Genomic DNA, 53,631 nt, shown 5'->3' with positions numbered 1-53,631 from the left:
ACCGCCCGGGTCACGGCCGGATCGCCCCCGCCGTCGCGTACGGCCAGCTCTCCCGGAAGACCGACCGTGCCGCCTCCACCTCGTGGCGCTGGTCGGCGTGGAGCACCCCCAGGGCGTACGCCGTCGTCGGCGCGATGCGCGGGGTACGGGCGGCCGCGGAGGCCGCCGCGGCCGCCTCCGCCGCGTCCCGGTGCAGGTCGAGCGCGTGACCGGGGCCGGCCAGGACCGGATCGGGGGCGCCGCGCACCACCTCGTGGGCGTACCGGTGCAGGCGCAGCAGCAGCCGGGTCTGGTGCCAGGGCGCGTCGTGCGCCTCGTTGTACGGCTCGGCCGTCTCGCACGGGGGGAGCGCCGCGACGGCACCGAGCAGCCGCTGCTCCGCCCGGTCGGCGGGTTCGCGCAGCAGCTCACCGGCGGGTTCTGCGGCCTCGGCGGACAGCGGGACCTCGGAGGCGAGCAGCGCGACCGCGTCGGCCACGGCATGGAAGCGCGAGGAGCCGAGCGCCTGGAGCGCCGCGGAGTGGGCGCGGGTCCGGGCGAGGGTCAGCTGCCGTTCCAGCAGGGCGCCGGCGCGCGCCGCGCCGACGCCGAGTACGGCGCGTTCCTTGTCCACGACGGAGGTGGTGGCGCCACCGGCCCCGGTACGGGCCGCGGGCAGGGGCGCGCCCGACAGCCCGTGGAGCGCTTCGAGGAGCCGGGTCAGCCGGTCCGCGTACGCGTGCTCGCGGGCGAGCGTGCCGGAGAGCCAGGCCAGTTCGGTGCGCAGCTGCTCGGCCCAGAGCGGGTCGAGCGCCGTCCGGAACGTGTGCAGGGTGCCGCCGATGCGGCGGGACGAGCGGCGCAGCGCCCCGGCGGCCTGAACGGCGGCCTGGGGCCCGGCGTCGCTGGGGGCACTGTTCTCGCGGTGCAGACGCAGGCTGCGCAGGAAGTCCGCGGCCTGGGCCCGCAGGTACGGTGCGAGCACCGCCCCCGCGGTCACGTCCGCCTGTGTCTGATGGTCAGGGCGTCGCACGCCGGCGCCTCCGGGCGTCAATGAGCATTTCCTGTACGTGGCGCAGCGGCCGGCCCTCCGCGTCCGTGGCGTGCCGGGTCCAGTTCCCGTCGGGGCCCAGGTGCCAGGAGGAGGTGGTGTCGGCCATGCCGGTCTCCAGGAGCCGGCTGAGTGCGGCCCGGTGGGCGGGGTCGGTGACCCGGACCAGGGCCTCGATACGGCGGTCGAGGTTGCGGTGCATCATGTCGGCGCTGCCGAACCAGACCTCGGGCTCGCCGCCGTTGCCGAAGGAGAAGACCCGGGAGTGTTCGAGGAAGCGGCCCAGGACCGAGCGGACCCGGACGTTCTCGGAGAGGCCGGTGACGCCCGGGCGGATCGCGCAGATGCCGCGGACCCAGATGTCGACCGGGACGCCGGCCTGCGCGGCCCGGTAGCAGGCGTCGATGATCGCTTCGTCGACCATCGAGTTGACCTTGATGCGTACGTATGCGGGCCGGCCGGCCCGCTGGTGCGCGATCTCCTTGTTGATCCGGACGATCAGCCCGTCACGCAGCGACTTCGGGGCGACGAGGAGCCGGCGGTAGGTCTCGCGGCGTGAGTAGCCGGAGAGCCGGTTGAAGAGGTCGGAGAGGTCCGCGCCGACCTGCGGGTCGGCGGTGAGCAGGCCGAGGTCCTCGTACAGCCGGGCCGTCTTGGGGTGGTAGTTGCCCGTGCCGACGTGCGAGTAGCGGCGCAGGGTGTCGCCCTCCTGGCGGACGACGAGCGACAGCTTGCAGTGCGTCTTCAGGCCGACGAGCCCGTAGACGACGTGGCAGCCCGCCTCCTCCAGCTTGCGGGCCCACTTGATGTTGGCCTGCTCGTCGAAGCGGGCCTTGATCTCGACGAGTACGAGGACCTGCTTGCCGGACTCGGCGGCGTCGATCAGGGCGTCCACTATCGGGGAGTCGCCGGAGGTGCGGTAGAGCGTCTGCTTGATCGCGAGGACGTCAGGGTCGCCCGCCGCCTGCTCCAGGAAGGCCTGGACGGAGGTGGAGAAGGAGTCGTACGGGTGGTGCAGCAGCACGTCGCGTTCGCGCAGGGCGGCGAAGATGTCGGGCGCGGAGGCGGACTCCACCTCGGCGAGGTCGCGGTGGGTGCCGGCGATGAACTTGGGGAACTTCAGCTCGGGCCGGTCCAGGGACGCTATGCCGAACAGCCCGGTGAGGTCGAGCGGTCCGGGCAGCGGGTAGACCTCGGCGTCGGACACCTTCAGCTCGCGGACCAGCAGGTCCAGCACGTACGGGTCGATGGACTCCTCGACCTCCAGGCGGACCGGCGGGCCGAAGCGGCGCCGCATGAGCTCCTTCTCCAGGGCCTGGAGCAGATTCTCGGCGTCGTCCTCCTCGACCTCCAGGTCCTCGTTCCTGGTGACCCGGAACATGTGGTGCGCGAGGACCTCCATCCCCGGGAAGAGCTCTTCCAGGTGGGCCGCGATGACGTCCTCGATGGGGACGTAGCGCTGCGGCGAGGCCTCCAGGAAGCGGGTCAGCAGCGGCGGCACCTTGACCCGGGCGAAGTGGCGGTGACCGCTGACCGGGTTGCGTACGACGACGGCGAGGTTGAGCGAGAGGCCGGAGATGTACGGGAAGGGGTGCGCCGGGTCGACGGCCAGCGGCGTCAGCACGGGGAAGACGCGCTGGCGGAAGAAGGTGAACAGGCGGGCCTGCTCCTTCTCGGTCAGCTCAGGCCAGCGGATCAGCTGGATGCCCTCGTCGGACAGGGCGGGAGCGACGTCCTGCTGGTAGCAGGCGGCGTGCCGGGCCATGAGTTCGCGCGAGCGGGTCCAGATCAGGTCGAGGACCTCGCGGGGCTGGAGACCGGACGCGGACCTGGTGGCGACACCGGTCGCGATGCGGCGCTTCAGGCCCGCCACCCGGACCATGAAGAACTCGTCCAGGTTCGAGGCGAAGATGGCGAGGAAATTAGCCCGTTCGAGGAGCGGCGTCGCCGGGTCCTCGGCCAGTTCCAGAACCCGTTCGTTGAACGCGAGCCAACTGCGTTCCCGGTCGAGGAACCGGCCCTGCGGCAGCTCGTCCCCGTCGACATCGGGTTCGTACGCGTCGGCGTCGGCATCGATGTCGGGGTCGAGGTCGGCCGCGGTGGACAGGGCCGCCGAGGAGGACGACGGGGTGGCGACGGCGTGCGGCCGGTGCGCGGCGAGGGAGCCGACGGACGGCTGGGCGGTGGGCTGGACCGGGACCTCGGAGCTGGGCTGCTGGCTCATGGGCCCATTCTTCCGCGTGGAGTGCTCCGGGGGCGCGTCGGAGAGGAAGGAGATCGCGGAGATCGCGTGGTCGGCGCGCTCTCCGCCGGGATTTCTCCCGTTGCGGGGGGTCGGCACAGCTGGCTGCATCCTGAGAGGGTCGCAAGGGCGTCTGAATGCCCGGTAACGGCGACATGACATGCAGGAAGCGGTGTGGCCGTGCCCGGGGGTCCCGCGGGCCCCCGGGCACGGCCGGTCCCTCAGGCGTGGCGGCGGCGCAGGACGCGGAAGGCGAGCGCGATCGCGGCGGCGGTGAGGACGAGGACGATGCCGGTCTCGACGAGCTGGAGGGGCCAGAAGTGCGAGGCGGGGTGGTGGTCGATCCAGAACCCGGTGACATGGTGATCCGCCAGGCACCGGGCCTCGTCCGCGTGAGAACGCTCCCAGCAGGTCTCCATGGGCAGCCGACTGCCGTCGGCGGTGATCCGGCCGGTGCCGAGGACCCAGGAGTCGCCATCGACGCCGTTGCCGGCAGACGCGGTGTTGATCGCCGTCCGCACGGGCCACAGCGCGCTGCGTACGGTGGTCAGCACCGCTGCCACCGCTCCGGTGGCGAGCACGGCCACGGCCATCGCGGGGACGGTGCGGTTGATCAAGAGCCCGGTGAGTACCCCCAGGGCGAGGCCGAGCAGGGCGTAGGCGACCGGCATCGTACCCAGCGCGCCGAACACGGGGCGCGCGTACCAGTCGGCCGGGTACTCGGGGCTCGTCCGCGACCGGGACCAGGCGTAGACGGCAGTCAGGACGGACACTCCGGACAGCAGCAGTACGGCCGGTACGGCGAGTTTGGCGACGAGCCAGTGGGTGGGTGACACGGACTGTGTCCAGGACACCTTGTACGTCCCGCTCTCGAACTCCCTGGCGATCATCGGCCCTGCGACGAAGGCGGCGACGAGACCGGGCAGGACGATCAGCGCGAGTCCTCCGTACCCGATCACTGTGCTGAACTGCGACATGGAGTCCAGGTAGTTCCGGACCGTCTGGGAGCACTCGAGACCGGCGCCCGCCGGCGAGCAGGGGTCGGCGGCGAACGTGTTCGCGACCTGGGCGGCCCGCAGCGCGAAGCCGACCAGGACGACGATCCCGACGAGAGCGAGTGCGCCCGCGATCTGAAGGGCTGCCCGGTGCTGGCGCAGCAGGACCCGGGCACTGGCGCGCAGGGTGGGGCCGGACGAGGCGGGGCGGGGCGGGGTGGAGCGGGGCGGGGCGGTTGCCGGGATCGCGCTCACGCGGCGCTCACCGCCTCACGGGCCCGGGCGTCCGCGCTCGGCGTGAGCAGCGACGGCGCGTCCGGTGACCGCAGGTGTGCCAGCAGCAGCTCCTCCAGCGACGGCTCGGCCGTCTCCCAGCCGGCGGACGCGTCCACCGGGCCCTCCCTCCTGACGAGTGCGGTCAGCTGCCGCCCCGTGGTGCGGGACTCGACCACGGTGTGCGGGGCGAGGTCGCCCACCGGGCCGGTGAGCAGGGTGTGCGCGGCGATCAGGTCGTCCGTCTCACCGCCGAGGCGGATACGGCCCCCGTCGACGAGGAGCAGGTAGTCGCAGGCGCCCTCCAGCTCGGTGAGGATGTGCGAGGACATCACGATGGTCGTGCCGTGCTCGGCGGACTCCGCCATCAGCGCGCCCATCAGCTGGTGCCGCGCCAGGGGGTCGAGGTCGGCCATCGGCTCGTCCAGGAGCAGCAGTTCGGGCCGCTTGCCCAGTGCGAGGGCCAGGGCGAGCCGGGTGCGCTGGCCGCCCGACAGGGTGCGGACCTTCGCACCGCCGGGGAGCGGCTCCGTGAGGCGTTCGGCGGTGTCCTGGTCCCACGTGGCGGGGTTCAGCTCGGCGCCCGCCCAGAGCGTCTCGGCGACCGTCAACTGTGGGTACAGCGGCTTGTCCTGGGCCACGAAGGCCATCCGGGCGCGGGCGTCGGCGGGCGTCAGGCCCAGCACCCGTACCGTTCCCTCGGCCGGCCGCAGGAACCCCGCGGCGATGGCCAGCAGGGTGGACTTGCCCGCCCCGTTGGGGCCGACGAGCGCGCACACGCGCCCGGCGGGCAGCCGGAACGAGCAGTCGCGCAGCACCCTGTTCCCGCCTCTGCCCCGATATGTCATGCCGAGGCCCACGGCCTCGATCGCAGCGCCTGTCATCCGGTGTGATCCCCCTCGAACGTCTTGTCCAGTACGGCGGTGAAGAGCGCGCTCACGTCGTCCCTGTCCAGGCCGGCGGCGCGGGCCCGGCCGGCCCAGTCGGCGAGCTCGGCGCGCAGCGGGGCGTCGTCGGCCGCCGCCGCGCCGCCGAGGGCCCGGGTGACGAAGGTGCCGAGGCCGCGCCTGGCCTCGACGAGACCCTCGCGCTCCAGCTCGCGGTACGCCTTCAGCACGGTGTTCGGGTTGATGGCGGTGGCCTCCACGACCTCGCGCGCGGTGGGCAGCCGGTCGCCGGGCTCCAGCAGTCCCAGCCGCAGGGCCTGTTTGGTCTGCTGGACGATCTGGAGGTACGTGGCGACGCCGCTGCGCCGGTCGATGCGGAACTCGACCGCTGCGGACTGTGCCATGTTCACCCCTTTCACTAATTGAGTAGTGAAAGGGTGGCGTAAGGAAGGGGCAGCGTCAAGAGACGCCGCCCCTCGTGGTCCTGACGGTAGCTCAGGACTCCGTGCGGTACATCAGGTCGACCTCGTGGGTCGTGAAGCCCATCCGCTCGTAGACGGCCACTGCCGCCGTGTTGTCCGCGTCGACGTAGAGCATCGCGGTGGGCAGCCCCTCGGAGGCGAGGTGGCGCAGCCCGATCGCGGTGAGCGCCTTGCCCAGGCCGCCGCCCTGCGCGTCGGGTCGGATGCCGACCACGTACACCTCGCCGAGCTGTTCGTCGGCGTGCACCTTCGTCCAGTGGAAGCCGATCAGCTCGGAGCCGCCGTCGTCCGTTCCGCGCTCGGCGAGGAAGAAGCCCTTCGGGTCGAACCAGGGCTCGCCCTTGCGGTCGTCCAGGTCGCGCTGGGTCAGCGAGCCCTGCTCGGGGTGGTGGGCGAAGGCGGCGCTGTTCACGGCGAGCCAGGCGGCGTCGTCCTCGCCCGGGACGAAGGTGCGGACGGTGACGCCCGGGGGCAGCACCGGTTCGGCGATGTTCAGCGGGCTCAACGGGCGCCGCAGCTGCCGCAGTTCGCGGAAGAGCGAGAGGCCGAGCACCTGCGCGAGGTGGCGCGCGGCGGACTTGCCGCCGTGGGCCCAGACCCGCAGCCGCTTGCCGGTCGCGGCGAGCAGCGCCGCCCCGAGTGCCCGCCCGTGCCCGTGCCCGCGGTGCGAGGGGTGCACGACCAGCTCGGCGGCCGGAGCCTCGACGGGGTCGGTGTCCTCCAGCTGCGCGTACCCGACCAGCGTGCCGCCGGCGGTCAGCAGGAAGTGCCGTACGCCCTCCCGGTGCCCGCCCCGCAACTGCAGCCGCCCCTGCTCGGACACGGCCTGCCGGCCGTCGGACTGCGCGGCCTCCGCGAGCAGCTCGGAGACGGCGGCCGCCTGGTCGGGGGAGAGGGTGTCGAGCGTCTGGATCTCGCGTCCGGGGGCGGGGAGGGGTACGTCAGTCGTCATGTGTACGAGCGTACGGCGGAAGGCGGTGTTGTCGCCCGCCCCTTACCGGGGGCTCGGGGTTCCGTCCTCGGGATCCGGGCGGGCCGGAGGTGGCGCGGGCCGCCTTGCGTCTGCGGCCTCCGCATCGGACGGCAACCTATTCGTAACCCCGAACACCTGTCGCGCTACGCGCGTTGACTCTAGGCTGCGGCACGCAGTCTCCAGACTCGTCACCACCCTCACACCTCCCGCTGAACTCTCAAGGGGACCGATGTCAGCGACACCGCAGAAGAACCGCGCGTCCCGGCGGGTGCTCGCCGCCGCGGCCGGTCTGGCCACCGTCGGCGCACTGGTCGCCGCCATGCCGGCCGGCGCCCAGGGCCACGGCCACCACACGCCGGCCCGGACCGTGGACGTGCAACTGCTGTCCTTCAACGACCTGCACGGCAACCTGGAGCCGCCGTCCGGCTCGGCCGGCACGGTCAACGAGACCCAGGCCGACGGCACGGTGAAGGCCGTCCCGGCCGGCGGCGTCGAGTACCTCGCCTCCTCGCTGCGTGCCGCGCGCAAGGGCCACCCGTACTCCGTCACCGCGGCCGGCGGCGACATGGTCGGGGCGAGCCCGCTGCTGTCGGGCCTGTTCCACGACGAGCCGACCATCGAGGCGCTCAACAAGATCGACCTCGATGTGACGACCGTCGGCAACCACGAGTTCGACGAGGGCGCCACCGAGCTGGCCCGCCTCCAGAACGGCGGCTGCCACCCGGTCGAGGGGTGCTACGAGAAGGGCAAGAAGTTCGAGGGCGCCGACTTCCCCTACCTGGCCGCCAACGTGACGGACGAGAAGACCGGCAAGCCGATCCTCAAGCCGTACACGGTGTGGAAGAAGAACGGCGTCAAGATCGGCTTCATCGGGGTGACCCTGGAGGGCACGCCGAACATCGTGACGGCCAACGGAGTCAAGGGCCTGAAGTTCCACGACGAGATCGAGACGGTCAACAAGTACGCCAAGGAGCTGGACCGGCAGGGCGTGAAGTCCATCGTCACGCTGATCCACGAGGGTGGCGCCCCGGCCTCGTCCTCGTACAACTACGACTGCGACAGTCCGGCCGCGGGTGACGGCATCTCCGGTCCGATCACCGAGATCGCCAAGGGCATCTCGCCGAAGGTCGACGCGCTGGTCACGGGCCACACCCACCAGGCGTACGTGTGCACGATCCCGGACCCGGCGGGCAACCCGCGCCTGGTCACCTCGGCCTCGTCGTTCGGCAAGCTGTACACGGACACGACGCTGACGTACGACCGCCGCACCAAGGACATCGTGCGCACCGCGGTGAAGACGTCCTCGAAGCACCGCCCCGCGCCCGCGAACCCGGTCTCGGTGAACCACGTCGTCACCCGGGACCAGGCCAAGGCCACCGACATGACGGACCTGATCGCCCGCTGGAACACCCTCGCGGCGCCGATCGCGAGCCGGCCGCAGGGCTTCATCTCCGCCGACATCAACGGCCGCGGTTCCACAGCCCCGGAGAAGCCGCTCGGCAACCTGATCGCCGACGCGCAGCTGGAGGGCCTGGCCCCGGCGGACAAGGGCGGGGCGGTCGTCGCGTTCATGAACCCGGGCGGCATCCGTGCCGACCTGGTGTACAAGGCGTCGGGCAGTGAGGGTGACGGCGTGGTGACGTACGGGGAGTCGTTCACCGTGCAGCCGTTCACCAACATGATGAACGTCGTCGACCTGACCGGCGCGCAGCTGGTCGCCGCGCTCCAGCAGCAGGTCAGCGGCTCGAACGAGGCCAGCCCGAAGATCCTCCAGGTCTCGAAGGGCCTCACGTACACCCTGGACATGACGAAGGCCGGCGCGGACCGCGTGGTCACCGGCACGATCAAGCTGAACGGTGAGGCGATCGACCCGGCCAAGACCTACCGGGTCGCGATGAACGAGTTCCTGGCGGGCGGCGGCGACGGCTTCGCGGCCCTCGGCGCGGGCACCAACAAGCTGGTCGGCGCCTCCGACCTGGACCTGTTCAACGCCTACCTGGCGGCGCACTCCACGGCCGCCGCGCCGCTGGCCCCGCCGGCGGCGGACCGGATCACGGTCGTCCAGTAGGAGTAGGGGACGCACGACAGCGGCGGATGCGCGGGCGGGGCCAAGGCCCCGGCCCGCGCATCCGTCGTTCTCGCGCCGTCCCCGAGGCGTACGCCCTGTTCCGTGCGTGATGTGTACGGGTCATAATCCGGGGGCTGATCCCAGGCTGGCTGACCCCACACGGCACCCGGAGGCATCCCCGCATGAGCCCGTACACCGCGAACCGCAGACACTTCCTGGCCGGAGCGCTGGCCCTGTCCGCCACCGCCCTCGTCGGTACGGCGCCCGCGCGCGCCGAGGCCCGGCAGGCCCTCACCGTGCAGGACTGGATGAGCGGCATCGCGGACGCCGCCGCGCTCCGGAGTCTGACGATTCCTGGCACGCACGACTCCGGTGCCCGTTACGGCGGCCCCTGGACCGAGTGCCAGAACACCACGATCACGGAGCAGCTGAACAGCGGGGTGCGCTTTCTCGACGTGCGCTGCCGGATCACCGGCGGTTCCTTCGCGATCCACCACGGCGCCTCGTACCAGAACCTGATGTTCGGCGATGTCCTCGGCGCCTGCCGGGACTTCCTCGCCCGGCGGCCCACCGAGACGGTGCTGATGCGGGTCAAGCAGGAGTACTCGGAGGAGAGCGACGCCGCGTTCCGGGCGGTCTTCGACGACTACCTCGACAGCCGGGGCTGGCGCCCGCTGTTCCACATCGACTCCGCGCTGCCGACGCTGGGAGCGGCCCGCGGCAAGGTGGTGCTGCTCGCCGACAACGGCGGGCTGCCCGGGGTGCGGTACGCCGATCCGGGGCTCTTCGACATCCAGGACGACTACATGGCGGAGCCGTTCGCCAAGTACCCGCAGATCGAGGCCCAGTTCCGCAAGGCGGCCGAGCAGCCGGGCAAGCTGTTCATGAACTACGTGAGCACCGCCGCCCTGCTGCCGCCCCGCTGGAACGCGGACCGGCTCAACCCTCAGGTCCACTCCTTCCTGGACTCCTCGGGGACGGCCGGCTGGACCGGCCTCGGCATCGTCCCGCTGGACTTCCCGGCGACCCGGTCGGGGCTGGTGGAGTCACTGATCCGGCACAATCCGGCGTCCTGAGAAGGGCAATCACAGACCCGCCAGGAACTCCCGGACCGACCGGGCGAACCCTTTCGGGTCCTGGAGCTGGACGAAGTGGTCCGTCTCCAGCGTGACGAGCGAGGTGCGCGGGCGCAGTGACGCCATCGCGGCGGCCTGTTCGGCGGGCAGTGCCTGGCTGGTGCGGCCGTTGATCACCAGAGCGGGGCAGTCGCTCGCCAGCCACTGCGCCCAGTGGTCGCCGTGCACCTGCCGCTCGGAGGCGAGCGTGTCCTGGGGGTGGAACGGCAGCCGCCAGCCGTCCCCGCCCGGCAGCGGCCGGAGCAGCGGCCCCACCATCGGGCCCACCGGACCGCAGGCGGCGATCAGTTCCTCCCGGGTGGGTGCGGTGTACGGGAAGCCGGCGAGGAAGGCCAGCGGGCCGGGGTCCTGGTGCGGCAGGTCCACCGGGGAGTCGGTGTTGACGAGGGCGGCGACGGCGGCGGGCCGGGTGGCGGCGAGGTGCAGCGCGTTGATGCCGCCGAGAGAGTGCCCGAGGGCGACGACCGGGCCGGGGTCCAGGTGGTCGAGCAGGGCGGCCAGATCGGAGACGTATCCCTCCCGGCCGTAGTCGTCCGCCCGGTCGGAGTCGCCGTGGCCGCGCTGATCGGGGGCCTTCGTCCACGCCCAGAGCGCCCCGGACCTGCTGGCCCTCCTGGCCGCCGGCCAGCGCGAAGGCCGCCGGGGGGTCGCGGCCCAGCTGACCGGGGTGCCGGAGGCGGAGGTCGCCGAGGCGGATGTGCGGGGGCTCGGTTCGGTACAGCTCGCGCTGATGAGCGGCGTGATGATCCAGTGGCTGACCGACCCGGACCGGGCGCCGGACGCCGCCGAGATCGCGGCGGGGCTGCGAGCGCTGGCGGGGCGGCTGGAGGGGGCGTAGGGCTGGTGGCGCTACCCCCGCGGAGGCTCCGGCGGTGGCTGGGGTGCCCCCGGGAGGCGGATCACGGCTTCCGTGCCGCCGCCCTCCGCGGGGCGCAGGTCGATCTCGCCGCCGGCCTGCTGGACCGTCCGCGCCACGATCGACAGGCCGAGGCCCGAGCCGGGGAGCTGGCGGGCGGACGGGGAGCGCCAGAAGCGTTCGAAGACGTGCGGGAGCTCGTCGGCGGGGATGCCGGGACCGTGGTCCCGGACCATCAGCTCGCCCCGGTGCAGGACGACGTCGATGGTGCCGCCGTGCGGGCTGAACTTCACCGCGTTGTCCAGGACGTTGACGACCGCCCGCTCCAGCGCGGCCGGTTCGGCCCGTACGTACCAGGGGGCCAGCTCCGCCGTGATGGTCAGCTCCGGGCCGCGCAGCCGGGCGCGGTCCAGGGCGGTGCGGGCGATGTCGTGCAGCGCGATCACCTGGAGCGGACCGGGGTCCGCCGCGTCCGGGCGCGCGAGTTCCTGGAGGTCGCCGATGAGCGAGGCCAGCTCCGTCATCTGTGCCTTCACCGACGTCATCAGCGCCCGGCGGTCGTCCGGCGGGATGGCCCGGCCGGTCTCGTCGCTCCGGGCGAGGAGTTCGACATTGGTGCGGAGCGAGGTCAGCGGGGTGCGGAGTTCGTGGCCGGCGTCCGCGATGAGCTGCGCCTGACGGTCGCGGGAGGTGGCGAGCGACGCGGTCATCGAGTTGAACGAGCGGGAGAGCCGGGCGATCTCGTCCTCGCCCTCCACCGGAATGCGGACCGTCAGGTCCTCGGTACGGGCGACGTGCTCGACGGCCTCGGTGAGCTCGTCCACGGGGCGCAGGCCGGAGCGGGCCACCCAGAGCCCGGCGGCGCCGGCGCCGACGACGCCGATGCCGGAGACGATCAGGAGGACCCAGGCGAGGGTGGTGAGGGGTTTGTCGATCTCGCTCAGGGGGCGGGCGAAGGAGATGCCGATCTTCAGCGAAGGCTGGCCGACCCCCTTCACCTCGCCCGGCTTCGTGAACACCCGCATCTTCACGCCGTCCGCGTCGGTCGACGAGTGCAGGGCCGTCGGCCGCTCACCGTTGACCACGGCGAGGTCGGACGCGGTCACCGGAAGCGCCGCCGACTCCGGGTCGGTGCAGACCGTTCCCTGGGCGTCGATGAGCTGAACGGTGAGCCCGGAGTCGGTGCGGGGCAGTTGCTGTCCGGTGCCCAGACAGTACGAGTACAGGGAGGTCAGGTAGCGCCCGTCGACCGTGGTGTTGCGCAGCGACGTGTCCTGCTGATGCTCCAGCTGCGCCTTCGTCACGAACCAGCACGCCACCGCCACCGCCGCCACCGCCACCGCCACCGCGGTCGCGACCAGCAGCGCCAGCCGGGAGCGGAGCGGCAGGGCGCGGATCCGCCGGAGCGGGCCGGTCATCCGTCGCCCCCGCCCGACCGCAGCGCGTATCCCACGCCGCGGACCGTGTGGACCAGGCGGGGTTCGCCGCCCGCCTCCGTCTTGCGGCGCAGGTACATCACATACACGTCCAGCGAGTTGGAGCTCGGTTCGAAGTCGAAGCCCCAGACCGCCTTGAGGATCTGCTCACGGGTCAGCACCTGGCGCGGGTGCGCCAGGAACATCTCCAGGAGGGTGAACTCGGTGCGGGTCAGCTCCACGTGGCGGGTGCCGCGCATGACCTCGCGGGTCGCGAGGTCCATGCGCAGGTCGGCGAAGGCCAGGACGTTGTCGTCGGGGACGGGGCCCGCCGCGGCCGCGTACGAACTGCGGCGCAGCAGGGCCCGGATGCGGGCGAAGAGCTCGTCCAGCTCGAAGGGCTTGACCAGGTAGTCGTCGGCGCCCGCGTCGAGCCCGGTGACGCGGTCGCCGACGGTGTCACGGGCGGTGAGCATCAGGATGGGGGTGGTGGTGCCCGTGGCACGGATGCGGCGGGCGGCGGTCAGCCCGTCCATCCGTGGCATCTGGATGTCGAGGACGATGAGGTCGGGGTCGTACGACTCCGCCTTCGTGAGGGCGTCGAGACCGTCGACGGCGACCTCGGTGCCGTACCCCTCGAACGCGAGGCTGCGCTGCAGGGCCTCGCGCACGGCGGGCTCGTCGTCGACGATCAGGATGCGCTGCGGATCGTCTTCGGCGGGGCTCATCGCTGCTTCGTCCTCTTCTCGTTCCGTACGGGGCCGGGCGCACCGCTGGTTTCTCAGCCTCGCACGGCCGTGGCGCGGCGTCGCGCGGCGCGGCTCAGGAGCTGTCGCCGGCCCGCAGTGTGTCGAGGTCGGCCTTGAGGGTGTTCACCGGGATGGCGAAGCCGAGGCCGACGCTGCCCGCGCCGGCGCTGCTGGAGCCGCTCGACGAACTGGCCGAGTACATCGCCGAGTTGATGCCGATGATCTCGCCGTTCATGTTGATCAGGGCGCCACCGGAGTTGCCCGGGTTCAGCGAGGCGTCGGTCTGGATGGCCTTGTACGTGGTGGTGGAGTCGCCGGTGTCGCCGTTGAACTGCTGTCCGCCGAACTCGAACGGCCACTGCTGCCCGCCGCCCTGCCCCTGCCCCTGCCCCTGCCCTTGGCCCTGGCCCTGGCCGCTGTCGGAGCCGCCGGTGCCGCCGGTGCTGTCGGTGCTGTCATCGTTCTTGGCGACCGTGACATCGCGGTCGAGTGCGGACACGATGCCGCTGGTGACCGTGCCGGTGAGGCCCTCGGGCGAGCCGATCGCGACGACCTGGTCGCCGACGGCCACCTGGGAGGAGTCGCCGAGGGTCGCCGTCTTCAGGCCGCTCGCGCCCTGGAGCTTGATCAGCGCGAGGTCCTTGTCGGCGTCGGTGCCGACGATGTCGGCGGTGTACGTCTTGCCGGTGCTCAGCGTGACCTTGATGGACGAGGCGCCGGCGATGACGTGGTTGTTGGTGACGATCTCGCCGTCCGACGTGATGACCACGCCGGAACCGGTGGACTCGCCCGAGGTCGACGTCGCGCCGATCTCGACGATCGTCGGCGCGAGGGCCGCGGCCACGCCGGAGACGGTGCCCTTGCTGCTCTGCGAGACGGTGGTGCCGGGGATGACGCTGCCGGCCGTGCCGCCGGTGCCGTTGTCGGTGAGCTGTCCGATCACGGTGGCGGTGCCGCCGCCGACGACCGCGGCCGCGATGGCCACCGCCGCGAGGAGCGCGACGGGCCGGCGGACCCGGCGGCGGGGGGCGGACGGTTCGGGCGCCTGCTGCGGCAGCCCGTGAAGGCCCCCGCCGCCGTGACCCGCACCGCCGGTGGGTGCCTCGGCTGTGCCGGGGGCGGGCCACACGGTGGTGCCGGGGCCCATGGCGACCGGCTGGACGGGCTGGTATGACGGCGGCGGCGGGTAGGCCGCGTCTCCGTTGCCGTACGAGGGGTACATCGGGTACTCGCCGCTCGGGCGCTGGGTCTCTGTCATGTCTACGAGAGTGTCCAGCGAACATGAGAGGACCCTGAGCGTGCCCTGAGAAGCCCGGCAGAAGCTCGTATGCCCGATATAAGGGCCGCTCCGTCAGCCGAGGATCCGGGCCGTCGGCGGCTCCCCGCAGCCGCAGGAGCGCCGGACCACCAGCGCCGAGGGGAACTGCTTCAGCCGCTCCCGGCGTGAACCCGACACCCGCAGCGAGTCGTCCAGCACCAGGTCGACCGCGGCCCGCGCCATCGCCGGGCGGTCGGAGAACACCGTCGTCAGCGGCGGGTCCGTCAGACCGGCTTCCTTCACGTCGTCGAAGCCCGCCACCGCGAGCTCACCGGGCACGTCGATCCGCAGCTCGCGCGCGGCCCGCAGCACCCCGATGGCCTGGTCGTCCGTCGTGCAGAAGATCGCCGGCGGGCGGTCGGGGCCCGCGAGGAGCCCCAGGGCCACCTGGTAGGCGTCGTAGCGGTTGTACGGGGCCTGGAAGAGCCGGCCCTCGGTCGAACGGCCCGACTCGTGCATGGCCCGGCGCCAGCCCTCGACATGGTCGGCGACCGGGTCGCCGACCGCCGGGGTCGACTCCATGCCACCGAGGCACGCGACGTACGCGTTGCCGTGTTCCAGCAGGTGGCGGGTGGCGAGCTGGGCGCCGCCGACGTCGTCCGTGACGACCGCGACGTCGTCGATCGCCTCGGGCCGCTCGTGCAGCAGCACGACCCGGGCGTCCCACGCCTCTATCTCCGCCGCCGCGCGCTCGCTCGGGCCCTGGCTGACCAGGATCAGACCGGAGACCCGCATGCCCAGGAAGGCACGCAGGTAGTGGACCTCGCGCTCGTCGCGGTAGTCGGAGTTGCCGACGAGCACCATTTTCCCGCGCTCGGCGGCGGCCTGTTCGACCGCGTGCGCCATCTCCGCGAAGAACGGCTGCCTCGCGTCCGGCACGATCATCCCTATGAGATCGGTCCGCCGCGAGGCCATCGCCTGGGCGACCCGGTCGGGCCGGTAGCCCAGCTCCTTGATCGCGGCGAGTACCCGCTCGCGCGTGGCCGGGGCGACCGGCCGGGGTCCGTTGTTGATGACGTAACTGACCACTGCGGTCGACGTCCCCGCCAGTCTCGCCACATCGTCCCGCGTCACCTTGGCCACGCGCGGCAGTCTACGCGGATGGAACTACTTCCCGGCAGGCCGGACCGGGGCTTCTTCCGTGACCTCGGCTACCTCCGGCTGCTCCGAACGGGTGAGGGTTTCGGCGGTCGCCTTCGCGGCCGCCGACTTGGCCTCCTCGGCGGCGGCACGTTCGACCTTCTCCGGCGCGACGAAGCGGTAGCCCACGTTGCGGACGGTGCCGATGAGCGACTCGTGCTCGGGGCCGAGCTTGGCGCGCAGCCGCCGTACGTGGACGTCGACCGTCCGCGTACCGCCGAAGTAGTCGTAGCCCCAGACCTCCTGGAGCAGCTGGGCGCGAGTGAAGACCCGGCCCGGGTGCTGCGCCAGGTACTTGAGCAGTTCGAATTCCTTGAAGGTCAGGTCCAGGACCCGGCCCTTGAGCTTCGCGCTGTACGTGGCCTCGTCCACCGAGAGGTCACCGTTGCGGATCTCCATCGGGGAGTCGTCGGCGGTGATCTGCTGCCGGCCGGTGGCCAGCCGCAGCCGCGCCTCGACCTCGGCGGGACCCGCCGTGTCCAGCAGCACGTCGTCGATGCCCCAGTCCGCGGTGACGGCCGCGAGGCCGCCCTCCGTGACGACGAGGATCAGCGGACAGCCGGGTCCGGTGGACCGCAGCAGCTGACAGAGCGAGCGGACCTGCGGCAGGTCGCGCCGTCCGTCGACGAGGATGACGTCGGCACCGGGGGTGTCGACGAGAGCGGGTCCTTCGGCGGGAGCCACCCGCACGCTGTGCAGCAGGAGGCCGAGGGCGGGAAGCACCTCCGTCGACGGTTGAAGGGCATTCGTCAGGAGCAGCAGTGAACTCATCGCCGCCCACCTGCCTGGGTCGTCGGTCGATGATCGTGCACGGTTGGCTCGCCCATTACGTCGGTCCTCCTCGTTCCCTGCGAGAGGGGCACTCCCGGGTCGGACCCGGGGGAGTATGCGGCACTGCTTCGTACGCTTTTTCGGGTGCGGTCGTACGACGTTTCGTCATACGGCCTTTACTCGTGCGGCCCGCGCCCAGGACCGCTGAGCTTGTCGAAACGTCGTCGTAACAACGCGCGGAATGCACAAAAGGACCCGGGGGCTGCATTGCCCGGATCCTCTTCCCGCCAGAATAGCCCACATGACTTCTCTCTCCGAGGGGCGATTTCGGAGTTCCTCTGTTCCCTTGATCACGAACGGTCCGCTGCGGGTCGCGTTGCGGGCCGATGACGGGGTCCTCATCGAGGCGGTGTACGACCCGGGTACGGGAGATGACGCCGCCGGCTCCGGGGCCGGCGGCTCCGGTACCGCGATCGTCGTCGCGCACGGATTCACCGGTTCGGCCGACCGCCCCGCCGTGCGGCGTGCCGCGCAGGTGTTCTCGCAGCGTGCGGCGGTGATCACGTTCTCCTTCCGGGGGCACGGACGCTCGGGCGGACGGTCCACGGTGGGCGACCGCGAGGTGCTGGATCTGGCGGCCGCCGTGGCCTGGGCGAGGTCGCTCGGACACACGCGGATCGTTACGGCCGGGTTCTCGATGGGCGGTTCCGTGGTCCTCCGGCACGGGGCGCTGTATACGGCCCCCGGAGCGGCGGGGGAGCCCGAGGGGCGCACGGAAGCGCACGGGGAGGCGCATGCGGACGCGGTGGTGTCGGTGAGCGCTCCAGCGCGCTGGTACTACCGGGGGACGGCCCCGATGCGCCGCCTGCACTGGATGGTCACCCGCCCCACCGGCCGGCTCGTCGGGCGGTACGGCTTCCGCACCCGGATCGACCGCGACGACTGGGACCCGGTCCCGCTCTCCCCGGTCGAGGCCGCCGGCCGGATCGCCCCGGCCCCGCTCCTGATCGTGCACGGCGACCGGGACCCGTACTTCCCGCTCGACCACCCGCGGATGCTCGCCGACGCGGCGGGCGGGGCCGCCGACCTGTGGCTGGAGCCCGGCATGGGCCACGCGGAGAACGCGGCGGACGAGACGTTGCTCACCCGGATCGCCGACTGGGCGATGACGCGGTGAACCATGATGGACAGCCGACGCGTGAGCTGACGCGAGACGAGAGGAGTGCCGCCATGCCTGCGGGAACCATCCGCTACTGGGCAGCTGCCAAGGCCGCGGCCGGAACCGCGGAGGAGCCGTACACCGCTGCGACGCTCAAAGAGGCGCTCGACGCGGTCCGCGTGCGGCACCCCGGCGAGCTGAGCCGCGTACTGCAAAGGTGTTCGTTCCTCATCGACGGTGACCCCGTCGGGACCCGGAGCCATGAGACCGTACGCCTTGCCGAGGGCGGCACGGTCGAGGTGCTCCCGCCGTTCGCAGGAGGGTGAACCGCAGAACATGAGCAGCAGCGATCAGCAGCAGCCGTACCCGCAGCAGCAGCCGCCATATCCGCAGCCGCAGTATCCGTACGGGCAGGAGCCGCAGCAACAGCAACAGCAGCAGTCTTACGGGGACCCCGCGTACGGCGACGCCTCGTACGACGGTCAGGCGTACTCCGGGCAGGCCTACCCGGGCCAGGGATACGCCGACCAGGCCCAGGCGTACACCGACCCCTCGTACGGGCAGCAGGCGCCCTACGCGGGCGGTGCGGCGCCGTACGGGACGCCGGGCGGGTACGACGCACACCCGCCCCAGCAGGCCGCCCCCTACCCGCAGGAGGGCTCCCCCGCCCCGCAGGCGCAGCCCGGGACCGGCTGGCCGACCGGGGACCAGGGGGTCACCCAGACCTGGGAGGGCCAGACCTGGGACACGCAGTACCAGCCGACGATCCGGCCCACCGAGCCCGCAGGCCCTGTGCCGCCCGCCGCTCCTGTGCAGGCCGCCGAGGAGACCGCGTACCTGGCGCCGGTGCAGGGTGCGTCCGGCTCCTACCCGCTGCCTCCCGAGGCCCAGGCCGCTCCCGCAGCGCCCGCCCCGGCCCCCGCGGCCCCCGCGCAGGGCGAGGACGGCTACAGCGCGCCGACCACCCTGGGCAACAGCCGCATCACCGACGCCCAGCGGGCCCGCGCCGAGGGCCGTTCGCCGGTCATCGCGCCCGGGATGCAGCCGGCCGCGATCACCGCGGGACTCGGGCTGCTCCTCGCGCTCGGCGCGGCCGTCGGGCCGTACGCCCTCGTCGTCCCGCTGGTGCTGCTCCAGGCGGTGACCGCGGCGGGATGGTTCCGGCTCAACGGCATGTGGCCGGCCCGGCAGGGCATCGCGCTCGCCTTCGCCGGCGGTCTCGTCGCCGATGTGGCACTGCTCGCGGCCGGCCGGGAGAACGGTCCGGCCGCGATCCTGGGCACCCTCGGCATCTGGGTGCTCCTCACCGTCGTGCTCCAGCTGCGCAGCCGGGCCGGCGCCGACGAGCGGATGCAGGGGCTGATGGCCACGGTCGCCTCGGCCGCGCTCGCGGTGCTCGCCACCGGCCACCTCGCGGCCGTCCCGGACGCCGTCACGGCCGGCGGTGTGGCCGTCGCCGCGGCGGTGCTCGTCCGGGCGCTGCCGCTGCCCGGACCGGCCTCGGTCGTGGCGGCGCTCGTCGTCGCCGCGGGTGCCGGTGCGGTGGGCGGTGCCGTCACCGACCTGGGGGTCAAGGGCGCGCTGCTCGGCCTCGCGGCCGGCGGCTGTGCGCTGATCGGGCTGCGGGTGGCGAGCTATGACTACCCGTCACGCTTCGTGCACATGACCGCGGGTGTGGCCCTGCCGCTCACCGCGGCCGCCCCGGCCGTCTATCTGATCGGGCGCGTGATCGCGTAGCCCGTACCGCGTCACCCGGCCTGCCGAAGCCCTCCACGGGGAACCGTTGGGGGGCTTCCGCACGTCGATCACCCGGGGCGTGACGTGTGGCCGCAGTAGGCTCACGACGCCAGGGATCCGATGGATGTGGCGCGGGGGAGGACAGGCATGCGTGCACTGCGAATACTGCTGATCGTCGTGGTGGTTCTGGCCGGGGTGTTCATCGCGGTGGACCGTGCGGCGGTGTACTTCGCAGAGTCGGAGGCGGCGGACCGGGTGGTGGTCTCCGGGGCGCGGACCGGGTCGACGGACGTCTCCATCAAGGGGTTCCCGTTCCTCACCCAGGTCGCCGGATCGGAACTCGACGAGGTCGACGTGAAGGTCACCGGGATCGAGGCGACCGCCGGCGGCCGTGTGCTCCGGATCAGCAGCATGGAAGCCGAACTGCACCAGGTGCGGCTGACCGACGGCTTCTCCGGCGCCACGGCCACCCGGGCCAGTGGGACGGCCGTCATCTCGTACCAGGACCTGACGAAGGCCGCCGACGGTGTCGTCGTCGAGTACGGCGGCAACGGCAAGGTGAAGGTCACCGGCACGGTCACCGGCATCCCCGTCGTCGGCGCGGTCACGCGCAGCGTCCTGTCCACCGTCACCCTGGTCGACGGCCACACCGTGCGGGTGCACGCGGACAAGGTGCCGGGCGAGGGGATCCCCGGCCTCGAAAAGCTCGTACGCGAGAAGATCGACTTCGAGCGCGAAGTGGGCAAACTGCCGAACGGCCTGAAGCTGGAGAAGATCCAGCCGACCGCCGCCGGGCTGGAGATCTCCGTGACGGGCACCGACGTACGCCTCGCCGGATAACTCCCGCCCCGGCCGGGTAGAGGGGCTCCTGGGCGGAGCCATGCCCCCGGACGGACCGCACCGCCACATACTGAGACGATGGAGTCCGTTCCGCAGATGCCCGACGCGCCGCGTGGGCCGGACGGCTGCCTCCAGGTGCCCGCGACCTCGATCGCGTCTCATACTCCGGACGATCGTGTCTCAATATGCGACACAACGGTGACATGTCCGCCCGTACGTCCCTACGATCGGTCCCATGCAGTGCTCTATTAGCGGTCTCCCGCAGCGGGGACAGGCGGATCTCACGAAGCGGCGGGCAGTGGACCTGTGCCGCGTCGCCGCCATGCTCTGTCGCACTGTCTGAGCGGGATCCGTCGGATTTCCCGCATTCCCGGCCCTTCGACCGCTCGTCGGGGCCATCCCGCGTGGCCCCCGTGCACGCGCCGAACCCGCGCCGCGTACATCCGGATCACCACGCACCATCGCGTACCACTCGCATCATCCCGCCGCAGACTGCCCCGGAGGAGAACAGAATGAGCCGCAGTGACGTCCTGGTAGACGCCGACTGGGTCGAGGCCCACATCGACGACCCGAAGGTCGCCATCGTCGAGGTCGACGAGGACACCTCCGCGTACGAGAAGAACCACATCAAGAACGCGATCCGGATCGACTGGACCAAGGACCTCCAGGACCCGGTCCGCCGTGACTTCATCGACCAGGCCGGCTTCGAGGAGCTGCTGTCGAACAAGGGCATCGGCAACGACACCACGGTCGTCCTCTACGGCGGCAACAACAACTGGTTCGCGTCCTACGCGTTCTGGTACTTCAAGCTCTACGGCCACCAGGACGTCCGCCTGCTCGACGGCGGCCGCAAGAAGTGGGAGCTCGACTCCCGCGACCTGGTCGACGGCGACCAGATCCCGTCCCGCCCGGCCACGCAGTACAAGGCCCAGCCGCAGGACGAGTCGATCCGCGCCTACCGCGACGACGTCGTCAAGGCCATCGGCAGCCAGAACCTGGTCGACGTGCGCTCGCCCGACGAGTTCAGCGGCAAGCTGCTCGCCCCGGCCCACCTCCCGCAGGAGCAGTCGCAGCGCCCCGGCCACGTGCCGAGCGCCCGCAACATCCCGTGGTCGAAGAACGCCAACGACGACGGCACCTTCAAGTCGGACGACGAGCTCAGGGCCCTCTACGAGGCCGAGCAGGTCGACCTGTCGAAGGACACCATCGCCTACTGCCGCATCGGTGAGCGCTCCGCGCTCACCTGGTTCGTGCTGCACCAGCTGCTCGGCCAGGAGAACGTCAAGAACTACGACGGTTCGTGGACCGAGTACGGCTCCCTCGTGGGCGTGCCGATCGAGCTCGGCGCCAACAAGTAACCCGTACGACCTGGACCAGCACGACCCCCGACCAGAAGGACAGAACGCCATGTGTGGAGCAAAGGCCGGCGGCCCCGACGCTTCGACGATCAAGCCCGGTGAGACCACCATCCAGGGCAGCGTGACCCGCGACGGCGAGCCCGTCACCGGCTACGTCCGCCTGCTGGACTCGACCGGCGAGTTCACCGCCGAGGTCCCGACCTCGGCGACCGGACAGTTCCGCTTCTACGCGGCCGAGGGCACCTGGACGCTGCGCGCCCTCGTCCCCGGCGGCAGCGCCGACCGCACGGTCGTGGCACAGACGGGCGGCCTCTCCGAGGTGGCCATCGCCGTCTAGCGGCAGCTTGCTGTCACGGTTCTGCCGATGACCGGCCGAAGGGCCGTACCCCAGGGGGTTGGACGCCGCCTGCAACGGGGTGCGGCCCTTCGTGCCGTCCGGGCGGAACCCGGCGAGGTGCCGGACCGGCCGGGCGGGCGGGAAACGGTGCCGGCCGGGCGTGCAGGCGGTGCTGTCCAGAACCGGCCGGGCGGGCCGATCGGGCCTACGCTGGATGCATGTACCGCCGACGCCGGCGCGCCTACTTCGTGATGATGGGGATCTGTCTCGTCCTCTTCGTCTCCGCCTGGGCCTTCGTGAGGCTCTGGTCGATGCCCGCCGCCATCGCGATGTGCGTGGTCGCGATGGTGATCCCGCCCGTCGCGGCGATGGTCGCCAACCGGAAGGGCCCGGAGGACCGCTGGTGGGACGACCCCGCCGCCACGCCGCCCCGGCCTCCATCCCGGCCGCACGTGCGTCTGGACAAGGGCGAGGCGACCGGTGACCCGGAGTCGGACGCGTGGTGGGACGAGCTCGACGGGAAGAAGCGCCGCCCCCGCCCGTGAGGGTCCGGTGCGCAGCTGTCTCTCACTGGACCGGCGCGCGCCTGCCCGTCCGGATCAGTAGACGAGCGCCTGGACGCCGTCGGCCATGATCTCGCTGACGAAGACCTGCGCGCCGGCGATCCGTACGCCCTCCAGGACGTCCTGCTCGGTGATGTCCCGGCGGGCCGCGCACTGGGTGCAGAGCGTGATCTGTCCGCCCGCCTGAATCGACTCGATCAGATCCGGCAGCGGCGCGGCGTGCGGGAGTTCGAACTCGGCGGCACGCCCCGGGAGCGCGAACCAGGCGGATTCCCCGGTCAGCCAGAGCGAGACCTCCACGCCGCTGGCGACGGCGACCGCCGCGACGGTGAAGGCCTGGGAACAGCGCTCGGCGGAGTCGGCACCTGCGGTCACCTTGATCACGAGCTTCTTCGGCATATGCCGAACTGTAATCCCCGGCCGCACAACCTCGTTGAGGCCTGGCGGGTCAGTGCTGTGCGCAGATAACGGAATCTGCGCCTCAGGTCTCGTGGGGGGGACCCCTTTTGAATCCGAAAGACACCATTCCTGACGGGCAGGCCGAGCCTCCCGTGCAGGTGGAGGCGCCGGAACAGGTAGTTCCGGAAGCAACTTCCTCGGAAGCGCCCGCACCACTCGTCACACCCGCACCACTCATGGCTGCCAAGCGGCGTCCGCGCGGCCGGACGACGCTGATCATCGCCGCAGCTGCGGTCCTGGGCATCGCGGCCGGCACCGCCGTCGGCTACGGCGTGCAGGCCGACCGCGCCCCGACCCCGCTGACCGCGCTCTCGCAGCCGGATCTCGCGTACCCGGCGAAGGCGCTGCCCGCCGATCAGGTGCCGGACCCGCTGCCGGCATCGCAGGACCGCCAGGTCCGTACGGACGGCGATCTGCGCAAGCTGCTCATTCCGCGGCCGGCGGGCTGGAGTGAGAACGAGGACATGACGCAGATCCAGGACGGCTGGGTCGGAGTCGAGGACTACGCGCTCGACTTCAAGGACGAGGCCTACATGTACGGCAACTTCCTCGCGGCCGACATCCGCCGCATCGCGGCCACTTCCTGGAAGAAGAGCGCGCACCGCGTGGCCGGCATCCGGCTTGTGCAGTTCCGCTCGGGTGTGGACTCCTCGGCAGCCGCCCACGCCGAGGACCAGCGCGCGTACATGCCCGGGGACGCCAACGGCGCGGGCAACGAGGGCGATGCCCTCAAGGGCAGCGGCAGCGGTCGCTACTACCTCTACAAGGTGGTCCGGAAGGCCGGCTACATGCCGCAGTACCGGGCCAGGGCGATCTTCCACCACGGCGACGTGATGGTCGACATCAACCTGTTCGACACCGTGCCGATCAGCAAGAAGGACATCCGGACGCTGGCCGAGCGACAGCTGGAGCGCCTGTGAACGACGACCTGACCGAACTCGCGCCCGAACCCGTTCCGGCGCCCGTTCCCGCGCCGAGGAGCCGGGCCCGCCGGATCGTCCTCGCGGCCGTCCCCGTCGTGCTGGTGCTCGCCGCCGTCGCCGGTGCGGCGACGTACACGAAGATCACCGTCGACCGCGCGGACCGGACGGCCGGGACCAGCCTCTGGCAGAAACCGGTGAACACCGGAGGCAAGGACCCGGCAGGAGACTTCGCGCGGGGCAGGTTCTCCACCGCGCTCAGCAAGCTGCTGCTGCCGGTCCCGAAGGACTACCGGCTCGGTCCGGACATGGGGGAGCTCGGTAACGACAGTGAGCTCAGCGGCCGGGCGGCCGCCGCGGAAATGAAGGCGGGCGGCCGGGGGCTGGCCGGCAAGCAGCGCCGGGAGCTGGAGAAACGGATCGACAAACTGCACATCCAGGGTCTCGCCGCCCGGTCGTACGCGGCGGAGGCGAACGACCTGGTGATCAACACCCAGCTGGTGCGGATGAAGGACCGGAAGGCGGTCAGGGACATGTACCGCTTCCAGACCGGTCTCTTCGGCGCGCTCGACGTTTTCAGGGACGGACCGGAGATCACCGGCCACACGAAGAACGCCAGGTGCTTCCGGGCGCCCGAGGACAAGAGCGAGCTCGATTCGCTGTACTGCGTCGCGTACGACGGAGAGGTGCTGCTCAGCTTCTCGGCGAGCGGGACCGAGCCGTTCGACACGTCGGGCATCGCCCTGCTGGTGATGGACCAGCTCGACCACATCAAGTCCCCGGGGGAGTACGTATGAGCGAGCAGACGGCCGCACCGGCCGCCGCCACCGAGCCGGCCGCCACCGAGCCGGACGTGGCGCCCCCGCCCATGCCGGAGCTGCCGCCCACGCCGCCCGCGCCGCCCCGGCCCCCGCGCCGGATCCTGCGGGCCGTGGCGCGCTGGACCGTCGCCGTGCTGGTGCTCGGCGGTGTCGGCGCCGGTACGGCGTACGAGATCACCGCGATGGAGCGCACCGATGTACCGGGCCTCGCCACCGAGAGCGACGGCCGCTGGGAGTACCCCCGGCTGAGCCTGCCCGCGCTGCCGGCGGGCAGGCCGCGCCCCTTCAACGACGACAACACGGCCGAGATCCACTACGCCGACCTGCGGGAACTGCTGCTCCCGGCCCCGGCCGGAGCCACGGTGGACAAGAAGCTGGCGGGCGGCTGGGTGAGCACCCGGCAGTTCGTGTCCGAGTACGAGAAGGAGTACCGGGAGGACATCGCCGCCACGCTGCGCGACGGGGCGCTGCGCCACATCGCGGCGCGCGGCTGGACCATGCCGGACGGCACGTCGAGCCGGGTCTATCTGCTCCGGTTCAACTCGACGGCCTTCGCGCAGGCGTTCCTCGACGACCGGTACATCGGAGGGTCGGCGGGCGACCCGCTGGCCGGTGCGCCCGACCCCGATCTCGACGAGTCGTGGGCGGGCGAGGGGAAGGTGGCGGGAACGAAGGCGTACGTGTTCGCCGAAGCGAAGCCGTTCGGCGCCGCCCAGGTCCGGCAGAGCTATCTGGCGGCCGGCGACACCGTCGCCCTCATCGTCCAGTCCCGCAAGGGGGGCGGGGGAACGCCACGCGTGCCCTTCCACCAGACCGTGATCCTGCAGAACCAGCTGCTGGGCTGACCGCTCCGCGGCACGCCCCGAACCGGCGGGCCGGGACCCCACCCATTAGGCTGGGGCCCGGCCCTGTACTGCCGCCATACCGCTCGTTCAAGGAGCCCCCGTGCTTGAGGCATTCTTCTCCGCCCTGCTGGTCCTGGTCTGCGTCGGCGTTCTCGCCTTCGCCGGCTTGACCGTGAAGAAGCTGTACCAGGGCCAGCGCTAGCCCTTCGTGGCCCCGGCGTCCGCCACTCCACCCTCCGCTTCCGCCTCACAGATCGATTGAGCCGTTCATGATCGAGATCCCGTCCGACCTCCACCCGGACCTCGTCCCGCTGGCCTTCCTGCTGGGCAACTGGACGGGCGCGGGGGTGTCCGACTTCCCCGGCGCCGAGAAGTGCAACTTCGGCCAGGAGGTCTCCTTCCGCCACGACGGCCGGAACTTCCTGGAGTACGTCTCGCACTCCTGGGTGCTCGACGCCGAGGGCAACAAGGTCAGGCCGCTGGAGTCCGAGTCGGGTTACTGGCGCATCGACAAGGACCGCAAGGTCGAGGTCGTCATGGCCCGCGACCAGGGCGTCATCGAGATCTGGTACGGCGAGCTGGCCGACCAGAAGCCGCAGATCGACCTGGTCACCGACGCGGTGGCCCGGACCGCGGCCTCCGGCCCGTACAGCGGTGGCAAGCGGCTCTACGGCTACGTGAAGAGCGACCTCATGTGGGTGGGCGAGAAGTCCACGCCCGAGGTCGAACTGCGGCCGTACATGTCGGCGCACCTGAAGAAGGTCGTCACCCCGGAAGAGGTCGCGGCGATGGCGAAGAGCCTCGGCGACCTGCCGGACGACGGGATCGCGTTCTTCAAGTAGCCCACGAGGCGCTTTTCCGGCGGACAGCCGGGTGACGGGCCGGCCCGGATCTACACTGGAGCCTGTGGTGAGCACCGACTGGAAGACCGATCTTCGGCAGCGCGGCTACCGGCTGACGCCGCAGCGGCAGCTTGTCCTGGAAGCCGTGGACACGCTGGAACACGCGACGCCCGACGACATCCTGTCCGAGGTGCGCCGGACCGCGTCCGGAGTGAACATCTCCACCGTGTACCGGACCCTGGAGCTCCTGGAGGAGCTGGATCTGGTCAGCCACGCCCACCTGGGCCACGGAGCCCCGACGTACCACCTGGCCGACCGCCACCACCACATCCATCTGGTCTGCCGGGACTGTACGAACGTCATCGAGGCAAATGTCGACGTCGTCGCCGAGTTCACCGAGAAGCTGCGCGGCACGTTCGGCTTCGAGACGGACATGAAGCACTTCGCGATCTTCGGCCGCTGCGCCGACTGCACGGCGAAGTCGGCCGCACCGGACCCCGCTCCCTGATCCGGCCTGATCCGAAGACAGCCCTTGGTCGTACGCTGGTCGCATGAAGAGCCCCCTGCTGTCCCTGCCCGGCGCCGTCCCCGCCGAGGGTCGCGACGAAGGCGTCGCCGCGCACTACGGCGACCTGTTCCGCGAGCAGCGAGCCCTCGCCGACGGCTCCGGTCTCGTCGACCTCTCGCACCGAGGGGTCGTGACCGTCACCGGGAGCGACCGGCTGGCCTGGCTGCACCTCCTGATCACCCAGCACGTCAGCGAACTCGCCCCGGGCCAGGCCACCGAGTCCCTGATCCTCACGGCGAACGGGCACATCGAGCACGCCCTGTATCTCGTCGACGACGGCGAGACCGTGTGGATGCACGTCGAGCCGGACACCCAGGGCGAGCTGATCGCCTATCTGGAGTCGATGAAGTTCTTCTACCGCGTCGAGGTCGCCGACCGTACCGAGGACTACGCGGTCGTGTACCTGCCGGCCGGTTCCATCGCGGAGGTCCCCGACGGTGCGACCGTGCGGGAGACGCCGTACGGCCGCGATCTGTTCCTGCCCCGCGAGGGTCTGGAGGCGTACGCGGCGGCGCACGGCCCGGCCGCCGGGGTGCTGGCCTACGAGGCGCTGCGCGTCGAGGGCCACCGCCCGCGGCTCGGCTTCGAGACGGATCACCGCACCATCCCGCACGAGCTGGGCTGGATCGGTACCGCCGTCCACCTCCAGAAGGGCTGCTACCGGGGCCAGGAGACGGTGGCCCGGGTGCAGAACCTTGGCAAGCCGCCGCGGCGCCTGGTCTTCCTGCACCTGGACGGCAGCGAGGTGCTGCTGCCGGGGCACGGCACCCCGGTGCGGCTGGCCGCGGACGGGGCGGAGGGCCGTCAGCTCGGCTTCATCACCAGTTCCGCCCGCCACCACGAGCTGGGGCCGATCGCCCTGGCCCTGGTGAAGCGGAACGTGGCGGTGGACGCGGAGCTGCTGGCGGGCGACACGGCGGCGGCCCAGGAGACGGTCGTCGAACCGTAGGGGTCCGCCGGCGTACCCGCCGGCTCAGACCTCGACGATGACGGTGAACGGGCCGTGGTTCGTGAGCGAGACCCGCATGTCCGCTCCGAACCGGCCCGTCTCCACGTGAGCGCCCAGGGCCCGCAGCTGGGCCACGACCTCGTCGACCAGCGGCTCGGCGATCTCGCCGGGAGCCGCGGCGTTCCACGTGGGCCGGCGGCCCTTGCGGGCATCCCCGTAGAGAGTGAACTGTGAAATCACCAGAAGTGGTGCATTCACATCGGAGCAGGACTTCTCGCCCTCCAGGATGCGGACCGACCACAACTTGCGGGCGAGCTGGGCCGCCTTCTCCGCGGTGTCGCCGTGAGTCACTCCCACCAGCACACACAGGCCCTCGCCGACGATTTCGCCGACGACCGCCGAACCGCCGCCCTCGCCCCCGGCGTCCGCCACCGTGACGCTCGCACCGTCCACCCTCTGTACCACTGCACGCATACAGACCAACCTATCTTGGGCTGAACGGGTACAGAGCATCTCCACGGGACCCCTCGGAGTGGCACCATGCACGGGAGGCGGTGTGCCGACGCACCGGTCGAGGGGATGGACACAAGCATGAGCATGCATGGAACCGGGCAGTCCCCGGGCGCGGTGCCGGTCGCGCGCCCCGGCGTCAACAGCAAGGCCTCTGTGGGTGCGAGCACCATGCGCCCACCCGTGCAGCGGACCGGGCACGGCTTCGAGGACGGGGCCGCGGCCCCGCTCGATCTGCGTGCCCTGCGGCTGCCGGAGCTGCGCGCGCTGCGGAGGGACGCGCAGCGGGACGAGGCGGACCTCAGCTATGTGCGGCGGCTCGTCCAGGGGCGCATCGACATCCTGCGGGCCGAGCTGGCGCGGCGGCGGGACCCGGAGTCCCCCGTGGTGGACCGGCTCTCGGAGATCCTCGCGGACACCCCGTCGCTGCACCGCTCCTCCGCACGCCACGTCACGCTGAGCACGCCGCGCAGCGACGAGTACCGGAAGCTGGCGGCGGAGACGCTGGCCGAGGTCGAACTCTCCGACCTCGACGCCCGGACGGACGAAGAGCTGCACACCGCGATGGGACGCCTGGTCCGCTACGAACAGCAGGTGTCCCGGCGCCGCTCCCGGCTCCAGCGCACCGCGGACGATTGCGGTGCGGAGATCGCCCGCAGGTACCGTGACGGGGAAGCACAAGTAGACGACCTGCTCGCCTGAAGCGACCCTTCCGGGGGCGGGTCCCGCCCGTCCCCGGAAGGCCACCATGACCTCCAGCGCAGCCCCGTCGTCCCCGTCCGGCATATCGGACAACCTGTCCGGTGGCACCTCCGACGGAATATCCGGCCGGGCCCCCCTTCTGCCCGTGCTGGCCGAGGTCGTCCGGTCCGGCTTCGTCGAGGGGCACCATCGGGGCTCCCTGGTCGTCCTGGCCGCGGACGGCAGCGTGGAGATGTCCCTGGGAGATCCGGCGGCCCCGGTCTTCCCGCGCTCCTCCAACAAGCCGATGCAGGCCGCCGCGGTGCTCCGGGCCGGCCTCGACCTGTCCGGCGAGCGGCTGGCACTGGCCGCCGCGAGCCATTCGGGTGAGGGCTTCCACCTCGATCTCGTACGCAAGATGCTCACCGAGCACGGGCTGTCGACCGGCGACCTGCAGACCCCGCCCGATCTGCCGCTGGACCCGGTGGAGGCGGAGACGTACCTGGCGGCGGGCCATGTCCGGGAGCGGATCACGATGAACTGCTCGGGCAAGCACGCGGCGATGCTCGCGGTGTGCCTGCACAACGGCTGGGACACCGCCACGTATCTCGATCCCTCCCACCCGCTCCAGCAGCTGGTCCACCGGGTCGTCGAGGAGGCGGCGGGCGAGCCGGTCGCCGCGGTCGGCACGGACGGCTGCGGCGCCCCGCTGATGGCGCTGTCGCTGGTGGGCCTCGCGCGGGCGTTTCGTACGTTCGTCACGGCGGAGCAGGGCACGGCGGAGCGCCGGGTGGCGGACGCGATGCGCGCCCATCCCGAGTACGTGGCCGGCACCCGTCGCCCCGACACCTGGCTGATGCGGGAGGTGCCGGGGACGCTGTCCAAGATGGGCGCCGAGGCGGTCCAGGCGGTGGCGCTGGCGGACGGCCGGGCCCTGGCCTTCAAGATCGACGACGGTTCGACCCGGGCACTCGGCCCCGTACTGGCCCGTGCGCTGGGTCTGCTCGGCGTCGACGCCCCGGTGGTGTCGCGGATCGGCCGCGCGCCACTGATGGGCGGCAGCGCGGAGGTCGGGGAGATCCGGGCGGCGTTCTGAGGGGGCCGCCCGAAAAGCCGGAGACATCTGCGGCCCCGGTGTTTAGCGTGAGGCGGATGAGCACTCATGGCACCCTCGACATCCGCCCCGTCACCGAGTCCGAGCTCCATGACTGGCTGCGCGCCCTGAACACCGGTTTCCTGCGCGCGCCGACACCGTCGGACGAGGAGGTGAGGGGGCGTCTGCCGTACCTCGACCTGACGCGCACGCAGGGAGTGTTCGACGAGGGGCGGTGCGTGGCGACGTTCCGGTCGTTCGCGCAGGAGCTGACGGTCGTCGGCGGTGCCACGGTGCCGACGGACGCGGTCACCAACGTCACGGTGTCGCCCACGCACCGGCGTCGCGGGCTGCTCTCGCGGATGATGGCCACGGACCTGGCGGCGGCGAAGGAGCGCGGCGACGTGGCCGCCACGCTGATCGCCGCCGAGTACCCCATCTACGGGCGGTACGGCTTCGGGCCGGCGGCCTGGACGACCGAGTGGGAGGTCGACGTCCCCCGGACGGGCCTCGACCCGCACGGCCGGGTTCCGTCGGCCGAGGACGGCGGCCGGATCGACCTGGTGGACGGCGCGGAGGTACGGAAGCTGGGCCCGGCCCTGCACGACCGGCTGCGGACCCGGCAGCACGGGGCGGTGAGCCGCGGCGAACGCTGGTGGGACCTCAGTACCGGCGAGGTCCTCTTCCCGAACGACCCCTGGACCGAGCCGTTCTACGCCGTCTACCGGGGGCCCGACGGCAGCGTCGACGGCCTGCTGGTCTACCGTGCCGACGACCACTGGGGCGACGCCAAGCAGCCGCTGAACCGGGCGACGGTACGCAGTCTGATCGCGGTGACCCCGGCGGCGGAGCGGGCACTGTGGCACTTCCTCTGCTCGGTCGACTGGATCTCCACGATCCGCACCGGCCACCGCGCCCCCGACGACCTGCTCCCGCTCCTCCTCCCGGACCCGCGCGCGGCCCGTGTGGTGACGCACGCGGACTTCATGTGGGTGCGCATCCTGGACATCGTCCGCGCGCTGGAGGCCCGCACCTACGCGGTACCCGGCTCGCTGGTCCTGGACATCCACGACCCGGCCGGCCTCACCGCGGGCCGCTTCCACCTGGACGCCACCCCGGACGGCGCCACGTGCACCCCGACGACACGGTCGGCCGATCTGGCCATGGACGTACGCGAGTTGGGGACGCTGTACCTGGGCGACGAGTCACCCCTGCGCCTGGCGGCCCTGGGCCGTGTCGAGGAACTGACCCCGGGGGCGGCGGCCCGGGCGGACGGGGTGCTGCGGGCGGGGCGGCGGGCCTGGTGCCCGGATGTGTTCTAGGGCCGGTCGTCAAACTGCCGTCGTCGCCCGAAGCGCGGCAGACGGCAGTTTGACGACAGGCCCTAGCTAGGGTCCGGCCCGCCCCTGCGGTCACGGGACGGTTCGATGACCCACGGACAGCGTTGCGCGCAAGTCACTGCCCGTCGGGCAGGGGGCAGATCAGGAGCGCGAGGGTCACGCACCCCATGGTCAGGCACTTGTCGTTGCCGAGCTTGATGCCGACGGCCGTGAGAGTGAAGCCCACGCTTCCCAGGACGCCGAGTTTCCACTGCAGGAACTGCTCCAGGGCAAGGGTGATCCAGGGCATGGCGGTCCCTCCTCAGGAGGTGGTGAGCGGAGAGGCTCGGGGAATCTGCCGATGCGCGAGCAACACCCGTACGACGGTGGACGGGTGAGCGAAAGGTGCTGTGCTCAGACGGCGTGCCGGATCCTTGCGAGGTCGCGACAAGCTAAGAGAGTTGTTCCCAGTTGGCGCCATCTCTAAAACAACTCTCCGACAACTCCCTTTTGATGGTGTGAAGTTGTAGCGTTCCGTTGTGACCCCAGAACGCACAGCGATGAACGGCAGCCGTAAGCCCTCGCCGGAGGACGTGGCGGATGCGCTGCGGACACGTATCCGCACCGGGGAGCTGAAGCCGGGAGACTCCCTGCCCACCCAGGCCACCCTGGCCGGTGAGTTCGGCATCGACCGGAGTGTGGTCCGGCAGGCGTTGCAGCGCCTTCAGGGGGACGGCCTGCTGACCGCCGTCACCCGGGGGGCTCCGCCAAAGGTGGCGAGCCTGCCGGGGACCCGGGCGCCCCAGCAGACGGCGGCGGTGCTCGGGGCCAGGATGCTGAAGGCCTTCACCCGTGACGACGTACGTATCGACGCGCTCTGCCTGACGGCGGAGTCGCTCGTCCACGCGCTGTCGGAGTCGCTGACCCGGATCACGACGGGGGAGCTCAGGCCGGATTCGGTGAAGCTGCGGGTACTGCTCCCCGACCGCGAGATCGACCTGGCCTTTCCGCGTCGAGCCGAGCCGGTTGAAGGCGACGAGGCGGTGCACGACCGCTGGCTGGACAACCGAAACCTTCAGGCGAAAGCGCTGCTGCAGCGACTCGAAGCGGTGCGCAGCACCAGTGCGCTGACTATCGGCGTGGAGATGCGGGCGATGCCCTTCACTCCACCGGTGAAGCTCTACGTGCTGAACGGGGAGGAGGCGTTGTTCGCGTACTACACGGTGGAGGAGCGCGAGGAGGTGATCAAGGGTGCGCCCACCCAGATCTACGACGCGCTGGGGAGCCTCTCGACGCTCTTCCGCTTCGAAAGTTCGGCCGGTGTGAGGGATCAGCAGTTCGTGGCGCAGTCCGCGGAGTGGTTCGAGGGGCTGTGGAACACCATTGCGACTCCGGTGGTCCTGGATGACTGACACGGAGTGCCCCGAATTGTCTTCGCAGCTCCGGTGATTGAGGGGCGGAGCCCGCTGTCGTGCCCCGTTCCTGAGGGCAGTATGGAGAGTGGAAGCCTTCGGCAGCCTTCTGCCTCCCGACGGACGGAGCGATGTGACCGACCCGCAACCGAGGGAGTTGCAGGCCCTCTTCGCGTCCGCCAAGTGTGTGTTCTTCGATTTCGACGGGCCGGTGTGCGGGCTCTTCCATCGGCACAGTTCCGTCAGGATCGCTGACCTTCTGGTCGGTGAACTGGCGGCCGGCGGGGGTGATCCGGCCCTGGTGGAGGAGCCTGGCGTCAGGGGCGATCCACTGGCCGTACTGAAGACCGTGGCCGGCGCCGGTCTGGGCCGTGAGATGGTCGCGCGACTGGAGTTCCTCCTCGCGAAGGAGGAGTTCGAGGCGGCGTGGAGCGCCGAACCGACCGATGGCGCGTACGACCTCGTAGCACTCCTGCACGAGGCGCAATACGAGCTGGCGGTGACGACGAACAACTCCGCCGAGGCGGTGGAGCGTTACCTCGAGAAGCAGGGCATGAAGCGCTACTTCGGCAGCCATATACACGGCCGGGCGCCCGGTGACCCCGGGCTGCTGAAGCCGCATCCGGACTGTCTCGACCGGGCGCTGAAGTCGACCGGGTGGACCGCGGCCGATGCTCTGATGATCGGGGACTCCCCGGCCGACCTCGAGGCCGCCGGGGCGCTCGGCATGCCCTTCATCGGATATGCGAAGAACCCCGACAAGAAGAAGGCACTCGGTGCCGGGGTGGTCGTGCAGGAGTTGCGGACGCTGACGGACGCGCTGAGAGTCTCCTCAGTCGATCAGCGCGAGGGGGTCCGGGGAACGGCGCCGCATCACTGGTTCATCAAACCCGGGTGACATCGCCGTGACGCGGCCCTTGCCGCGCGGCGGCGCCAGTAGTCTCCCCCTCAGGGCTCCGTACCACCGAAGGCACCGATACATGGGATCCAGGCTGACCGCCGCCGATCAGACGATCGAAGGCCCGCTCAGGGGGCATCACCACAAGACCTATGTGATCCCGCTGCCCGGACGCGCCGGACGCTACAAACTCCGGGAACCGCGCAGGGGCGTGCTCTGGTTCGACCGGCGGTGCTTCGCGTCGGAGGAGGAGCTGCTGCGGGTCCTGGCCGGGCAGGTGTCGCGCATCCCCGGGATCGTCGAGGTCGAGCCCGGGGTGCTGATCCAGGGCTTCATCGAGGGACGCACGCTGGGCCACGGAGTGCTCCCGAGCAAGGCCTTGTCCGAGCGGCACCGAGGTCAGCTCGGAGCCCTCTTCGGGGAGCTCACCTCGTTCGACGTGCGTGCGATCGAGGCGCAGCGCGTCTGCGACGGGGCCGATCTCCCGCTGGACGGGGACTCCCACGCCTTCCTCACACGGCTGATCCGCTTCACGGAGGACCGTGTGTACCGGGAGCACGGCGCCCCGTACCACGCCCTGTTCAAGGATCTCGGGGTGCGGGAAGGGGCGCTGGACGAGCTGGTGCGGCGGGCCGAATCACTGACGGAGCGAGCGTTCGCGCTGGTCCACGGGGATCTGCACCGGCGCAACCTCATCGTCGACGGGGCCGGTGACCTGTGGACCATCGACTGGGAGCTCGCCATGATCGGGGACCCTCTCTACGACCTGGCCACGCACCTCCATCTGATGCGGTACTCGCGGAAGGAGGCCGGCCGGGTCGGCCGGGACTGGCGGCGGGCGGTCGAGGAGAGGCGTCCCGAGTGCGTCAAGGGCTGGGACACGGATCTGCCGGTGCTGCTCGCGTACAAGCGGGCGCAGTCGGTCTACACGGACGTGATCCGGGCCGCAGTGGCGCTCGGTGGCCCGGACGGCCGCCCGAACCGGCGGCAGTTGCCCCGGCTGGCCTGGCGGATCAAGGGGGCGCTCGACGCGGCGCGCGAGCCCCTCGGGCTGACGGCCGAACCGAGCGTGCGCGAGGTGATCGGCGCCTACAACCGGTGGCTCCGCACCCGATGAAGGGCGTGACCCCCACCCTCACCGTGTCCGCACCCTGAACAGCACCCCCGACAGTCCGATCGCCACCAGCAGCAGCCCCCCGGCCCAGGTCAGCGCGATCCAGGGGGCGTTGCCCGCCGGCTGGTTCAGGAGGAGGGCGCGCAGGGACTCGATGGCCGGGGTGACCGGCTGGTGGTCGGCGAAGCCGTGGAGCCAGGAGGGCATGGAGTCGACCGGGACGAAGGCGCTGCTCGGGTAGGGCAGGAACGACATCAGGAAGGTGAATCCACCCGCCGCCTCGGGGGTCTTGGCGAGCAGGCCGATCGCCGCGGACAGCCAGGACAGCGCGACGATGTAGGCGAGCAGGACGGCGAGTGCGGTGAGCCAGCCGGTGGGGGTGGCGGTGGGGCGGAAGCCGATCAGGAGGGCGACGCCCAGGACCACCGTGGTGGAGACCAGGTTCCGCGCGGTGCTCGCGGCGACATGGCCGGCCAGGATGGCGGCGCCGCCGATGTCCAGGGAGCGGAGGCGGTCGATGATGCCGTTCTTCATGTCCTCGCTGACTGCCACGGCGGTGCTCGCGGAGCCGAAGCCCGCGCACATGAGCAGGACGCCGGGGACGACGTAGGTGACGTACGAGGTGTGCGGGACGCCGGTGTCGATCGCGCCGCCGAAGAAGTAGACGAAGATCAGCATCAGCAGGACCGGCAGCATCAGCGCGGTGATGAGCGCGTCGGTGTTGCGCCGGCTGATCCGCAGTGAGCGGCCCGCCATGGTGCCGGCGCGGGCGAGGGGCGCGGTGAGGGTTTCAGACATGGGCGGTCCGGGTCTCCTTCGTCGTGGTCAGGGCCAGGAAGACGTCGTCGAGCGTGGCGCTGTGCAGGGAGAACCGTTCGATCGCCGTCCCGGCCGGGTCGATCTCGTCGAGCAGCGCCCGGACATGGGCCGCCGAGCCGTCCGTCGGCAGGCCGAGGGTGAGCGTCGCGGGTGCATGGTGCACCGCGCGGTGGGTGAGGCGGAGGTAGGCCGCCCGGTCGGCCAGGACCACGTCGAGGCGGTGTCCCGCTACGCGGGCCTTCAACGAGTCCGCGGTGCCCTCGGCGACCTTCCGGCCCCGGTCCAGGACGGCGATGCGGTCGGCCAGCCGGTCGGCCTCCTCCAGGTACTGGGTGGTGAGCAGGACCGTGGCTCCGTCGGCGGCGAGTTCGCGGACGACCTGCCAGAGTTCCTGACGGCTGCGGGGGTCGAGGCCGGTCGTCGGCTCGTCCAGAAAGAAGACCTCGGGCTGTGGGCTGCCGACCAGACCGGCCGCCAGGTCGAGCCTGCGCCGCATGCCGCCGGAGTACGTACGGGCGGGGCGGCGGGCCGCCTCGGTGAGGCCGAAGCGTTCGAGGAGTTCGGCGGCGCGGCGGCGGGCGTCCGTGCGGGAGCGGCCGGCCAGCCGGGCCATCATGCGCAGGTTCTCCTCGCCGGTCTGGGCCTCGTCCACGGCGGCGTACTGGCCGGTCAGGCTGATCGCGCGGCGTACCCGGCTCCGGTCGGCGACGACGTCGTACCCGGCGACGCGGGCCGTGCCGCTGTCGGCCGCGGTGAGTGTGGCCAGGATGCGGACGACGGTGGTCTTGCCCGCGCCGTTGGGGCCGAGCAGGGCGAAGACGGTGGCGCGGTCCACCCGTAGGTCGATGCCGTGCAGGACGGGTGGCGCGGATCTTCCGTACGACTTGGTGAGGCCGTGGGCCTCGATCATGGCGGGTGATGGCATGACCCTCCCCTTCTGCGTATGTAGTACACGTTAATGTGTAAGGGTTACGCATAACTAGGATGGGCGTCAAGGGAAGGTGGGTTCAGGTGACGCAGGAGAACGGTTCGCCGGGCGGTACGGGCCTGCCGGCCAGCATCGAGGCCGCCTGGGGGCTGCGGGCGCGCCCGGTGAAGGGGCCCAAGCCCGGGCTGAGCCTGGAGCGCATCGTGGACGCGGCAGTCGCGGTGGCGGCGGCCGAGGGGCTGGGCGCGGTGTCCATGGGGCGGGTCGCCAAGGACCTCGGCGCCTCGACGATGTCGCTCTACCGGTACGTGGCCGCCAAGGACGAGCTCTTCGTGCTGATGCAGGAGGCGGCCATGGGCCCGCCGCCCCCGCTGCCCGCCCTTGAGGAGAACGCCGGCTGGCGCGAGGCGCTCTCGCAGTGGGCCGGGGCGATGCGCCGGGTCTACCACGCCAACCTCTGGATGCTCCGCATCCCCATCGTCGGCCCGCCCGCCAGCCCGAACTCCGTCGCCTGGTGGGAACAGGGACTTCAGGCCCTCGCGGGTGCCGGTCTGGACGCGGGCGAGGAGATCTCCGTCATCCTTCTGGTCAGTGGTTTCGTGCGGAACGAGGCCCTGCTGATGGGGGATCTCGACGCGGCCGTCGAGGCCCGCGGCGTATCGGAGGCGGAGGTCATGGAGGGCCACGCCCGTACGTTGGGCCGGCTCGTCGACCCCGTGCGCCACCCCGCGCTCTCCCGGTTGATGGCGACCGAGGGCATGTGGGCGCCGGACGAGCCCGACCACGAGTTCACCTTCGGTCTCGAACGGGTGCTTGACGGCGTCGGCGTACTGATCGGATCGCGTGCGCGAGAGCACGGAACGAAAGCCTCCGGAACGGGACCGGACGGCGGCTGACGTCAAGTTCGCTTGAGGTCGGAGGCGTTACTCTTCATGGTCATGAGCGGAGAGAAGCCCGGCCCCCGGACGGCAGCCGACGCGGCGGAGGGCGGGGACGCGGCCGCGCCGATGAGCCTGCGTGAGCGGAAGAAGCGGCTGACGTATCAGGCGGTCTCCGACGCTGCGATCGCGTTGTTCCTGGAGCGTGGCTTCGACAAGGTCTCGGTGGCGGAGATCGCGGCCGCGGCCGACATCTCCAAGCCCACGCTGTTCCGCTACTTCCCGGCCAAGGAGGACCTGGCCCTCCACCGGTTCGCCGACCACGAGGACGAGTCCGCGCGGGTCGTCGCCGGCCGTGCGGAGGACGAGTCCCCGCTGGACGCGCTGCGGCGCCACTACCTGGACGGTCTGGAGCGGCGCGACCCGGTCACGGGCCTGTGCGACGTGCCGCAGGTGCTGGCGTTCCACCGGCTGCTGTACGGGACGCCGTCCCTGGTGGCCCGGCTCTACGGATACCAGAGCCGCTCCGAGGCCGCCCTCGCCCGTGTCCTCGGCGACAGGGCGGCGGACCGGCTGGCCGCGGGCCAGATCATCGCGGTCCTGCGCATCCTGTCCCTGGAGAACTGGCAGCGCATCAGCGAGGGCCGGAGCGCGGACCAGGTGTACGCGGACGCGGTCGAGGCCGCCGAGCAGGGCTTCGCGCAGCTGCGGTCGGGGCTGGAGGCCTGATACCCGGCGCTGTGGAACGCCCTATCGGCTGTCCTCGGCGTGCTGCACCGCCTCGGCTATCTCACGGACCCGGTCGAGCGTGATGCCGGTGCGCTGTTCCACGGCCAGCGGGTGATCGGTGGGCTCCAGCTCGATGAGCGGGCGCCGGCCGATCGGGCGGGTGTGCGCGTTGGTCTTGAGGTTGGTCGTACGGGGGGTGTAGAGCCCCAACTCGGTGGTGAGCCAGCCGAAGTACGGCTTCTCGGACTCCCGGCCCGGGGTCTCCCACACATCGAGGGCGCGGGCGAAGTTCTCCCGGCTCAAGGACACCCAGACACCCCAGGAGAACGGCTCCGGGCTGCCGGCCACGGGTATCTCGATCAGGCCCTTGATGAAGTAGTGCTCGTGTCTGACGATGCACTGGTCCGTCGAGAGCATGCTGTCGGGGTCGCTCTCCAGGCTCGCGTCCCAGACGTCGGGCGCCATGGTCGAGTACCCCATCGGGAGTTCCGTGTGGTGTTCGCCGCAGCGGGAGCAGGTGTAGCCGGGGTCGGTAGCCATGGGCGGGATCCTAGAGCCTCCGCTTGTCGCGCACATGGCCCCGGTGGGCCGTCGCCGCCCGCACTCAGTCCGCGGCGGGGATGTCCAGCGCCGTTCCGTACAGCCGCGAGACCCGGATCCGGATCACCACGCGCCGGTCCGCGACCACCTGCGCCAGGAAGGCCGCCTCCTCGGCCGGGTCCTCGAAACCGGGTGTCAGGGAAAGGAGTTCGCGGCTGACCGCGTCACCGGGCACGGCCGCCGGCGCGGACACCTCCGCCTCGCCCTCGGCGACCGCGAACGAGAACACGTCCTGGCCGCGCACATGCAGCGCCGCGTGCGGATCGCTGCGCAACTGGCGCGGCTTGAGGCGGTCGGCGGTGCTGGAGACACGCACCACGCGCTCGTCGGCGTCCCAGGCGTACAGCACCGTCGTCAGGTGGGGATGCCCGGTGCGCCGCACGCTCGCGAGGACGCCGAACCGCTGCTCCGAGAGCAGCCGGGACAGTTCCGCTTCGGTGAGCACGCGCGGGGCGGGGCCCGCGCCGGGGCCGGACTCGGGCGCGTTCTCGGTGGGAGTGGCGGGGGTGGCGGAGTGCGTGGTCATGGGGTCCGTCCTTCGGCCGGCCGGCTGGGTGGGGTGGGGTCAGGCGGAGGGGGTGGTGGCGGTCGCCCGGTCCGGCCGTCCGAGGACCGTGAGCGCGACGAGGAAGGCGGTGGCGAGCAGTCCGGTCCCGACGGCGAACGCCAGGTGGTAGCCCCCGGTCAGCGCCTCGGCCCGGCTGCCGCCCGCCGCGAGCAGCGTGTCCGTACGGGAGGCCGCCAGCGTGGAGAGGACGGCGACGCCCATGGCCATGCCGATCTGCTGGGTGGTGTTGAACAGGCCGGAGGCGAGCCCGGCGTCCTCCTCGCCCGCCCCCGACATGCCGAGCGTGGTCAACGCCGGGAGAGCGAGGCCGAATCCGGCGGCGAGGAACATCACGGGAAGCAGATCGGTGGCGTAGTGCGCGTGGACCGGGAGCCGGGTGAGGAGGCCGAGCATCCCGATCAGCAGGGCCAGTCCGAGGAGCAGGACGTTGCGGTCGCCGAACCGTGCGCCCAGCCGGGCCGAGATCCCGAGCGACACCGCGCCGATGACCGCGGCCGCCGGCAGCATGGCGAGGCCGGTGGCGGTGGCCCCGTGACCGAGGACCCGCTGCAGGTACAGCGCGACGAGGATCTGGAACGAGAACAGCGCGGCCACCATGAGGATCTGGACCAGGTTGGCTCCGGCGACACTGCGTGAGCGGAGGATGCGCAGCGGCAGGAGCGGGGCGGTGGCCGTGGCCTGCCGGACGGCGAACGCGGCGAGCAGGGCCAGGGCGAGGGCGCCCAGGCCGAGGGTGTGCGCCGACAGCCACCCGTACGACTCGACCTCGACGACGGAGTAGATGCCCAGCATCACGCCTCCGGTGACCAGGAGCGCGCCGATCGCGTCGGCCCCGGCCGCGATGCCGGGGCCGCGGTCGGCGGGCAGGACGCGCACCGAGACGAGGAGTACCGCGAGGCCGATCGGCAGGTTGATGAAGAAGATCCAGTGCCAGCCGAGCGCGTCCGTGAGGACTCCGCCGAGCACCTGGCCGATCGAGGCCCCCGCCGCACCGGTGAAGCTGAACACGGCGATGGCCCGGGCCCGTTCGCGGCTCTCCGTGAAGAGGGTGACGAGGATGCCCAGGCCGACCGCGGAGGCCATGGCACTCCCCGCGCCCTGGAGGAAACGGGCGGTGACGAGCAGGGCGGGGGAGCCGGCCGCCCCGGCCAGTACGGAGGCGGCGGTGAAGACCGCGGTGCCGGCCAGGAACATCCGCCGGCGGCCGAGGAGATCGCCGAGCCGACCGGAGAGCAGCAGCAGACCGCCGAACGCGATCAGGTAGGCGTTGACGACCCAGCTGAGGCCGGCGGGTGTGAACCCGAGGTCGTTCTGGATGGCGGGCATCGCCACCGTCACGATCGAGCCGTCGAGCACGGTCATCAGCAGACCGGTGGCGATCACGCCGAGGGCGAGACGGCGCGAACGGGCCGCGGGGGAGGGGGTGGTGGGTGCGGGAGCGGTGGGTGCGGTGGCAGACATCGGGCTCTCCTGTCGGTGGGTGCGACAAGAGAGAACGTAGCAGATAGTTTTGTTGCAGACTATTTCTTTCGGTTCTGTTTTCTGTGGATGGTGCGGCCCGTGGTGTCGGGTGGTGCCGCCTACTTCTGGCTCTGGCGGGCCCGGCGGGCCGCTCGCGGATGCTCGGCGGGGGCGGCCAGATGCTCGCCGGCCAGCTGGTTCAGGGCGCGCAGGAGAGCCTCCCGGCCGGTCCGGGGCAGGCTGCTCAGGGTCGCCTCGTGCACCCGGTCGACGATCTCCTGGCTCTGCGCGGCGAGTGCGGCGCCCCGCTCGGTGACGGCGATGATCCGTGCCCGCCGGTCCTGGCTCGAGGGCCTGCGCTCGGCGAGCCCGGCACTCTCCAGGGCGTCCACCGTCACCACCATCGTGGTCTTGTCCATGTCGCCGATCTCGGCGAGCTGGATCTGGGTGCGCTCCTCCTCCAGGGCGTGGACCAGGACGCAGTGCATGCGCGCGGTGAGGCCGATCTCGGCGAGCGCCGCCGACATCTGGGTCCGCAGGACGTGACTGGTGTGGTCCAGGAGGTAGGAGAGGTCCGGTGCGGTGCGGGTGGGTGCCATGGCGGTCATGTCCGTCAGCCTAACAATTCGGTCTGTGGCGGATCGTCTGCAAACGGACTTGTCTCGCCTTCGCGGGCGCGCGGCCGCCGGCCGGCGGCCGGCAGGCCCGGGTGATATTCGTTGGCCGACCGCTTCCGCTGCCCGCACAGTGGCCGTATGACCTCTGCCGAAGCCGCGTTCCTGCCCGGCCTGGAACTCTCCCGGATCCTGTACGAGGAGGCGGTGCGGCCCGTCCTGGACGACGCGTTGCCCGGCCTGCCGTACGCCGCCGCGCGGATCGGCCCGGGGTCGGAGGTGCTCGGTTTCGACACCGCACGGTCGGCCGACCACGACTGGGGCCCGCGCCTGGACCTCTTCCTGGCGCCGGACGACGCCGCGGCCCACGGCGGGACGATCCGGCGACTGCTGGCGGACCGGCTGCCGAAGGAGATCCGCGGCTGGCCCACCCATTTCCGCCCGGCCGCCGACCCGCTCGACCCGGTCGGCCACATGGCGGCGACCGACGGCCCCGTCAACCACCGCGTGGTCGCGCACGACACCGGCGCCTGGCTCACCCAGGAGGTCGGCCTCGACGCCTCGACCACGGAACCGGGCGTACGGGACTGGCTCGCCATGCCGCAGCAGAGGCTCGCCGGAGTCACCGCCGGCGCGGTGTTCCACGACGGCCCCGGCCTCCTCACCACCGCACGCGCCCGACTGGCCCGCTACCCGGAGCAGGTGTGGCGCTATGTCCTGGCCTGCCAGTGGCAGCGGATCTCCCAGGAGGAGGCGTTCGTCGGGCGCTGCGCCGAGGTAGGTGACGTACTTGGTTCGGCCGTCGTCGCGGCCCGTCTGGTGCGGGACCTCATGCGGCTCAGCCTGCTGCTGGAGCGGCGCTTCCCCCCGTACAGCAAATGGCTGGGCAGCGCGTTCGCCCGGCTGGAGGCGGCCGGGGAGCTGATGCCGTCACTGCGCGGAGTGCTGGCGGCGACGGACCACCCGGAGCGTGAGCGGCTGCTGTGTGCCGCGTACGAGGCGGTGGCGATCCGCCAGAACGCGACCGGCCTGGTCGATGCGGTGGACCCGGCGCCGCGCCCCTACCACGGCCGTCCGTACCTCGTCCTGCACGCGGAACGCTTCGCCCGCCCGCTGGCCGACTCGCTCACCGACCCGGACCTGCGCGGTCTGCCGCTGACCGGGGTCGTCGACCAGTGGGCGGACAGCACGGACCTGCTCATGGGGAGGGACGGGGACGCGCTGAGGGCAGCGAGTGCGGCGGTGTCCGGACGGTGAGGGGCTCAGCGTCCGGGAGCCCACCACCGGCGCCGGCGGCGCGGGGTGCGGGTCCGTGCGCTTCCTGCCCGCGGCCGACTGCCGGGCGGCCGGTCGCGCAGCGGCCGCCACGGAGCGTCGGGGGCGGCCATCGGCGCCTGCCGCTCCACCTGCGCCTGGATCTCGTAGTACGAGTCGTGGGCCGTCACCCGGAACGCCTCGTCGTACGACGCCATCGCGGCCCGCGTCGCCGCACCGGCGAGGCCGCGCCGACGGACCCGCGAGGCCAGCCGGGCGAAGCCGCCGAGGACCGCGGCGAGGGCGCCGGCAAACACGAGGAACGGCAGCAGCTCATCCATGCGGTCGAGCGTAAGCCCGCGCGGGTGGGACCCGCATGGGTGGGGGCGGCACGGGTGGGGTGGCTCGGGTGCGGGCCGTGCGGGCGGGAACCGCGCGTAATCCAGTGGCGGGCAGTGGCGACCCTCGCGGTCCGCGCCCGCAGCACCTGAGTCTCAGGCGGTCCCGCCCCGCAGCCGGTCGCGCTGGATGCGGTGGGCGAGGGCGCGTCGTACGGATGCCGTCCCGGGCGGTGCGGCATCCGGCCGGGACGGCAGGTCGAGCGCGCGGCTGATCTCGTCGTACGCGCTCCGGTGTCCGCCGGGCAGTTCGGCGGCGTGCAGCCGGAGGTCCTCCTCGACGAGCCGGCGCAGCCCGTCGACGTTCTCGGGAGTGAAGCGCTTCCTGCCGCGTGCGAGCGCGTCGATGCTCCGGGAGCAGCGGGCGGTGTCGGCGTACGTCTCCGCGATGTCCTCGGCGAGGCCCCACAGGCGGCCTTCGAGCCATGGGACGTCGCGCTGGTCGAGAGAGAGGTCCATCGGGGGTTCGGGATCGGCGTCCCGGTACTTCGTCACCTGCTTGGACACGGCGGGCTGGCTCATGTCGGTGAGCCGGGCGATGCGGTCCTGGGTCCAGCCGAAGCCGACGAACACCTTGATCATCTCGGCACGGAGCCTGCGCATCTCCTCGCCGGCCCGGATGACGTCATTCATCCCGGCGAGCATCCGCTCGGCCTGTTCCTCGGTCAGCGTCGCGCTCTGGCGGGTGTTCTCTCCGGCTGCCACCCCTCAGTTATATACCGCGCCAACGGCCGGTCATAACCAGGTTGTACAACCTGGTTATGGCTGACAGCATCGCCGCATGCCCACCTTCAGCGCACCCGACGGAGCCCGGCTCGCCTATCGCACGTACGGAGAGGGCGACCCGGTCCTCTGCGTCCCCGGGGGACCCGCGGACTCCCGCTACCTGGGCGACCTCGGCGGGCTGTCCGCGCACCGCCGCATGGTCGTCCCCGACCTGCGCGGCACCGGCCGCTCAGCCGTTCCCGATGACCCGTCCGCCTACCGCTGCGACCGTCTCGTCGACGACATCGAAGCCCTCCGCTGCCAACTGGGCCTTTCCCGTACGGACCTGCTCGCTCACTCCGCGGGCGCGAACATCGCGGTGCGGTACGCGGCCCGCCATCCGTCGCGGGTCGGCCGGCTCGCCCTGATCACCCCCGGTGCACGGGCCGTCGGCATCGACGTCACCGGCGAGGAGCGCCGCGCGCTCGCACGGCTGCGGAGCGGCGAGCCGTGGTTCCCGAAGGCGTTCGCGGCGCTGGAGGCGATCACCCGGGGGGCGGGGGAGGGGGCGGACTGGGCGGCCGTGGACCCGTTCTTCTACGGCCGGTGGGACGAGGCGGCACGCGATCACCACGCGGCGAGCCGGCCGGACAACCCGGAGGCCGTCGCCCACTTCGGGGCCGAGGGCGCTTTCGACCCGCCGGCCACCCGTGCTGCGCTGGCGGCCTTCCGGTCGCCCGTCCTGCTGCTGGCCGGCCAGTTCGACCTGAACAGTCCGCCCGGATCGGTGGCCGCCTTCGCCGGGCTGTTCCCCGACGCCGCGTTTGTGGTGCAGGAGGGGGCGGGGCACTATCCGTGGGTCGATGACGCCGATCGGTTCACGAAGGCCGTGGCGGCGTTCCTGGCGTGAGCGTACGAAGGACGGGCCGGGCCATGGGGGCGAGGTCACCCCGGCAGCTCGACCGTGACGTACGGGGCCAGCGCGCGCAGGAAGTCCGCCGCGTCGAACATCGCACCGGCCGAGGCCACGCCCGTGGTGCGCGTGCGGCCGGTCAGGATGCGTGCGACGGCCTCCACGGCCAGGGGCGCGGTGACCGCGTAGATGTCCTGGCCGCGCGCCGTGGCGCGGCGCTCGACGCCGTCCGCGCGGACCAGGACGTCGACGACGAACGTCTGGTCCGAGCGCCCCAGCGCGTCGACCGCCTCCGGCGCCGGGGTGTCCTCGCCGGCCAGGTCACCCGCCGCCTCGACGGACATGTGGGTCCGGACCTCGGGCACCTTCACATGGCTGGGCACCGTGACGACATCGGCCATGGTGAACTCCTCGATCACCGCGCGCCGGCCCAGCGGCTCGGGGAACAGCCACTCGCCCTGCGACACCTCGTCCCGGTGGTAGCGCAGAGCGCCGTCCGTGAACCGCACCCGGCGGCCCGCGCGGCGGTCGTGGGACACCTGCCCCGCCTCCCGGGTGCCCGCCGTGGGACGCCAACTGCTCAGCCCGTACGCGACGTCCACCGAGTCCGCGGCCGTCAGGTCGCCCATCGCGGCGGTGACCAGCAGGTCGCCCAGCCCGCCGTAGAAGGCCATCGCCGGCACCACGGGCGTACCCGCCCTCAGGGCCGCCTCCGTGTGGTCGGCGAACATCGCCACGTTCGCCTCGATCTCCGCGGCGACGTCGACGTAGGGAATCCCGGCCCGCAGGGCCGCCTCGACGACCGGGCCGCCGGTCACCGCGAAGGGGCCCGCGCAGTTGATGACCGCTGCCGCGCCGGCGAGGGCCCGGTCCAGGGCGGCCGGATCGCCCACGTCCGCCGGCCGTACCTCCACACCGCCCCACTCGGCCGCCAGTGCCTCCAGCCGGGCCGCGTTCCGGCCGGAGGCGACGGGGGTGAACCCGCGCCGCCGCAGCTCGGCGACGATGAAACGCCCGGTGTGCCCGGTCGCCCCGTAGACCACTACCGCAGCCGCTGTGTTCATGGTTCCCCGCTCGCTCTCGATGTGGTGAGGGCTCCAGTCTCGGCGGGGGCGGAGCGCGACCGTGAGGGTCCGGACCGACAGCATGCGTACACTTTCGGACATGCCAACTGTCGCGCTGCTGGCCGCCGGTGACCTGCTCCACTTCGAACTGGGCGTGGCGTACGAGATCTTCGGCAACCCCCCGCGCGAGGCGACGGAGGGCTGGTACGACGTACAGCTCTGCGGCCCGGGACCGGTGCGGGTCGGCCCGTTCAAGGTCGAGCCCGACCACGGGCTGGACCGGGTGGCGGCCGCCGACACCGTGATCGTGCCGGCGTGCGCCGACATCGACGTCCCCCCGCCCGCGGAGCTGGTCGAGGCCGTACGCGCGGCGCACGAGGCGGGTGCGCGGGTCGCCTCGCTGTGCACCGGGGCGTTCGTGCTCGGTGCCGCGGGCCTGCTGGACGGCCGGCGGGCCACCACCCACTGGGCCCACGCCGCCGAGCTGAGCGCCCGCCACCCGCTGGCCGAGGTCGACCCGGACGTCCTGTACACCGACAACGGCAGCGTCCTCACGTCCGCGGGCAAGGCCGCGGCCGTGGACCTCTGCCTGCACCTGGTCCACCTCGACCACGGGGCGTCCGTCGCCAACTCGGTCGCCCGCCGCCTCGTCATGCAGCCGCACCGGCCGGGCGGTCAGGCCCAGTTCGCGTCCACCCCGGTGCAGGCGTCGGGCGACCACGCGCTCGCCCAGCTGCTCGCCTGGGTCCAGCAACGGCTGGACCAGCCGCTGTCGGTCACCGACATGGCGCGGAAGGCGAACACGAGCCCGCGGCACCTCGGGCGGCAGTTCCGGTCGGTGGTCGGGCAGACCCCGATCCAGTGGCTCCTGATCCAACGGGTGCGCCGCGCGCAGGAGTTGCTGGAAACGACCGACGAGAGCATCGAGGCGGTCGCGGTCGCCACCGGCATGGGGACCGCCACGACGCTCCGGCGCCAGTTCAAGAAGATCGCCGGCGTCCCGCCGGACAGCTACCGGCGGGCGTTCCGCAGCGCCGCGCGACCGGCCTGACCCGCCCTGGCCGGTAGCGCCGTCTACGCCGTCTGCGCCGAGCGGGCGCCCTCGATCTGATCGAGCTGTGCGGCGAGGAGCTCCTCGAAGGCGGCGGCGCGGTCCGCTCCCAGCGGGCGCACGTCGCGGGCGAATCGGGCCAGGGCGGGAAAGCGTTCGGGGTCGGCGCCGAGTACCGAGACGCGGAACAGCTCCATGCCCTGTTCGTACTCCTGCGGGGTGATGGTGCTGACTCCGGCCTCGGAGGTGACCAGTGCGGCGATGAGGACCGCGAGCCGGTGATAGCGCACCGGGATCTCCTCGTCGGGCAGCCCGGACGCCCGCAGGGCCTGCAGTACCTCTTCCACGACCAGCCGGGAACCGGTCCCGCCCGACGCGTAACGTCCCCAGACCGCGGCGAGCTGGGGCTGCCTGCCGAACGCCTCTCTCACGCGCAGGGCCAGGGAGGTGATGCGCTGCCTCCAGTCACCCTCGGGGACGTAGTCCTCCATCGCGTCCATGAGGATCCGGTCGGCGACCGCCCGCAGTAGTTCGGTCTTGCTGCGGAAGTGCCGGTAGAGGCTGGAGGAATCGGTCCCGAGGGTCGCGGCGAGCTTGCGCACGCTGAACGACTCCGTGCTGCCCGAGCGCAGCAACTCCACTGCCGCATCCAGGATTTCCTCTGTCGACCAACGCCTTCGGCCTGCCATTTCGCTCCTCTCGCCGGATCTCAGCCTAACGTATGCACTTGGTGTTGCACGCACTGCGTGCATAATGAGGACAAGGGGGTGCCGGATGGCCTGAGGGCGGACCGGCATGCCACTCGTGCCCTGTCATCCGGGGGTGGGCGACCAACGCGGAGCCCACCCCGGGGAATACGAAAGGACGCATGACGTGAAGAACGCACTGGACTGTGCCGCCCTGGACGCGGCCCTCGACCGTGTCCACCGGGCCGGGATGCCGGGTCTGTTCGCCGAGGTGCGGGACGGTGACCGATTGTGGCGCGGCGCCGCCGGGGTCGCCGATGCCACCACCGGCCGCCCCGTCAGCGCCGACATGCGGCACCGCGTCGGCAGCATCACCAAGACCTTCACCACCGCAGCGGTTCTGCGGCAGGCAGAGAACGGCCGGATCGGTCTCGACACGCCGATCGGCACGTACCTTCCGAAGCTGGTTCCCGGGGAACGCGGCGACGCGATCACGGTACGGATGCTGATCAACCACACCAGCGGCCTCGCCGAGTACCTGCCGTACGCCTATCCGTCCCTGAAGGGGATGCCCGTCGTCGCGGAGACCGGGCCGGAGAGCCTGGACGAGCACCGTTTCACACGGTTCGACCCCGTCGACCTGATCGGGATGGGGGTCAGCGCACCGGCCTTCGGCACCCCAGGTGGCACTCCGGGGCTGTACTCCAACACCAACTACCTGCTCCTCGCCCAACTCCTGGAAGTGGTGAGCGGCACAACGGCCGAGCTGTGCATCACCCGGGACGTCATCGAGCACGCAGGGCTCCAGGACACCGGATTCCCCGCCGGACCGCACATGGACGGGCCGCACTCGAACCTCTACGAGGCGTGGTTCGGCATGATCGAACCGCCGCGCGACTACAGCGTCTTCGACATGTCGTACGCGGGGCCGTCGGCCTCGCTGACCTCGACCGTCGCGGACCTCAACCGCTTCTTCGGCATGCTGCTGGCCGGGGAGATCGTCAGCCCGTCGTCGCTGGCGCAGATGCGGCGCACCGTCCCGGTCGTTTCCCAGGAGGGGAAGCTGATGGACTACGGCCTCGGTCTGTACCCGATGGAGGGCTCCGGCCAGTCCACCTTCTGGGGCCACGGCGGCACGGTATGGGGCGGCGGGGCACTGGCCATGACCCGCGCCGACGGCCGACGGCAGATGGCGGTCGCGGTCAACATGCAGAGGTGGAACCGGCTCGACTCCGATGGCCACCCGCAGCCGCACCCCATCGACGAGGCGCTGGCGGCGCTGTACGGCGTGGCGATGTCCGGCTGACCGCCGGACCACCCGGCTGCCGGGCCGCGGCGAGCGCCTGGAACATCCGTGCTAAGAATAGGCATGGATGTCAGGATCGAGCGGACCGACGCGCGTACGTGGCCGGACGAACAGCTGAAGGAGCTCTTCAGTGAGGGCTTTCCGCAATTCATCGGCGCCGACCGGCTGGTGAAGGAGTACATAGGCAGGGTCGGCGAGTGGTTCGCCGGTCTGGACCTCACGCTGGTGGATGAGCGCGAGGTGCCGGTCGCGTCGGGCTGGGGTGTACCCATCCACTGGGACGGTCTGACCGAGACGCTCCCCAGCGGGTACACCCAGGCCCTCGTCCGCGCGGTCGAAGGCCGGGAGCAGGGGACCGAAGCCAACACGCTGGTCATCTGCGGAGCCGTCGTCACCCCGTCGCTCAAGGGGCGCGGGCTGGCAGGGGAGACGATCAAGGCTTTGCGCCGGACGGCCGGGGAAGCCGGCCTGGCCCGGGTCATTGCCCCGGTCCGGCCGACGACGAAGGCCCGGTATCCGCTGACACCCATCGAGACCTTCATACGGTGGAGCCGTGAGGACGGCATGGCCCTCGACCCGTGGATGCGGACCCATCAGCGTCTCGGCGCCGAGATCCTCGCGGCGGCTCCCGCGTCGCAGACGATGACCGGCACCGTCGCCGAGTGGGAACGGTGGACGGGCCTGGCCCTTCCCGAGTCGGGCGACTACGTGATTCCGGACGGCTTGAGCCTGCTCCGCATCGACCGGTCCGCCGATCACGGCGTGTACCGGGAGCCCAACGTCTGGATGCGGCACAGCTGAGCGGGGCGCGCGAACCGGACCAACTCCGCGCAAAACGGGGCCTCTTCACTCGGCGTCCAAGTCGCCGTTGCCGCGGAGGAGGCCCGTGCTGCGAAGTGCGCGTGGCTCCACGCCGACTTCGAAGAGCGTCTGCGGTCGTTCCACTTCGACGCCTGCGGCTTCCGGGAGACGGCGGCGGGCCTGATCGCCCTCGGACGGAGAACGGACGCCGCCCCACCTCAGCGGAAGCACGCCGCGTTCTCCTTGGCCCACTGCCGGAACGGCCGGGCCGGGGCCCCGGTGACCTGCGTAACCGTGTCGCGTACCGCCAGCAGCTCGTCGTTGACGTCTCCGCCCGTGACGTCGAGCACCGCGTCCGCGGCCTCCGCTCCGAAGACCGCGGCCATCCGGGCGTGGGCCTGCCGGCGGCTTATCCCGGCGAAGGGCACCTCCCGGCCCAGCGCTGCCGAGATGGCCTCGACCTGCCGGCGGGCCGACACCGGTTCCGGGCCGGTCAGGGCATACGTGCGCCCCTGGTGGCCGGGCTCGGTCAGGGCCACGCGTGCCACCGACGCGATGTCCGCGGGATGGATGGTCGGCAGTGCGGTGTCCGCGTACGGTGCGAGCACGGTCTCGTGCTCACGGACCGAGTCCGCCCACATCAGGGTGTTCGAGGCGAACTGGGTCGGCCGCAGGATCGTCCAGGCCATACCGCTCTCCTTGAGCAGCTGCTCCACCGCCAGGTTCTCCTGGGCGGGGACCAGGTGCGGATGGGTCAGGGCGGTGATCGACGACACCAGCACCACGTGCTGCACGCCCGCCTGCCGGGCGGCTTCGAGGATGTCGGCGTCCGGCCCCAGACGCGATACGAGGAACAGCGCACGCACCCCCTCCAGTGCGGCCTTCAGTGACGCCGGCTCCGCGAAGTCGCCCTGCACGGGCTCGACTTCCTCGGGAAAGGCGGCCTGTGCGGCGTGACGGGTGAGCCCTCTCAGTGGCCCGGCACCGTGTGCGTGCAGCTCCTTCAGCAGCGCGCTGCCGATGTTCCCGGTGGCTCCGGTCACGAGGATCATGAGTGTGTTCTCCCGTCGTCGGTGGTCGACCGAGAGAGACGCTAGAAGCTCAACCGCGCTTCAGGTCAAGGGCTGTTGAGTACGCCTGCCGGGCATCCGTACCGAGTCGGGAACAACGCCGGTCGACGCAGACGCGCAGGTGCCCCGACCGGCCGGTCGGGGCACCTGCGCGTCTACCGTCCGCCGGCGGCGTGGCGTCCCGGCCGCCTCACTTCAGATGCCGGGTGAAGAACCGGGCCGCGTCGTCCCCGGCGAACTGCGGGACGCCGGTGTGACCGCCCATGTTGGCGTGCAGCGTCTTCTCCTCGGACCCGAAGGCGTCGAAGAGGTCCAGGGCCGCCTGCCGGTCGTTTCCCTCGTCGTCCCACTGCAGCAGGACATGGAGCGGAACGGTGACCCGGCGGGCCTCCTCGAACATGGAACGCGGCACGAAACTCCCGGCGAAGAGGCCGGCGGCCGCGATGCGCGGCTCGACCACCGCCAGCCGGATGCCGATGGAGATCACGCCCCCCGAGTACCCGACCGGGCCGCCGATCCCGGGCAGCGAAAGGAGGGCGTCCAGGGCCGTCCGCCATTCCGGGACCGCCTGCTCGACCAGCGGGAGGACGAGCGCGTCGATGATCTCGTCGCTGACCGGCTCGCCGGCCTCCAACGCCCGGCGCAGTTCGGCGCGGGCCCGGTCCACGACGGGCAGGCGGGGCCGGTCGCCGCTTCCCGGGAGCTCGATGGTGGCCGTGGCGAAGCCCTGCGCCGCGGAGTGCCGGGCCCGGGCCGCCAGCCGCGGGTACACCCTGCCCAGTCCGAGGGGAGGGTGGCCGAGCAGGATCAGCGGTGCCGGTGAGGTGGACGAGTATGCCGACGCGGGCGTCCACAGGATGCCGGGGATCTCGCCGAGGGTGAAAGCGCGTTCGAGAACGTCGTCGTCGAGGCGCTGTTCGGAAGTGAACTGCATGGTCGTGCCTTTCGGGAGTGCTCAGATGCGGCGCTCCCGGACGACCTGTCGCCCGACCATGACTCCGGAGGGGAGCACCCATGTCGATACTGCGTTCACGGGTACCACCTCCTCGTTCTCTCGCACGGCCTCCGGGAGACTAACTGCGGCTCGGCGTGGCCCGTCAAGGGGTTTTCGGGGCCTGCGGGAGTTCCACGACGTCGGCGACCACGCAGCTGACGTTGTCGGGGCCGCCGGAGCCGTTGGCGAGGGCGATGAGCGCGCGGACCGCCTCTTCGGGCTCACCGGTCCCGTGGAGCACCCGGTGGATCTCCTCGGCCGGCACGACGGTCGACAGCCCGTCGGAGCAGAGCAGGTAGCGGTCTCCCCGCTGAGCGTCCTGCAGACGCATGTCGGGGGTGCCGTCCGCGCCCTGGCCCAGAGCGCGGATCAGCAGGGAGCGCTGGGGGTGGGAGGCGGCTTCTTCGGGGCCGATGCGTCCTTCGTCGACCATCGCCTGCACCACGGTGTGGTCGTGGGTGATCTGGAACAGCTCCCCGTCGCGCAGGAGGTGGACGCGGGAGTCGCCGATGTGGACGAGTGCCAGCTGGGTGCCGGTCCAGAGCAGGGCGGTGAGGGTGGTTCCGGCCGCTTCGGAGGACGGACCGGCTCCGGAGACGCCGTGCACGGCCTGCTCGGCGCGGCCGATCGCGGCTTCGAGGGCGTTGAGCAGACTGCCCGCCGGGATGCTGTCGGTTTCGAGGCTCTTGAGCGCGTCGACTGCGGCGGCGCTCGCGGGAGCGCCCTTGCTGCCGAAGCCGTCGGCGACGGCGAGCAGACGGGACCCCGCGTAGGCGGTGTCCTGGTTGTTCTCACGGACGAGGCCGGTGTCGGAAAGTGCGGCGTAACGGATGCCCAGGGGCTCGGTGCTCGCAGACATGGCGGGGTCCTTCCAGGAGAGGTGGTCGATGAGGAAGGTGGCCAGGTCCCGCCGTGCGGCGGTGTCGGCTTCGACCTGCGCCCAGAACGCGCGGATCTCCTCGGCTGCCGGACCCGCCTCCAGCGTGCAGACCTGCTGGATACGGGCGAGAGGCATCCCGAGCCTTCGCAGCCAGGCGACCAGCCGGGCCTGATCCAGTTGGGCCGGCGCGTAGAGGCGGTAGCCGGTCACCGCGTCGACGCGAGCGGGAGTCAGCAGACCGAGCTCGTCGTAAAGGCGCAACGCCTTCGGCGACAGCCGGGACGCCTTCGCGAACGTTCCGATGGTCAGCAGCTCCATGCCCGTCCCTCCTCATACCGGGCGCGTCGCCCGGCACCACCGATGCTGTGGGCTCCCCCAAGGTGAAGGTCAACCAAGGTCAGGACCGGGTGGTCCGGAACGCGAGATACCGGCCGAAGGCTTCGTGGCTGTCCGGGGTGAAGCGCCACTCCAGCAGCGCCGACCGCAGTTCCGGCTCGGTCAGCCAGCCGTGCCAGGCGACCTCATCGGGATCGGCGGTCACGGTGCCGGGCACCGCGGCTTCGTGCACGCCGAGCCAGTGAGGGCTCTGACCGCTCCGGTTGAGGAACGTGAACAGCAGGCGAGGCAGCACACGGACGCCCAGCTCCTCGGCCAGCTCCCGCGCGGCGGCCTGTTCATAGGACTCACCGACATCCACGGCGCCGCCGACCGTGACCTCGTAGAGCCCGGGGAAGCGCGACAGCTGCTCCGCCCGCCGGTGCACGAGGATCCGGCCGCTCTCATCCCGGCACACCGTCACGGCGACCCGGTGCAGCCAGCCCTCCCGGACGGCCTGCCGACGGCTGACCACCGTCCCCAGCACACGGTCCTGACCGTCGACACGCTCCACCAGTTCCTCCACGACGGACACCCTGGCAGAGCCCGCCGACAACGCCGCTGTCCGGGTTCGGTCGTCATCCGTCCGAGTGGCGCGGCACACTTTTGCAAGCATCTGCTTGCAAAAGTTAGCACCGCGGGTCCACTATCGACCTATGGCCTCACTCAACGTCGGCAATCTCGGCGAGTACCTGCGCGAGCAGCGCCGTACCGCGCAGCTGTCGCTGCGGCAGCTCGCCGATGCCGCCGGGGTGTCCAATCCCTACCTCAGCCAGA

Annotated in this window: 61 protein-coding genes and 1 pseudogene (2 of these 62 cut by a window edge); 32 read left to right on the top strand and 30 right to left on the bottom strand. The window is 71.6% G+C overall.

Annotation, left to right across the window (positions count from 1 at the left end; all coding sequences use genetic code 11):
• From OG959_RS17280 to mshD, 7 genes are all read right to left on the bottom strand, one after another.
• Positions 1–2: a 2-nt sliver of an NUDIX hydrolase gene (locus OG959_RS17280; RefSeq protein WP_326666434.1), read on the bottom strand. Its footprint begins 415 nt before the window's first position; a 2-nt sliver of its 417-nt coding sequence is all that appears in the window; the start codon is cut by the window's left edge — 2 of its three bases fall inside, at positions 1–2; its stop codon lies beyond the left edge, outside the window.
• An 8-nt stretch (positions 3–10) separates the two neighbouring features.
• The gene (locus tag OG959_RS17275; protein WP_326659436.1) at positions 11–1,012 is read right to left on the bottom strand and encodes a CHAD domain-containing protein; all 1,002 of its coding nucleotides are present in this window, start codon (positions 1,010–1,012) and stop codon (positions 11–13) included.
• A complete protein-coding gene (locus OG959_RS17270) occupies positions 999–3,254 on the bottom strand; it encodes an RNA degradosome polyphosphate kinase (RefSeq protein ID WP_219567629.1) in 2,256 nt (751 codons plus the stop codon). The genes OG959_RS17275 and OG959_RS17270 overlap by 14 nt, the downstream gene beginning before the upstream one ends.
• A gap of 239 nt (positions 3,255–3,493) precedes the next feature.
• On the bottom strand, positions 3,494–4,522 hold the full coding sequence (locus OG959_RS17265; RefSeq protein WP_326659434.1) for a hypothetical protein: 1,029 nt from the start codon (positions 4,520–4,522) through the stop codon (positions 3,494–3,496).
• Complete coding sequence (locus OG959_RS17260) at positions 4,519–5,424, bottom strand: ABC transporter ATP-binding protein (protein WP_326659432.1); 906 nt, start codon at positions 5,422–5,424, stop codon at positions 4,519–4,521. Before OG959_RS17260 ends, OG959_RS17265 begins: the two co-directional genes overlap by 4 nt.
• Positions 5,421–5,831, bottom strand: coding sequence for a GntR family transcriptional regulator (locus OG959_RS17255; RefSeq protein ID WP_326659429.1), 411 nt, complete (start codon positions 5,829–5,831; stop codon positions 5,421–5,423). The genes OG959_RS17260 and OG959_RS17255 overlap by 4 nt, the downstream gene beginning before the upstream one ends.
• 91 nt (positions 5,832–5,922) lie before the next feature.
• The gene (mshD, locus tag OG959_RS17250; protein ID WP_326659427.1) at positions 5,923–6,861 is read right to left on the bottom strand and encodes a mycothiol synthase; all 939 of its coding nucleotides are present in this window, start codon (positions 6,859–6,861) and stop codon (positions 5,923–5,925) included.
• A 250-nt stretch (positions 6,862–7,111) separates the two neighbouring features.
• Between mshD and OG959_RS17245 the strand changes: the two genes are divergently transcribed.
• A complete protein-coding gene (locus tag OG959_RS17245) occupies positions 7,112–8,950 on the top strand; it encodes a bifunctional metallophosphatase/5'-nucleotidase (RefSeq protein WP_326659425.1) in 1,839 nt (612 codons plus the stop codon).
• 182 nt (positions 8,951–9,132) lie between these two features.
• Entirely contained in the window at positions 9,133–10,026 is an 894-nt protein-coding gene (locus OG959_RS17240) for a phosphatidylinositol-specific phospholipase C (protein WP_326659423.1), read from the top strand.
• Positions 10,027–10,035: 9 nt separating this feature from the next.
• Here the strand turns inward: OG959_RS17240 and OG959_RS17235 are convergent, their stop codons facing one another.
• Entirely contained in the window at positions 10,036–10,818 is a 783-nt protein-coding gene (locus OG959_RS17235) for an alpha/beta fold hydrolase (protein ID WP_326666432.1), read from the bottom strand.
• Between OG959_RS17235 and OG959_RS17230 the strand changes: the two genes are divergently transcribed.
• Positions 10,754–10,924 carry a hypothetical protein gene (locus OG959_RS17230; RefSeq protein ID WP_326659421.1) on the top strand — a complete coding sequence of 57 codons (171 nt, stop codon included), beginning with the start codon at positions 10,754–10,756 and terminating at the stop codon, positions 10,922–10,924. The genes OG959_RS17235 and OG959_RS17230 overlap by 65 nt on opposite strands.
• Positions 10,925–10,935: 11 nt before the next feature.
• Here OG959_RS17230 and OG959_RS17225 read toward each other — a convergent pair whose 3' ends face one another.
• From OG959_RS17225 to OG959_RS17205, 5 genes are all read right to left on the bottom strand, one after another.
• Positions 10,936–12,360, bottom strand: a complete 1,425-nt coding sequence (locus OG959_RS17225) for a sensor histidine kinase (RefSeq protein WP_326659419.1) — start codon at positions 12,358–12,360, stop codon at positions 10,936–10,938.
• Positions 12,357–13,085 carry a response regulator transcription factor gene (locus OG959_RS17220; protein ID WP_326659417.1) on the bottom strand — a complete coding sequence of 243 codons (729 nt, stop codon included), beginning with the start codon at positions 13,083–13,085 and terminating at the stop codon, positions 12,357–12,359. The genes OG959_RS17225 and OG959_RS17220 overlap by 4 nt, the downstream gene beginning before the upstream one ends.
• Positions 13,086–13,179: 94 nt before the next feature.
• Positions 13,180–14,364, bottom strand: coding sequence for a S1C family serine protease (locus tag OG959_RS17215; RefSeq protein WP_326659415.1), 1,185 nt, complete (start codon positions 14,362–14,364; stop codon positions 13,180–13,182).
• A gap of 93 nt (positions 14,365–14,457) precedes the next feature.
• Positions 14,458–15,507 carry a LacI family DNA-binding transcriptional regulator gene (locus OG959_RS17210; protein WP_326659413.1) on the bottom strand — a complete coding sequence of 350 codons (1,050 nt, stop codon included), beginning with the start codon at positions 15,505–15,507 and terminating at the stop codon, positions 14,458–14,460.
• A 24-nt stretch (positions 15,508–15,531) separates the two neighbouring features.
• A complete protein-coding gene (locus OG959_RS17205) occupies positions 15,532–16,335 on the bottom strand; it encodes a response regulator transcription factor (RefSeq protein ID WP_326659411.1) in 804 nt (267 codons plus the stop codon).
• A gap of 301 nt (positions 16,336–16,636) precedes the next feature.
• Here OG959_RS17205 and OG959_RS17200 point away from each other — a divergent pair, with 301 nt between their 5' ends.
• The 8 genes from OG959_RS17200 (at position 16,637) to OG959_RS17170 (ending at position 22,311) form a co-directional block, all read left to right on the top strand.
• Complete coding sequence (locus tag OG959_RS17200; protein ID WP_326659409.1) at positions 16,637–17,512, top strand: alpha/beta hydrolase; 876 nt, start codon at positions 16,637–16,639, stop codon at positions 17,510–17,512.
• Positions 17,513–17,565: 53 nt separating this feature from the next.
• Positions 17,566–17,820, top strand: a complete 255-nt coding sequence (locus OG959_RS17195) for a MoaD/ThiS family protein (protein ID WP_326659407.1) — start codon at positions 17,566–17,568, stop codon at positions 17,818–17,820.
• 10 nt (positions 17,821–17,830) lie between these two features.
• Positions 17,831–19,231 carry a hypothetical protein gene (locus OG959_RS17190; RefSeq protein WP_326659405.1) on the top strand — a complete coding sequence of 467 codons (1,401 nt, stop codon included), beginning with the start codon at positions 17,831–17,833 and terminating at the stop codon, positions 19,229–19,231.
• 147 nt (positions 19,232–19,378) lie between these two features.
• Positions 19,379–20,071, top strand: coding sequence for an LmeA family phospholipid-binding protein (locus OG959_RS17185; RefSeq protein ID WP_326659403.1), 693 nt, complete (start codon positions 19,379–19,381; stop codon positions 20,069–20,071).
• 235 nt (positions 20,072–20,306) lie between these two features.
• A complete protein-coding gene (locus tag OG959_RS38710) occupies positions 20,307–20,414 on the top strand; it encodes a putative leader peptide (protein WP_353961645.1) in 108 nt (35 codons plus the stop codon).
• 169 nt (positions 20,415–20,583) lie between these two features.
• Positions 20,584–21,429, top strand: coding sequence for a sulfurtransferase (locus tag OG959_RS17180; protein WP_326659401.1), 846 nt, complete (start codon positions 20,584–20,586; stop codon positions 21,427–21,429).
• Positions 21,430–21,478: 49 nt separating this feature from the next.
• Complete coding sequence (locus tag OG959_RS17175) at positions 21,479–21,766, top strand: DUF1416 domain-containing protein (protein ID WP_018490348.1); 288 nt, start codon at positions 21,479–21,481, stop codon at positions 21,764–21,766.
• 218 nt (positions 21,767–21,984) lie between these two features.
• Positions 21,985–22,311, top strand: a complete 327-nt coding sequence (locus OG959_RS17170) for a DUF3099 domain-containing protein (protein ID WP_326659399.1) — start codon at positions 21,985–21,987, stop codon at positions 22,309–22,311.
• A 54-nt stretch (positions 22,312–22,365) separates the two neighbouring features.
• Here the strand turns inward: OG959_RS17170 and OG959_RS17165 are convergent, their stop codons facing one another.
• Positions 22,366–22,728: a DsrE family protein gene (locus tag OG959_RS17165; RefSeq protein WP_326659397.1), complete on the bottom strand. Its 363-nt coding sequence runs from the start codon at positions 22,726–22,728 to the stop codon at positions 22,366–22,368.
• Positions 22,729–22,964: 236 nt separating this feature from the next.
• Between OG959_RS17165 and OG959_RS17160 the strand changes: the two genes are divergently transcribed.
• From OG959_RS17160 to ygfZ, 6 genes are all read left to right on the top strand, one after another.
• A complete protein-coding gene (locus OG959_RS17160; RefSeq protein WP_326659395.1) occupies positions 22,965–23,708 on the top strand; it encodes a hypothetical protein in 744 nt (247 codons plus the stop codon).
• The gene (locus OG959_RS17155; RefSeq protein ID WP_326659393.1) at positions 23,705–24,505 is read left to right on the top strand and encodes a hypothetical protein; all 801 of its coding nucleotides are present in this window, start codon (positions 23,705–23,707) and stop codon (positions 24,503–24,505) included. Before OG959_RS17160 ends, OG959_RS17155 begins: the two co-directional genes overlap by 4 nt.
• On the top strand, positions 24,502–25,374 hold the full coding sequence (locus OG959_RS17150) for a hypothetical protein (protein ID WP_326659391.1): 873 nt from the start codon (positions 24,502–24,504) through the stop codon (positions 25,372–25,374). The genes OG959_RS17155 and OG959_RS17150 overlap by 4 nt, the downstream gene beginning before the upstream one ends.
• Before the next feature lie 269 nt (positions 25,375–25,643).
• Positions 25,644–26,216: an FABP family protein gene (locus tag OG959_RS17145; RefSeq protein WP_326659389.1), complete on the top strand. Its 573-nt coding sequence runs from the start codon at positions 25,644–25,646 to the stop codon at positions 26,214–26,216.
• Positions 26,217–26,280: 64 nt separating this feature from the next.
• On the top strand, positions 26,281–26,724 hold the full coding sequence (locus OG959_RS17140) for a Fur family transcriptional regulator (protein WP_326659387.1): 444 nt from the start codon (positions 26,281–26,283) through the stop codon (positions 26,722–26,724).
• A 43-nt stretch (positions 26,725–26,767) separates the two neighbouring features.
• A complete protein-coding gene (ygfZ, locus tag OG959_RS17135) occupies positions 26,768–27,733 on the top strand; it encodes a CAF17-like 4Fe-4S cluster assembly/insertion protein YgfZ (protein WP_326659385.1) in 966 nt (321 codons plus the stop codon).
• 24 nt (positions 27,734–27,757) lie between these two features.
• Here the strand turns inward: ygfZ and dtd are convergent, their stop codons facing one another.
• Positions 27,758–28,207 (bottom strand): D-aminoacyl-tRNA deacylase, encoded by a 450-nt coding sequence (gene dtd, locus OG959_RS17130; protein WP_326659383.1) that lies wholly within the window; start codon positions 28,205–28,207, stop codon positions 27,758–27,760.
• A 117-nt stretch (positions 28,208–28,324) separates the two neighbouring features.
• Between dtd and OG959_RS17125 the strand changes: the two genes are divergently transcribed.
• The 3 genes from OG959_RS17125 to OG959_RS17115 are packed head-to-tail and all read left to right on the top strand — an operon-like array spanning position 28,325 to position 31,339.
• On the top strand, positions 28,325–28,945 hold the full coding sequence (locus tag OG959_RS17125; protein ID WP_326659381.1) for an RsiG family protein: 621 nt from the start codon (positions 28,325–28,327) through the stop codon (positions 28,943–28,945).
• A 46-nt stretch (positions 28,946–28,991) separates the two neighbouring features.
• Entirely contained in the window at positions 28,992–30,020 is a 1,029-nt protein-coding gene (locus OG959_RS17120) for an asparaginase (RefSeq protein WP_326659374.1), read from the top strand.
• A 56-nt stretch (positions 30,021–30,076) separates the two neighbouring features.
• A complete protein-coding gene (locus OG959_RS17115; RefSeq protein WP_326659373.1) occupies positions 30,077–31,339 on the top strand; it encodes a GNAT family N-acetyltransferase in 1,263 nt (420 codons plus the stop codon).
• Between the two features lie 133 nt (positions 31,340–31,472).
• Here the strand turns inward: OG959_RS17115 and OG959_RS17110 are convergent, their stop codons facing one another.
• A complete protein-coding gene (locus tag OG959_RS17110; RefSeq protein ID WP_326659372.1) occupies positions 31,473–31,646 on the bottom strand; it encodes a hypothetical protein in 174 nt (57 codons plus the stop codon).
• Positions 31,647–31,875: 229 nt separating this feature from the next.
• Between OG959_RS17110 and OG959_RS17105 the strand changes: the two genes are divergently transcribed.
• The 3 genes from OG959_RS17105 (at position 31,876) to OG959_RS17095 (ending at position 34,763) form a co-directional block, all read left to right on the top strand.
• Positions 31,876–32,748: a winged helix-turn-helix domain-containing protein gene (locus OG959_RS17105; protein ID WP_326659371.1), complete on the top strand. Its 873-nt coding sequence runs from the start codon at positions 31,876–31,878 to the stop codon at positions 32,746–32,748.
• Positions 32,749–32,881: 133 nt separating this feature from the next.
• A complete protein-coding gene (locus OG959_RS17100) occupies positions 32,882–33,646 on the top strand; it encodes an HAD family hydrolase (protein ID WP_326659370.1) in 765 nt (254 codons plus the stop codon).
• An 82-nt stretch (positions 33,647–33,728) separates the two neighbouring features.
• Positions 33,729–34,763: a phosphotransferase gene (locus OG959_RS17095; RefSeq protein WP_326659368.1), complete on the top strand. Its 1,035-nt coding sequence runs from the start codon at positions 33,729–33,731 to the stop codon at positions 34,761–34,763.
• Positions 34,764–34,781: 18 nt separating this feature from the next.
• Here OG959_RS17095 and OG959_RS17090 read toward each other — a convergent pair whose 3' ends face one another.
• Together OG959_RS17090 and OG959_RS17085 are read right to left on the bottom strand one after the other, a co-directional pair.
• Complete coding sequence (locus OG959_RS17090; RefSeq protein ID WP_326659366.1) at positions 34,782–35,558, bottom strand: ABC transporter permease; 777 nt, start codon at positions 35,556–35,558, stop codon at positions 34,782–34,784.
• A complete protein-coding gene (locus OG959_RS17085; RefSeq protein ID WP_326659364.1) occupies positions 35,551–36,504 on the bottom strand; it encodes an ATP-binding cassette domain-containing protein in 954 nt (317 codons plus the stop codon). The genes OG959_RS17090 and OG959_RS17085 overlap by 8 nt, the downstream gene beginning before the upstream one ends.
• A 59-nt stretch (positions 36,505–36,563) precedes the next feature.
• Between OG959_RS17085 and OG959_RS17080 the strand changes: the two genes are divergently transcribed.
• Complete coding sequence (locus tag OG959_RS17080; RefSeq protein ID WP_442805585.1) at positions 36,564–37,403, top strand: TetR/AcrR family transcriptional regulator; 840 nt, start codon at positions 36,564–36,566, stop codon at positions 37,401–37,403.
• 36 nt (positions 37,404–37,439) lie between these two features.
• Positions 37,440–38,114 carry a TetR family transcriptional regulator gene (locus OG959_RS17075; RefSeq protein WP_326659359.1) on the top strand — a complete coding sequence of 225 codons (675 nt, stop codon included), beginning with the start codon at positions 37,440–37,442 and terminating at the stop codon, positions 38,112–38,114.
• A gap of 21 nt (positions 38,115–38,135) precedes the next feature.
• On the opposite strand, the gene OG959_RS17070 is transcribed toward OG959_RS17075, so the two are convergent.
• The 4 genes from OG959_RS17070 to OG959_RS17055 form a co-directional block, all read right to left on the bottom strand.
• Positions 38,136–38,594 (bottom strand): DUF2199 domain-containing protein, encoded by a 459-nt coding sequence (locus tag OG959_RS17070; RefSeq protein WP_442805748.1) that lies wholly within the window; start codon positions 38,592–38,594, stop codon positions 38,136–38,138.
• 124 nt (positions 38,595–38,718) lie between these two features.
• On the bottom strand, positions 38,719–39,240 hold the full coding sequence (locus OG959_RS17065) for a pyridoxamine 5'-phosphate oxidase family protein (protein ID WP_326659355.1): 522 nt from the start codon (positions 39,238–39,240) through the stop codon (positions 38,719–38,721).
• Positions 39,241–39,279: 39 nt separating this feature from the next.
• Positions 39,280–40,743: an MFS transporter gene (locus OG959_RS17060; RefSeq protein WP_326659353.1), complete on the bottom strand. Its 1,464-nt coding sequence runs from the start codon at positions 40,741–40,743 to the stop codon at positions 39,280–39,282.
• A gap of 119 nt (positions 40,744–40,862) precedes the next feature.
• On the bottom strand, positions 40,863–41,351 hold the full coding sequence (locus tag OG959_RS17055) for a MarR family winged helix-turn-helix transcriptional regulator (RefSeq protein ID WP_326659351.1): 489 nt from the start codon (positions 41,349–41,351) through the stop codon (positions 40,863–40,865).
• 147 nt (positions 41,352–41,498) lie between these two features.
• Between OG959_RS17055 and OG959_RS17050 the strand changes: the two genes are divergently transcribed.
• Positions 41,499–42,614: a DUF4037 domain-containing protein gene (locus OG959_RS17050; protein ID WP_326659349.1), complete on the top strand. Its 1,116-nt coding sequence runs from the start codon at positions 41,499–41,501 to the stop codon at positions 42,612–42,614.
• A gap of 5 nt (positions 42,615–42,619) precedes the next feature.
• Here OG959_RS17050 and OG959_RS17045 read toward each other — a convergent pair whose 3' ends face one another.
• Together OG959_RS17045 and OG959_RS17040 are read right to left on the bottom strand one after the other, a co-directional pair.
• The gene (locus OG959_RS17045; RefSeq protein WP_326659346.1) at positions 42,620–42,952 is read right to left on the bottom strand and encodes a hypothetical protein; all 333 of its coding nucleotides are present in this window, start codon (positions 42,950–42,952) and stop codon (positions 42,620–42,622) included.
• Between the two features lie 153 nt (positions 42,953–43,105).
• Positions 43,106–43,714, bottom strand: coding sequence for a sigma-70 family RNA polymerase sigma factor (locus OG959_RS17040; RefSeq protein ID WP_326659344.1), 609 nt, complete (start codon positions 43,712–43,714; stop codon positions 43,106–43,108).
• Between the two features lie 76 nt (positions 43,715–43,790).
• Here OG959_RS17040 and OG959_RS17035 point away from each other — a divergent pair, with 76 nt between their 5' ends.
• Entirely contained in the window at positions 43,791–44,624 is an 834-nt protein-coding gene (locus OG959_RS17035) for an alpha/beta fold hydrolase (RefSeq protein WP_326659342.1), read from the top strand.
• Positions 44,625–44,659: 35 nt separating this feature from the next.
• On the opposite strand, the gene OG959_RS17030 is transcribed toward OG959_RS17035, so the two are convergent.
• Entirely contained in the window at positions 44,660–45,691 is a 1,032-nt protein-coding gene (locus OG959_RS17030) for a saccharopine dehydrogenase family protein (protein WP_326659341.1), read from the bottom strand.
• Between the two features lie 100 nt (positions 45,692–45,791).
• On the opposite strand from OG959_RS17030, the gene OG959_RS17025 reads away from it, so the two are divergent.
• Positions 45,792–46,742, top strand: coding sequence for a helix-turn-helix domain-containing protein (locus tag OG959_RS17025; protein WP_326659339.1), 951 nt, complete (start codon positions 45,792–45,794; stop codon positions 46,740–46,742).
• Between the two features lie 23 nt (positions 46,743–46,765).
• Here OG959_RS17025 and OG959_RS17020 read toward each other — a convergent pair whose 3' ends face one another.
• Positions 46,766–47,431, bottom strand: a complete 666-nt coding sequence (locus OG959_RS17020) for a TetR/AcrR family transcriptional regulator (RefSeq protein ID WP_326659338.1) — start codon at positions 47,429–47,431, stop codon at positions 46,766–46,768.
• Positions 47,432–47,615: 184 nt separating this feature from the next.
• Between OG959_RS17020 and OG959_RS17015 the strand changes: the two genes are divergently transcribed.
• From OG959_RS17015 to OG959_RS17005, 3 genes and pseudogenes are all read left to right on the top strand, one after another.
• Positions 47,616–48,734 (top strand): serine hydrolase domain-containing protein, encoded by a 1,119-nt coding sequence (locus OG959_RS17015; protein ID WP_326659337.1) that lies wholly within the window; start codon positions 47,616–47,618, stop codon positions 48,732–48,734.
• A gap of 63 nt (positions 48,735–48,797) precedes the next feature.
• Positions 48,798–49,535, top strand: coding sequence for a hypothetical protein (locus OG959_RS17010; RefSeq protein WP_326659336.1), 738 nt, complete (start codon positions 48,798–48,800; stop codon positions 49,533–49,535).
• Positions 49,536–49,595: 60 nt separating this feature from the next.
• Positions 49,596–49,727: pseudogene (locus OG959_RS17005) on the top strand (GNAT family N-acetyltransferase); the annotation flags it as partial.
• A 26-nt stretch (positions 49,728–49,753) separates the two neighbouring features.
• On the opposite strand, the gene OG959_RS17000 reads toward OG959_RS17005, so the two are convergent.
• The 4 genes from OG959_RS17000 to OG959_RS16985 all read right to left on the bottom strand — a co-directional run bounded on the left by OG959_RS17000 (position 49,754) and on the right by OG959_RS16985 (position 53,380).
• Positions 49,754–50,587 carry an NAD(P)H-binding protein gene (locus OG959_RS17000; RefSeq protein ID WP_326659334.1) on the bottom strand — a complete coding sequence of 278 codons (834 nt, stop codon included), beginning with the start codon at positions 50,585–50,587 and terminating at the stop codon, positions 49,754–49,756.
• Between the two features lie 208 nt (positions 50,588–50,795).
• The gene (locus OG959_RS16995; RefSeq protein WP_326659333.1) at positions 50,796–51,539 is read right to left on the bottom strand and encodes a dienelactone hydrolase family protein; all 744 of its coding nucleotides are present in this window, start codon (positions 51,537–51,539) and stop codon (positions 50,796–50,798) included.
• Between the two features lie 163 nt (positions 51,540–51,702).
• The gene (locus OG959_RS16990) at positions 51,703–52,797 is read right to left on the bottom strand and encodes a MerR family transcriptional regulator (protein ID WP_326659332.1); all 1,095 of its coding nucleotides are present in this window, start codon (positions 52,795–52,797) and stop codon (positions 51,703–51,705) included.
• 79 nt (positions 52,798–52,876) lie between these two features.
• A complete protein-coding gene (locus OG959_RS16985) occupies positions 52,877–53,380 on the bottom strand; it encodes an NUDIX hydrolase (RefSeq protein ID WP_442805584.1) in 504 nt (167 codons plus the stop codon).
• Between the two features lie 130 nt (positions 53,381–53,510).
• Here OG959_RS16985 and OG959_RS16980 point away from each other — a divergent pair, with 130 nt between their 5' ends.
• Positions 53,511–53,631, top strand: partial view of a helix-turn-helix domain-containing protein gene (locus tag OG959_RS16980; RefSeq protein WP_326659330.1) — the 5' portion only. It continues 344 nt past the right edge of the window; the window shows 121 of its 465 coding nt (coding positions 1–121); the start codon lies at positions 53,511–53,513; the stop codon falls past the right edge of the window.

The sequence above is a fragment of the Streptomyces sp. NBC_00385 genome, assembly GCF_035917155.1.
GTDB classification, from domain to species: domain Bacteria; phylum Actinomycetota; class Actinomycetes; order Streptomycetales; family Streptomycetaceae; genus Streptomyces; species Streptomyces poriferorum.
This window is presented reverse-complemented; position numbering and strand designations above follow the sequence as displayed.

Excerpts from the sequence above, each read along its gene's own strand:
- OG959_RS17270 (WP_219567629.1), bottom strand. The coding sequence starts at position 3,254 with ATGAGCCAGCAGCCCAGCTCCGAGGTCCCGGTCCAGCCCACCGCCCAG.
- OG959_RS17260 (WP_326659432.1), bottom strand. The coding sequence starts at position 5,424 with ATGACAGGCGCTGCGATCGAGGCCGTGGGCCTCGGCATGACATATCGG.
- OG959_RS17255 (WP_326659429.1), bottom strand. The coding sequence starts at position 5,831 with ATGGCACAGTCCGCAGCGGTCGAGTTCCGCATCGACCGGCGCAGCGGC.
- mshD (WP_326659427.1), bottom strand. The coding sequence starts at position 6,861 with ATGACGACTGACGTACCCCTCCCCGCCCCCGGACGCGAGATCCAGACG.
- OG959_RS17245 (WP_326659425.1), top strand. The coding sequence starts at position 7,112 with ATGTCAGCGACACCGCAGAAGAACCGCGCGTCCCGGCGGGTGCTCGCC.
- OG959_RS17240 (WP_326659423.1), top strand. The coding sequence starts at position 9,133 with ATGAGCCCGTACACCGCGAACCGCAGACACTTCCTGGCCGGAGCGCTG.
- OG959_RS17225 (WP_326659419.1), bottom strand. The coding sequence starts at position 12,360 with ATGACCGGCCCGCTCCGGCGGATCCGCGCCCTGCCGCTCCGCTCCCGG.
- OG959_RS17220 (WP_326659417.1), bottom strand. The coding sequence starts at position 13,085 with ATGAGCCCCGCCGAAGACGATCCGCAGCGCATCCTGATCGTCGACGAC.
- OG959_RS17215 (WP_326659415.1), bottom strand. The coding sequence starts at position 14,364 with ATGACAGAGACCCAGCGCCCGAGCGGCGAGTACCCGATGTACCCCTCG.
- OG959_RS17205 (WP_326659411.1), bottom strand. The coding sequence starts at position 16,335 with ATGAGTTCACTGCTGCTCCTGACGAATGCCCTTCAACCGTCGACGGAG.
- OG959_RS17200 (WP_326659409.1), top strand. The coding sequence starts at position 16,637 with ATGACTTCTCTCTCCGAGGGGCGATTTCGGAGTTCCTCTGTTCCCTTG.
- OG959_RS17195 (WP_326659407.1), top strand. The coding sequence starts at position 17,566 with ATGCCTGCGGGAACCATCCGCTACTGGGCAGCTGCCAAGGCCGCGGCC.
- OG959_RS17190 (WP_326659405.1), top strand. The coding sequence starts at position 17,831 with ATGAGCAGCAGCGATCAGCAGCAGCCGTACCCGCAGCAGCAGCCGCCA.
- OG959_RS17185 (WP_326659403.1), top strand. The coding sequence starts at position 19,379 with ATGCGTGCACTGCGAATACTGCTGATCGTCGTGGTGGTTCTGGCCGGG.
- OG959_RS38710 (WP_353961645.1), top strand. The coding sequence starts at position 20,307 with ATGCAGTGCTCTATTAGCGGTCTCCCGCAGCGGGGACAGGCGGATCTC.
- OG959_RS17180 (WP_326659401.1), top strand. The coding sequence starts at position 20,584 with ATGAGCCGCAGTGACGTCCTGGTAGACGCCGACTGGGTCGAGGCCCAC.
- OG959_RS17175 (WP_018490348.1), top strand. The coding sequence starts at position 21,479 with ATGTGTGGAGCAAAGGCCGGCGGCCCCGACGCTTCGACGATCAAGCCC.
- OG959_RS17170 (WP_326659399.1), top strand. The coding sequence starts at position 21,985 with ATGTACCGCCGACGCCGGCGCGCCTACTTCGTGATGATGGGGATCTGT.
- OG959_RS17165 (WP_326659397.1), bottom strand. The coding sequence starts at position 22,728 with ATGCCGAAGAAGCTCGTGATCAAGGTGACCGCAGGTGCCGACTCCGCC.
- OG959_RS17160 (WP_326659395.1), top strand. The coding sequence starts at position 22,965 with ATGGCTGCCAAGCGGCGTCCGCGCGGCCGGACGACGCTGATCATCGCC.
- OG959_RS17150 (WP_326659391.1), top strand. The coding sequence starts at position 24,502 with ATGAGCGAGCAGACGGCCGCACCGGCCGCCGCCACCGAGCCGGCCGCC.
- OG959_RS17145 (WP_326659389.1), top strand. The coding sequence starts at position 25,644 with ATGATCGAGATCCCGTCCGACCTCCACCCGGACCTCGTCCCGCTGGCC.
- ygfZ (WP_326659385.1), top strand. The coding sequence starts at position 26,768 with ATGAAGAGCCCCCTGCTGTCCCTGCCCGGCGCCGTCCCCGCCGAGGGT.
- dtd (WP_326659383.1), bottom strand. The coding sequence starts at position 28,207 with ATGCGTGCAGTGGTACAGAGGGTGGACGGTGCGAGCGTCACGGTGGCG.
- OG959_RS17125 (WP_326659381.1), top strand. The coding sequence starts at position 28,325 with ATGAGCATGCATGGAACCGGGCAGTCCCCGGGCGCGGTGCCGGTCGCG.
- OG959_RS17120 (WP_326659374.1), top strand. The coding sequence starts at position 28,992 with ATGACCTCCAGCGCAGCCCCGTCGTCCCCGTCCGGCATATCGGACAAC.
- OG959_RS17115 (WP_326659373.1), top strand. The coding sequence starts at position 30,077 with ATGAGCACTCATGGCACCCTCGACATCCGCCCCGTCACCGAGTCCGAG.
- OG959_RS17110 (WP_326659372.1), bottom strand. The coding sequence starts at position 31,646 with ATGCCCTGGATCACCCTTGCCCTGGAGCAGTTCCTGCAGTGGAAACTC.
- OG959_RS17095 (WP_326659368.1), top strand. The coding sequence starts at position 33,729 with ATGGGATCCAGGCTGACCGCCGCCGATCAGACGATCGAAGGCCCGCTC.
- OG959_RS17090 (WP_326659366.1), bottom strand. The coding sequence starts at position 35,558 with ATGTCTGAAACCCTCACCGCGCCCCTCGCCCGCGCCGGCACCATGGCG.
- OG959_RS17085 (WP_326659364.1), bottom strand. The coding sequence starts at position 36,504 with ATGCCATCACCCGCCATGATCGAGGCCCACGGCCTCACCAAGTCGTAC.
- OG959_RS17080 (WP_442805585.1), top strand. The coding sequence starts at position 36,564 with ATGGGCGTCAAGGGAAGGTGGGTTCAGGTGACGCAGGAGAACGGTTCG.
- OG959_RS17075 (WP_326659359.1), top strand. The coding sequence starts at position 37,440 with ATGGTCATGAGCGGAGAGAAGCCCGGCCCCCGGACGGCAGCCGACGCG.
- OG959_RS17070 (WP_442805748.1), bottom strand. The coding sequence starts at position 38,594 with ATGGGGTACTCGACCATGGCGCCCGACGTCTGGGACGCGAGCCTGGAG.
- OG959_RS17065 (WP_326659355.1), bottom strand. The coding sequence starts at position 39,240 with ATGACCACGCACTCCGCCACCCCCGCCACTCCCACCGAGAACGCGCCC.
- OG959_RS17060 (WP_326659353.1), bottom strand. The coding sequence starts at position 40,743 with ATGTCTGCCACCGCACCCACCGCTCCCGCACCCACCACCCCCTCCCCC.
- OG959_RS17055 (WP_326659351.1), bottom strand. The coding sequence starts at position 41,351 with ATGACCGCCATGGCACCCACCCGCACCGCACCGGACCTCTCCTACCTC.
- OG959_RS17050 (WP_326659349.1), top strand. The coding sequence starts at position 41,499 with ATGACCTCTGCCGAAGCCGCGTTCCTGCCCGGCCTGGAACTCTCCCGG.
- OG959_RS17045 (WP_326659346.1), bottom strand. The coding sequence starts at position 42,952 with ATGGATGAGCTGCTGCCGTTCCTCGTGTTTGCCGGCGCCCTCGCCGCG.
- OG959_RS17035 (WP_326659342.1), top strand. The coding sequence starts at position 43,791 with ATGCCCACCTTCAGCGCACCCGACGGAGCCCGGCTCGCCTATCGCACG.
- OG959_RS17030 (WP_326659341.1), bottom strand. The coding sequence starts at position 45,691 with ATGAACACAGCGGCTGCGGTAGTGGTCTACGGGGCGACCGGGCACACC.
- OG959_RS17025 (WP_326659339.1), top strand. The coding sequence starts at position 45,792 with ATGCCAACTGTCGCGCTGCTGGCCGCCGGTGACCTGCTCCACTTCGAA.
- OG959_RS17020 (WP_326659338.1), bottom strand. The coding sequence starts at position 47,431 with ATGGCAGGCCGAAGGCGTTGGTCGACAGAGGAAATCCTGGATGCGGCA.
- OG959_RS17010 (WP_326659336.1), top strand. The coding sequence starts at position 48,798 with ATGGATGTCAGGATCGAGCGGACCGACGCGCGTACGTGGCCGGACGAA.
- OG959_RS17000 (WP_326659334.1), bottom strand. The coding sequence starts at position 50,587 with ATGATCCTCGTGACCGGAGCCACCGGGAACATCGGCAGCGCGCTGCTG.
- OG959_RS16995 (WP_326659333.1), bottom strand. The coding sequence starts at position 51,539 with ATGCAGTTCACTTCCGAACAGCGCCTCGACGACGACGTTCTCGAACGC.
- OG959_RS16990 (WP_326659332.1), bottom strand. The coding sequence starts at position 52,797 with ATGGAGCTGCTGACCATCGGAACGTTCGCGAAGGCGTCCCGGCTGTCG.